This is a genomic window from Nonomuraea sp. NPDC050790 (assembly GCF_044456745.1).
In the GTDB taxonomy this organism is placed as follows: domain Bacteria; phylum Actinomycetota; class Actinomycetes; order Streptosporangiales; family Streptosporangiaceae; genus Nonomuraea.
Map to the genome: position 1 here is coordinate 654,455 of NZ_JBITGF010000001.1, position 55,383 is coordinate 709,837.

Annotated in this window: 52 protein-coding genes (2 of these 52 only partly in view); 25 read left to right on the forward strand and 27 right to left on the reverse strand. The window is 72.4% G+C overall.

Translation table 11 applies throughout. The features are described from left to right. On the forward strand, window positions 1–868 hold the 3' portion of the coding sequence (locus tag ACIBEJ_RS03110) for an epoxide hydrolase family protein (RefSeq protein WP_397180907.1). Its footprint begins 278 nt before the window's first position; 868 of the gene's 1,146 nt are visible here — the last part of the coding sequence; the start codon falls outside the window, past its left edge; the stop codon is at window positions 866–868. Between the two features lie 198 nt (window positions 869–1,066). Here the strand turns inward: ACIBEJ_RS03110 and ACIBEJ_RS03115 are convergent, their stop codons facing one another. Beyond that, window positions 1,067–1,819: a FadR/GntR family transcriptional regulator gene (locus ACIBEJ_RS03115; protein WP_397180908.1), complete on the reverse strand. Its 753-nt coding sequence runs from the start codon at window positions 1,817–1,819 to the stop codon at window positions 1,067–1,069. Between the two features lie 90 nt (window positions 1,820–1,909). On the opposite strand from ACIBEJ_RS03115, the gene ACIBEJ_RS03120 reads away from it, so the two are divergent. From ACIBEJ_RS03120 to ACIBEJ_RS03155, 8 genes are read left to right on the forward strand one after another with little or no spacing between them, the layout of a single operon-like run. Continuing rightward, window positions 1,910–3,403, forward strand: a complete 1,494-nt coding sequence (locus ACIBEJ_RS03120) for an ABC transporter substrate-binding protein (protein WP_397180909.1) — start codon at window positions 1,910–1,912, stop codon at window positions 3,401–3,403. Then, window positions 3,400–4,347, forward strand: coding sequence for an ABC transporter permease (locus ACIBEJ_RS03125; protein ID WP_397180910.1), 948 nt, complete (start codon window positions 3,400–3,402; stop codon window positions 4,345–4,347). The genes ACIBEJ_RS03120 and ACIBEJ_RS03125 overlap by 4 nt, the downstream gene beginning before the upstream one ends. Further along, window positions 4,344–5,240 (forward strand): ABC transporter permease, encoded by an 897-nt coding sequence (locus ACIBEJ_RS03130; protein ID WP_397180911.1) that lies wholly within the window; start codon window positions 4,344–4,346, stop codon window positions 5,238–5,240. The genes ACIBEJ_RS03125 and ACIBEJ_RS03130 overlap by 4 nt, the downstream gene beginning before the upstream one ends. Further along, window positions 5,237–6,169, forward strand: a complete 933-nt coding sequence (locus ACIBEJ_RS03135; protein WP_397180912.1) for an ABC transporter ATP-binding protein — start codon at window positions 5,237–5,239, stop codon at window positions 6,167–6,169. The genes ACIBEJ_RS03130 and ACIBEJ_RS03135 overlap by 4 nt, the downstream gene beginning before the upstream one ends. Continuing rightward, the gene (locus ACIBEJ_RS03140) at window positions 6,138–6,932 is read left to right on the forward strand and encodes an ATP-binding cassette domain-containing protein (protein ID WP_397180913.1); all 795 of its coding nucleotides are present in this window, start codon (window positions 6,138–6,140) and stop codon (window positions 6,930–6,932) included. Before ACIBEJ_RS03135 ends, ACIBEJ_RS03140 begins: the two co-directional genes overlap by 32 nt. Continuing rightward, complete coding sequence (locus ACIBEJ_RS03145; protein ID WP_397180914.1) at window positions 6,929–8,107, forward strand: M20 family metallopeptidase; 1,179 nt, start codon at window positions 6,929–6,931, stop codon at window positions 8,105–8,107. The genes ACIBEJ_RS03140 and ACIBEJ_RS03145 overlap by 4 nt, the downstream gene beginning before the upstream one ends. Continuing rightward, window positions 8,104–9,117 (forward strand): P1 family peptidase, encoded by a 1,014-nt coding sequence (locus ACIBEJ_RS03150; protein ID WP_397180915.1) that lies wholly within the window; start codon window positions 8,104–8,106, stop codon window positions 9,115–9,117. Before ACIBEJ_RS03145 ends, ACIBEJ_RS03150 begins: the two co-directional genes overlap by 4 nt. Beyond that, window positions 9,114–10,538, forward strand: a complete 1,425-nt coding sequence (locus tag ACIBEJ_RS03155; protein ID WP_397180916.1) for an aldehyde dehydrogenase family protein — start codon at window positions 9,114–9,116, stop codon at window positions 10,536–10,538. Before ACIBEJ_RS03150 ends, ACIBEJ_RS03155 begins: the two co-directional genes overlap by 4 nt. A 36-nt stretch (window positions 10,539–10,574) precedes the next feature. Here ACIBEJ_RS03155 and ACIBEJ_RS03160 read toward each other — a convergent pair whose 3' ends face one another. After that, on the reverse strand, window positions 10,575–10,976 hold the full coding sequence (locus tag ACIBEJ_RS03160) for a peptidase inhibitor family I36 protein (RefSeq protein WP_397180917.1): 402 nt from the start codon (window positions 10,974–10,976) through the stop codon (window positions 10,575–10,577). A gap of 154 nt (window positions 10,977–11,130) precedes the next feature. Here ACIBEJ_RS03160 and ACIBEJ_RS03165 point away from each other — a divergent pair, with 154 nt between their 5' ends. Beyond that, window positions 11,131–11,895, forward strand: coding sequence for an SDR family NAD(P)-dependent oxidoreductase (locus tag ACIBEJ_RS03165; RefSeq protein WP_397180918.1), 765 nt, complete (start codon window positions 11,131–11,133; stop codon window positions 11,893–11,895). Window positions 11,896–11,900: 5 nt separating this feature from the next. Here ACIBEJ_RS03165 and ACIBEJ_RS03170 read toward each other — a convergent pair whose 3' ends face one another. Beyond that, the gene (locus tag ACIBEJ_RS03170; protein ID WP_397180919.1) at window positions 11,901–14,954 is read right to left on the reverse strand and encodes a chondroitinase family polysaccharide lyase; all 3,054 of its coding nucleotides are present in this window, start codon (window positions 14,952–14,954) and stop codon (window positions 11,901–11,903) included. A gap of 186 nt (window positions 14,955–15,140) precedes the next feature. Here ACIBEJ_RS03170 and ACIBEJ_RS03175 point away from each other — a divergent pair, with 186 nt between their 5' ends. Together ACIBEJ_RS03175 and ACIBEJ_RS03180 are read left to right on the forward strand one after the other, a co-directional pair. Continuing rightward, on the forward strand, window positions 15,141–19,034 hold the full coding sequence (locus ACIBEJ_RS03175) for a hypothetical protein (RefSeq protein ID WP_397180920.1): 3,894 nt from the start codon (window positions 15,141–15,143) through the stop codon (window positions 19,032–19,034). 60 nt (window positions 19,035–19,094) lie between these two features. Continuing rightward, the gene (locus tag ACIBEJ_RS03180; RefSeq protein ID WP_397180921.1) at window positions 19,095–20,303 is read left to right on the forward strand and encodes a PucR family transcriptional regulator; all 1,209 of its coding nucleotides are present in this window, start codon (window positions 19,095–19,097) and stop codon (window positions 20,301–20,303) included. On the opposite strand, the gene ACIBEJ_RS03185 is transcribed toward ACIBEJ_RS03180, so the two are convergent. The 7 genes from ACIBEJ_RS03185 to ACIBEJ_RS03215 form a co-directional block, all read right to left on the reverse strand. Next, complete coding sequence (locus tag ACIBEJ_RS03185; RefSeq protein WP_397180922.1) at window positions 20,263–21,132, reverse strand: bile acid:sodium symporter family protein; 870 nt, start codon at window positions 21,130–21,132, stop codon at window positions 20,263–20,265. The genes ACIBEJ_RS03180 and ACIBEJ_RS03185 overlap by 41 nt on opposite strands. Then, complete coding sequence (locus tag ACIBEJ_RS03190; RefSeq protein ID WP_397180923.1) at window positions 21,129–21,977, reverse strand: SGNH/GDSL hydrolase family protein; 849 nt, start codon at window positions 21,975–21,977, stop codon at window positions 21,129–21,131. Before ACIBEJ_RS03190 ends, ACIBEJ_RS03185 begins: the two co-directional genes overlap by 4 nt. 7 nt (window positions 21,978–21,984) lie before the next feature. Beyond that, window positions 21,985–23,094: an alkaline phosphatase PhoX gene (locus ACIBEJ_RS03195; RefSeq protein ID WP_397180924.1), complete on the reverse strand. Its 1,110-nt coding sequence runs from the start codon at window positions 23,092–23,094 to the stop codon at window positions 21,985–21,987. A 114-nt stretch (window positions 23,095–23,208) separates the two neighbouring features. Further along, entirely contained in the window at window positions 23,209–23,823 is a 615-nt protein-coding gene (locus ACIBEJ_RS03200) for an SRPBCC domain-containing protein (protein WP_397180925.1), read from the reverse strand. Continuing rightward, window positions 23,820–24,182: an ArsR/SmtB family transcription factor gene (locus ACIBEJ_RS03205; RefSeq protein ID WP_397180926.1), complete on the reverse strand. Its 363-nt coding sequence runs from the start codon at window positions 24,180–24,182 to the stop codon at window positions 23,820–23,822. Before ACIBEJ_RS03205 ends, ACIBEJ_RS03200 begins: the two co-directional genes overlap by 4 nt. 197 nt (window positions 24,183–24,379) lie before the next feature. Continuing rightward, on the reverse strand, window positions 24,380–24,988 hold the full coding sequence (locus ACIBEJ_RS03210; protein WP_397180927.1) for a DsbA family protein: 609 nt from the start codon (window positions 24,986–24,988) through the stop codon (window positions 24,380–24,382). Between the two features lie 34 nt (window positions 24,989–25,022). After that, the gene (locus ACIBEJ_RS03215; RefSeq protein WP_397180928.1) at window positions 25,023–26,234 is read right to left on the reverse strand and encodes an alpha/beta fold hydrolase; all 1,212 of its coding nucleotides are present in this window, start codon (window positions 26,232–26,234) and stop codon (window positions 25,023–25,025) included. A gap of 108 nt (window positions 26,235–26,342) precedes the next feature. Here ACIBEJ_RS03215 and ACIBEJ_RS03220 point away from each other — a divergent pair, with 108 nt between their 5' ends. Next, on the forward strand, window positions 26,343–27,320 hold the full coding sequence (locus ACIBEJ_RS03220) for an acetylxylan esterase (RefSeq protein WP_397180929.1): 978 nt from the start codon (window positions 26,343–26,345) through the stop codon (window positions 27,318–27,320). 40 nt (window positions 27,321–27,360) lie between these two features. Here the strand turns inward: ACIBEJ_RS03220 and ACIBEJ_RS03225 are convergent, their stop codons facing one another. Both ACIBEJ_RS03225 and ACIBEJ_RS03230 read right to left on the reverse strand, forming a co-directional pair. Then, window positions 27,361–27,648, reverse strand: a complete 288-nt coding sequence (locus tag ACIBEJ_RS03225; protein ID WP_397180930.1) for a HesB/IscA family protein — start codon at window positions 27,646–27,648, stop codon at window positions 27,361–27,363. 105 nt (window positions 27,649–27,753) lie between these two features. Further along, window positions 27,754–28,923 (reverse strand): methyltransferase domain-containing protein, encoded by a 1,170-nt coding sequence (locus ACIBEJ_RS03230; RefSeq protein ID WP_397180931.1) that lies wholly within the window; start codon window positions 28,921–28,923, stop codon window positions 27,754–27,756. A 45-nt stretch (window positions 28,924–28,968) separates the two neighbouring features. Between ACIBEJ_RS03230 and ACIBEJ_RS03235 the strand changes: the two genes are divergently transcribed. Further along, window positions 28,969–29,490 carry a GNAT family N-acetyltransferase gene (locus ACIBEJ_RS03235; protein ID WP_397180932.1) on the forward strand — a complete coding sequence of 174 codons (522 nt, stop codon included), beginning with the start codon at window positions 28,969–28,971 and terminating at the stop codon, window positions 29,488–29,490. On the opposite strand, the gene ACIBEJ_RS03240 is transcribed toward ACIBEJ_RS03235, so the two are convergent. Further along, window positions 29,459–30,331, reverse strand: coding sequence for an NAD(P)H-binding protein (locus tag ACIBEJ_RS03240; RefSeq protein WP_397180933.1), 873 nt, complete (start codon window positions 30,329–30,331; stop codon window positions 29,459–29,461). The two genes, ACIBEJ_RS03235 and ACIBEJ_RS03240, sit on opposite strands and share 32 nt — an antisense overlap. 75 nt (window positions 30,332–30,406) lie before the next feature. On the opposite strand from ACIBEJ_RS03240, the gene ACIBEJ_RS03245 reads away from it, so the two are divergent. After that, window positions 30,407–31,000: a TetR/AcrR family transcriptional regulator gene (locus ACIBEJ_RS03245; RefSeq protein ID WP_397180934.1), complete on the forward strand. Its 594-nt coding sequence runs from the start codon at window positions 30,407–30,409 to the stop codon at window positions 30,998–31,000. A 196-nt stretch (window positions 31,001–31,196) separates the two neighbouring features. On the opposite strand, the gene ACIBEJ_RS03250 is transcribed toward ACIBEJ_RS03245, so the two are convergent. The 5 genes from ACIBEJ_RS03250 to ACIBEJ_RS03270 are packed head-to-tail and all read right to left on the reverse strand — an operon-like array spanning window position 31,197 to window position 36,665. After that, the gene (locus tag ACIBEJ_RS03250; RefSeq protein ID WP_397180935.1) at window positions 31,197–32,249 is read right to left on the reverse strand and encodes an LLM class flavin-dependent oxidoreductase; all 1,053 of its coding nucleotides are present in this window, start codon (window positions 32,247–32,249) and stop codon (window positions 31,197–31,199) included. Beyond that, a complete protein-coding gene (locus tag ACIBEJ_RS03255) occupies window positions 32,246–33,709 on the reverse strand; it encodes an APC family permease (RefSeq protein ID WP_397180936.1) in 1,464 nt (487 codons plus the stop codon). Before ACIBEJ_RS03255 ends, ACIBEJ_RS03250 begins: the two co-directional genes overlap by 4 nt. Further along, window positions 33,693–33,947: a hypothetical protein gene (locus ACIBEJ_RS03260; RefSeq protein WP_397180937.1), complete on the reverse strand. Its 255-nt coding sequence runs from the start codon at window positions 33,945–33,947 to the stop codon at window positions 33,693–33,695. The genes ACIBEJ_RS03255 and ACIBEJ_RS03260 overlap by 17 nt, the downstream gene beginning before the upstream one ends. Then, a complete protein-coding gene (locus tag ACIBEJ_RS03265) occupies window positions 33,944–35,446 on the reverse strand; it encodes an FAD-binding oxidoreductase (protein ID WP_397180938.1) in 1,503 nt (500 codons plus the stop codon). Before ACIBEJ_RS03265 ends, ACIBEJ_RS03260 begins: the two co-directional genes overlap by 4 nt. A gap of 34 nt (window positions 35,447–35,480) precedes the next feature. Then, window positions 35,481–36,665 carry a (Fe-S)-binding protein gene (locus ACIBEJ_RS03270; RefSeq protein ID WP_397180939.1) on the reverse strand — a complete coding sequence of 395 codons (1,185 nt, stop codon included), beginning with the start codon at window positions 36,663–36,665 and terminating at the stop codon, window positions 35,481–35,483. Between the two features lie 74 nt (window positions 36,666–36,739). Between ACIBEJ_RS03270 and ACIBEJ_RS03275 the strand changes: the two genes are divergently transcribed. From ACIBEJ_RS03275 to ACIBEJ_RS03285, 3 genes are all read left to right on the forward strand, one after another. Further along, on the forward strand, window positions 36,740–37,507 hold the full coding sequence (locus ACIBEJ_RS03275; protein WP_397180940.1) for a FadR/GntR family transcriptional regulator: 768 nt from the start codon (window positions 36,740–36,742) through the stop codon (window positions 37,505–37,507). Next, entirely contained in the window at window positions 37,488–38,168 is a 681-nt protein-coding gene (locus ACIBEJ_RS03280; protein ID WP_397180941.1) for a cache domain-containing protein, read from the forward strand. The genes ACIBEJ_RS03275 and ACIBEJ_RS03280 overlap by 20 nt, the downstream gene beginning before the upstream one ends. A 582-nt stretch (window positions 38,169–38,750) precedes the next feature. After that, window positions 38,751–39,032 (forward strand): hypothetical protein, encoded by a 282-nt coding sequence (locus ACIBEJ_RS03285; protein ID WP_397180942.1) that lies wholly within the window; start codon window positions 38,751–38,753, stop codon window positions 39,030–39,032. On the opposite strand, the gene ACIBEJ_RS03290 is transcribed toward ACIBEJ_RS03285, so the two are convergent. Both ACIBEJ_RS03290 and ACIBEJ_RS03295 read right to left on the reverse strand, forming a co-directional pair. Next, window positions 39,029–40,996, reverse strand: coding sequence for a family 20 glycosylhydrolase (locus ACIBEJ_RS03290; RefSeq protein ID WP_397180943.1), 1,968 nt, complete (start codon window positions 40,994–40,996; stop codon window positions 39,029–39,031). The genes ACIBEJ_RS03285 and ACIBEJ_RS03290 overlap by 4 nt on opposite strands. A 64-nt stretch (window positions 40,997–41,060) precedes the next feature. Beyond that, the gene (locus tag ACIBEJ_RS03295) at window positions 41,061–41,783 is read right to left on the reverse strand and encodes a carbon-nitrogen hydrolase family protein (protein WP_397180944.1); all 723 of its coding nucleotides are present in this window, start codon (window positions 41,781–41,783) and stop codon (window positions 41,061–41,063) included. 64 nt (window positions 41,784–41,847) lie between these two features. Between ACIBEJ_RS03295 and ACIBEJ_RS03300 the strand changes: the two genes are divergently transcribed. After that, the gene (locus ACIBEJ_RS03300; RefSeq protein ID WP_397180945.1) at window positions 41,848–42,453 is read left to right on the forward strand and encodes a nitroreductase family protein; all 606 of its coding nucleotides are present in this window, start codon (window positions 41,848–41,850) and stop codon (window positions 42,451–42,453) included. A 39-nt stretch (window positions 42,454–42,492) separates the two neighbouring features. Here ACIBEJ_RS03300 and ACIBEJ_RS03305 read toward each other — a convergent pair whose 3' ends face one another. From ACIBEJ_RS03305 to ACIBEJ_RS03320, 4 genes are all read right to left on the reverse strand, one after another. Then, entirely contained in the window at window positions 42,493–42,840 is a 348-nt protein-coding gene (locus tag ACIBEJ_RS03305; RefSeq protein ID WP_397180946.1) for a spore germination protein GerW family protein, read from the reverse strand. Between the two features lie 49 nt (window positions 42,841–42,889). Then, a complete protein-coding gene (zwf, locus tag ACIBEJ_RS03310; RefSeq protein ID WP_397180948.1) occupies window positions 42,890–44,242 on the reverse strand; it encodes a glucose-6-phosphate dehydrogenase in 1,353 nt (450 codons plus the stop codon). Between the two features lies 1 nt (window position 44,243). Beyond that, the gene (pgi, locus tag ACIBEJ_RS03315) at window positions 44,244–45,878 is read right to left on the reverse strand and encodes a glucose-6-phosphate isomerase (protein WP_397180949.1); all 1,635 of its coding nucleotides are present in this window, start codon (window positions 45,876–45,878) and stop codon (window positions 44,244–44,246) included. Window positions 45,879–45,975: 97 nt separating this feature from the next. Further along, entirely contained in the window at window positions 45,976–47,670 is a 1,695-nt protein-coding gene (locus ACIBEJ_RS03320; RefSeq protein WP_397180950.1) for a dihydroxy-acid dehydratase, read from the reverse strand. Window positions 47,671–47,737: 67 nt separating this feature from the next. Here ACIBEJ_RS03320 and ACIBEJ_RS03325 point away from each other — a divergent pair, with 67 nt between their 5' ends. Further along, window positions 47,738–48,031, forward strand: coding sequence for an SH3 domain-containing protein (locus ACIBEJ_RS03325; RefSeq protein ID WP_397180951.1), 294 nt, complete (start codon window positions 47,738–47,740; stop codon window positions 48,029–48,031). Here ACIBEJ_RS03325 and ACIBEJ_RS03330 read toward each other — a convergent pair. Next, the gene (locus ACIBEJ_RS03330; protein WP_397180952.1) at window positions 48,025–49,185 is read right to left on the reverse strand and encodes a thiolase family protein; all 1,161 of its coding nucleotides are present in this window, start codon (window positions 49,183–49,185) and stop codon (window positions 48,025–48,027) included. The two genes, ACIBEJ_RS03325 and ACIBEJ_RS03330, sit on opposite strands and share 7 nt — an antisense overlap. A 100-nt stretch (window positions 49,186–49,285) precedes the next feature. Here ACIBEJ_RS03330 and ACIBEJ_RS03335 point away from each other — a divergent pair, with 100 nt between their 5' ends. The 4 genes from ACIBEJ_RS03335 (at window position 49,286) to ACIBEJ_RS03350 (ending at window position 53,391) form a co-directional block, all read left to right on the forward strand. Next, a complete protein-coding gene (locus ACIBEJ_RS03335) occupies window positions 49,286–49,723 on the forward strand; it encodes a winged helix-turn-helix transcriptional regulator (protein ID WP_397180953.1) in 438 nt (145 codons plus the stop codon). Window positions 49,724–49,790: 67 nt separating this feature from the next. Continuing rightward, window positions 49,791–51,338 (forward strand): RCC1 domain-containing protein, encoded by a 1,548-nt coding sequence (locus tag ACIBEJ_RS03340; protein ID WP_397180954.1) that lies wholly within the window; start codon window positions 49,791–49,793, stop codon window positions 51,336–51,338. A 44-nt stretch (window positions 51,339–51,382) separates the two neighbouring features. Further along, on the forward strand, window positions 51,383–52,600 hold the full coding sequence (locus tag ACIBEJ_RS03345) for an MFS transporter (RefSeq protein ID WP_397180955.1): 1,218 nt from the start codon (window positions 51,383–51,385) through the stop codon (window positions 52,598–52,600). 155 nt (window positions 52,601–52,755) lie between these two features. Next, the gene (locus ACIBEJ_RS03350) at window positions 52,756–53,391 is read left to right on the forward strand and encodes a LysE family translocator (protein WP_397180956.1); all 636 of its coding nucleotides are present in this window, start codon (window positions 52,756–52,758) and stop codon (window positions 53,389–53,391) included. A 3-nt stretch (window positions 53,392–53,394) separates the two neighbouring features. Here ACIBEJ_RS03350 and ACIBEJ_RS03355 read toward each other — a convergent pair whose 3' ends face one another. Both ACIBEJ_RS03355 and ACIBEJ_RS03360 read right to left on the reverse strand, forming a co-directional pair. Then, window positions 53,395–53,952, reverse strand: coding sequence for a TetR/AcrR family transcriptional regulator (locus ACIBEJ_RS03355; protein ID WP_397180957.1), 558 nt, complete (start codon window positions 53,950–53,952; stop codon window positions 53,395–53,397). Between the two features lie 302 nt (window positions 53,953–54,254). Continuing rightward, window positions 54,255–54,872, reverse strand: a complete 618-nt coding sequence (locus ACIBEJ_RS03360; protein WP_397180958.1) for an ArsR/SmtB family transcription factor — start codon at window positions 54,870–54,872, stop codon at window positions 54,255–54,257. Between the two features lie 59 nt (window positions 54,873–54,931). On the opposite strand from ACIBEJ_RS03360, the gene ACIBEJ_RS03365 reads away from it, so the two are divergent. Beyond that, on the forward strand, window positions 54,932–55,383 hold the start of the coding sequence (locus tag ACIBEJ_RS03365; RefSeq protein WP_397180959.1) for an MFS transporter. 739 nt of this gene lie beyond the right edge of the window; only the first 452 of its 1,191 coding nucleotides appear in the window; the start codon lies at window positions 54,932–54,934; its stop codon lies off the right edge, out of view.

A 55,383-nucleotide genomic window follows, 5' to 3' on the forward strand; every position in this document is an offset into this window, starting at 1 on the left:
CGCGCTGCCGCTGATCATCACCCATAGCTGGCCGAACTCGGTCGCCGAGTTCATGAACGTCCTCGGGCCGCTGTCGGAGAGGTTCCACGTGGTCGCGCCGTCGCTGCCCGGGTTCGGGTTCTCGCCGTTCCCCGAGCCCGCCGACGAGCGGCCCTGGAGCGTCGAGCGCGTGGCCCGTACGTGGGCGGAGCTGATGAGCAGGCTCGGCTACGAGCGTTACGGCGCGCACGGCAACGACGCCGGGGCGCTGGTCTCCCCGCAGCTCGCGGCGATCGCGCCCGAGCACGTGGTGGGCGTGCACATCACCGGCGGGGTCGGCATGCCCACGGGCGACCCGGCCGAGCTCGACGGCCTGTCGCCCGAGGACAGGGCGATGATCGAGCACGTGGCGGGCATGCTGTCCGGCACCGGAGGCAGCGGCTACGCCCCCTACCTCGCCGCCCGGCCCCAGACGCTCAGCTACGGCTGGGCCGACTCGCCGGTCGCCCAGCTCGCGTACCTGGTGGAGCGGTTCAAGGAGTTCGACGGCTGGCCGGAAGGGTCCGCGCCCGCCGAGCCCATCGACCGCGACCTGCTGCTGACCAACGCGAGCCTGTACTGGCTGACCGGAACGGGCGGATCGTCGTCCTGGACCTATTACGAGGGGGCGGCGGGCATGCCCATCGACCAGAACGTGGTGCCGACGGGCGTCTCCCACGGCGGACCGGAGGCGTTCCGCCGGATCGCCGAGCGGGGCAACGACATCGCCCACTGGGCCGACAACGACCACCCGAGCCACATGCTCGCGATGGCCGCCCCTGACCCCCTGGTGACCGACATCCAGAAGTTCTTCACCAACCTCGGCCAGGGGCGGACCGCCACCCGGTAGCACGCCCCTCCGTGGTCTCGCGCGATGGCGCCCCGCCTGTGCTGCGGGGCGAGGCCGGTCGAGGTGGTGCGCCCGTGCCACCGCGGCTCGGGTGAGCGGCGCGTGTCGATCACCGCTCTGGCCAAGGGGTGGCGCCCTGGGCAAGGCGGCGCGCCGCCGAGACCGCGGCACGCCTGGAACCCGACGTCCTGGTCGGGGTCAGTCGAGGAGGGCGCGGAGGGCGGCCTGTTCGGGGGTGGGGACGTAGCCCACGTAGTAGTCGTACATGGTCTGGCGGGACAGGCGGGCGGCGAGGGGGCCGTCGCCCGCTCGTACCGCCGCCAATACCTCCTCGTGGTGGCGGATGCTCTGCCGCATCAGCCCGTCCTGGTCCGGCGCGGCGGCGATCTTCTCGGCGACCAGGTTGAGGACGATGGAGCGCACCACGTCGGTGCAGATCTGGATCAGCTTGTTGCCGCTGGCCCTGGCCACCGCGTCGTGGAAGGCGACGTCCGCCGCGCTGAACGCGTCGTACCCGGTCTCGGCCGCGGCGCGCATCGCGGTGATCGCCGCGTCCATCTCCGCGAGTTGCCCCTCGGTACGCAGCCGCGCCGCCAGCAGGTTGGCCGCCGAGTCGAGCGTCATGCGGAAGCCGACCAGCTCGCCCAGCGACAACTGGTCCACCCGCGCCAGCGTCGTCATCGACTTGTGCAGCGCGGCCGGCGTGAACGGCAGCACCTCGGCCCCGTTCGGGTCGCCCGGCCGGGATCGGACCAGTCCGCGGGCCTGCAGCACGCGCAGCGCCTCGCGCACGGTCGAGCGGCTGACGGAGAACTGCGCCATCAGCTCCCGCTCGCTGGGCAGCCGCCCGCCGGGGGCGAGCGCGCCGCTCTCGACGGCCTCCTCGATCTGCTCGACGATGCGCTCGTACGCGCGGACGGTGCGCACCGGTTCAAACCGCGGTCCGTCCATGGAAGAGCCCCCTTGACCCGAGCAGTTGAGGACTGGCAGTGTGCGTAGCCTACTGGTCCGACCAGTGCACTAGCCAGGAGGCTGTTGAACATGAGGCGAATCGGGACCATGATCGCCGCCGGCGGTCTCCTGCTGGCCACGGCGTGCGGCGGTGGCGGGGGCGGCGGCGCGCAGCCGGGCGGGGCGTCGAAGGCGGAGTCGCTGTCGGTCGGGTTCGTGGCCGAGCCGGCCAACCTCGACTTCACCGCGACCGAGGGCGCCGCGATCCCGCAGGCCCTGCTGGTCAACGTCTACGAGGGCCTGGTCAAGCTGGACCAGGAGGGCAAGATCGTCCCGCTCCTGGCGGAGAAGTGGGAGATCTCCGAGGACCGCAAGACCTACACCTTCACCCTGCGCAAGGGTGTCACGTTCACCAGCGGCGCCCCCTTCACCGCCGACGACGTCGTCTTCTCGCTCGACCGCGTGAAGTCGGACTGGAAGCTGAAGATCAAGGCCCAGCTCGACGTCATCGACAAGGTCGAGAAGCAGGGCGACACCACCGCCGTCGTCACGCTCAAGCAGCCGAGCAACGGCTTCCTGTACGCGATGGCCACCCGCCTCGGCGCCATGTTCAGCAGGACCGGCGTCGCCGACCTGGCCAACAAGCCCGTCGGCACCGGCCCCTACCAGCTCGGCGGCTGGAAGCGCGGCGACTCCATCCAGCTCACCGCCAACGGCAAGTACTGGGGCACGAAGCCCGCCATCGCCGGCGTCACGCTGAAGTACTTCAAGGACGCCACGGCCATGAACAACGCCCTGCTGACCGGCGGCATCGACGTCATCTCCAGCGTCCAGGCCCCCGAGTCGCTGGAGCAGTTCTCCGACCCCAACCGCTTCCAGACGGTCGAGGGCACCACCAACGGGGAGGTGGTGCTCTCCCTCAACAACGGCCGCCCGCCGTTCAACGACAAGAAGGTACGGCAGGCCGTACGCCACGCCATCGACCACAAGGCGCTCCTGGACACCGCCTGGGCGGGACGGGGCGAGCTCATCGGCAGCATGGTCCCGCCCACGGACCCGTGGTACGAGGACCGCACCGGTGACTACCCCCACGACGTGAACAAGGCCAAGCAGTTGCTCGGCGGCAAGACGTACAACGTCAAGATGCGCATCCCGAACCTGCCCTACGCCGTGGCCGGCGCCCAGGTGGTCAAGTCGCAGCTCGCGCAGGTGGGCATCACCGCCGACATCGAGCCGCTGGAGTTCCCCGCCCGCTGGCTGGACGTGGTGTTCAAGCAGGGGGACTACGACCTGTCCATCATCAACCACGTCGAACCCCGCGACATAGGCATATTTGCGGATAAGTCGTACTACTTCCGTTACGACAACCCCGAGTTCGGCAAGCTCCTCGCCGACGCCGACAAAGGCACCGAGCAGGAGCAGACCGACAAGCTCCGGCAGGCGGCCAAGCTGCTGTCCGACGACGCCGCCGCCGACTGGCTCTTCCTCTTCCCGAACCTCATCGTCGCGAAGAAGGACGTCACCGGCCTGCCGAAGAACGCCATCGCCGAGTCCTTCGACTTCACCGGACTCGCCAAGCAGTGATCGTCTACCTGGTCAAGCGGCTGGCGGTGCTCCTGGCGAGCACCGCCGTCGCCGGTGTGGCCGTCTTCGCCTTCATGGCGTTGCTGCCCGGCGACCCGGCGGAGATCGCGCTCGGCGTGAACGCGACCCCGGAGGCCGTCGCCGAGCTGCGCAGGCAGTACGGCACCGACCGCCCGCCCGTCACCCAGTTCCTCGACTGGTTCGGCGGCCTGGTCACCGGCGACTTCGGCACCTCCTACGTGACCAGTTCGCCCATTGGCCCGCAGATCGGCGAACGGCTGGCGGTCACCGCGGTGCTCGTGACCGGCGGCATGGTCATCGCGCTGCTGGTGGCGATCCCGGCCGGCGCCTTCGCCGCCGTCCACCACCGCAACCCGCTCGGTGCCGCGATCAGCGCCGTCAGCCAGGTCGGCATCGCCATCCCGGCGTTCCTGGCCGGCATCCTGCTCGTGTTCGTCTTCGCGGTGCAGGCACAGGCCCTGCCCTCGGGCGGCTACGTGCCGCCGGCGGAGGACCCGGCCCAGTGGCTGCTGAGCCTGCTGCTGCCATGGCTGTCGCTCGGCCTGGTGCAGGGCGCCGTCCTGACCCGCTACGTCCGCTCGGCGGTGCTCGACGTCATGCGCGAGGACTACCTGCGCACCGCCCGCGCCAAGGGCCGCGGCCGGATGGGCGCCCTGTGGCGGCACGGCCTGCGCAACGCCGCCATCCCCGTCGTCACCGTGCTCGGACTCCAGTTGGCGACGCTGCTCATCGGCGCCGTGGTCGTCGAGCGCGTCTTCGTGATCCCCGGCCTCGGCGACCTGCTCCTGAACGGCGTCGCCGGCCGCGACCTGCTGCTCGTGCAGGGCGTGGTCATGGTCCTCGTGGTCGCGGTGCTGCTGGTCAACTTCGTCGTCGACGTGGCCTACGCCGCGCTCGACCCCCGGCTGCGAGGTGCGCGATGAGGGGCAGGATGAACGCCGGGCTCGTCGCCGGCGGCGCGCTGGTCGCCCTCGTGGTGGTGGCCGCGCTCGCCTCGTTCGTCTGGACGCCGCACGACCCGACCCTGGTCGACGCGGCCAGGAAGCTCCAGGAACCCGGCGGCGGCTACCCGCTCGGCGCCGACAAGTTCGGCCGCGACACCTTCAGCCAGCTCATGGTCGGCGCCCGCACCACCCTTTACGTCGGCATCGTGGCCGTCGGCATCGCCGCGCTGATCGGCACCCCGCTCGGCCTGGTCGCCGGGATGACCCCGCACGGCTGGCTGTCGGAGCTGGTCATGCGGGTCAACGACCTCGTCTTCGCCTTCCCCGCGCTGTTGCTCGCGGTCATGCTCGGCGCCGTCTACGGGGCCGGCACGCTCACCGCGATGATCGCCATCGGCGTGGCCACCGTGCCCGCCTTCGCCCGCGTCGCCCGCGCGGCGACCATGCAGGTCATGGTCACCGACTACATCCTGGCGGCGCGCGCGGCCGGGCGCGGCGGGCTGGCGATCGCCGGGCGGCACGTGCTGCCGAACATCGCCTCCATGCTCATCGTGCAGGCGTCGGTGTCGTTCGCCATCGCGATCCTGGCCGAGGCGGCGCTGTCCTTCCTCGGGTTCGGCACCCGCCCGCCGACCCCGTCGTGGGGGCGCATGCTGCAGGAGTCGCAGGAACTCCTCTTCTCCACGCCCCGCCTGGCCCTGTGGCCCGGCCTGGCGATCGCGCTGGCCGTCCTCGGCTTCAACCTCCTCGGCGACGGCCTGCGCGACTACCTCGACCCCAAGCTGAGGAGGGTCAGGGAGCGAACCCGACGCAGCGAGCGGAGTGGAGGCCCGACGAAGGAGGGACTCCGCGGAGTGAGTGAGGAGCGGTGAGCGACCCAGTGACACTGCTCAGGGTTGACGGGCTCTCCGTCCGGGCCGGGGACCTCGAACTCGTGCGCGAGGTCTCGTTCGGCATCGCGCCGGGCGAACGCGTCGGGCTCATCGGCGAGTCGGGCTCGGGCAAGTCGCTCACCGCGCTGTCGCTCATGGGACTGCTCCCCGAGGGCGTCACCGCCTCCGGCCAGGCCGTCCTGGGGGAGCACCGGCTGCTCGGCGTGCCCGAGAAGCGGCTCAAGGGGCTGCGTGGCCGTACCGTGTCGATGGTCTTCCAGGAGCCGATGACCGCGCTCAACCCGCTCATGAGGGTCGGCGCGCAGGTGGCGGAGGTGATGACGCTGCACGGCCGCGACCGCGCGGCCGCCCGCGCCCGCACGCTCGACCTCCTGGACCGGGTACGGCTCCCGCACCCCGCCCAGATCGCCCGCGCCTACCCCCACCAGCTCTCCGGCGGCCAGCGCCAGCGCGTCATGCTGGCCATCGCCCTCGCCAACGAGCCCGATCTGCTCATCTGCGACGAGCCGACCACCGCCCTGGACGTGACGGTCCAGAAGCAGATGCTGGAGCTGATCGCCGAGGTGGCGCCCGCGCTGCTGTTCATCACCCACGACCTGGCGGTGGTGGCGGCGATGTGCGAGCGCGTCCTGGTCATGTACGGCGGGCGCGTCGTCGAGTCCGGCCCGATGCGCGAGGTCTTCACCCGCCCCCGTCACCGCTACACCGAGGGCCTGCTGGCCGCCTCCCGCCTGACCCCGCGCGGCACCCGGCTGCCCACGATCAAGGGCAGCGTGCCGCCGGCCGGAGCGTTCCCCGACGGCTGCGTCTTCCGCAACCGCTGCCCCTTCGCCAGCCCCCAGTGCGAGACAGAACCGGCGTTGACAGGAGAGGCCCATGGCTATGCCTGCTGGCACCCCGGTGATTGAGGCCCGCGACCTCACCCGCGTCTACCGCCGCCCGCGGACCTCGCTCACCAGGCCCGGCGCGGCCGTGCACGCGCTGAAGGGCGTCTCGCTCAGCGTGGCCCGCGGCGAGCGCTACGGGATCGTCGGCGAGTCGGGATCCGGCAAGTCGACGCTGCTGCGGCTGCTGTGCGGGCTCGACCGGCCGACCAGCGGCTCGATCAGGTTCGCCGGGCAGGAGATCGTGGGCCGCCGCGACCTGCGCTTCCTGCGCAACGACCTGCAGATCGTCTTCCAGGACCCGATGAGCTCGCTCGACCCGCGCATGCGGGTGCGCGACATCGTCGCCGAGCCGCTGGTCGCGCAGGGCCTGCCGGTCGGCACCCGCGTCGCGGAGCTGCTGGAGGAGGTCGGGCTGCCCGCCTCGGCCGCCGAGCGTTACCCGCACCAGTTCTCCGGCGGCCAGCGCCAGCGCATCGCCATCGCCCGCGCGCTCGCGCCCGCCCCGAAGGTGCTGGTGGCCGACGAGGCGGTCAGCGCCCTCGACGTCTCGGTCCGCGGCCAGATCCTCAACCTGCTCGCCGACCTCGTCGACGCCCACGGCCTCACGCTGGTCTTCGTCTCCCACGACCTGTCCGTGGTCCGGCACGTCTGCGAGAGCGTCGCGGTCATGAGCGAGGGGGAGATCGTGGAGAGCGGGGCCGTGGACGAGGTCTGGGCCGAACCCCGGCACCCCTACACGCGCACGTTGCTGCGGGCCGTACCCACTTTGGAGGGACTTCTGTGATCGAGATCGACGCCGCGGGCGTGGTGGAGTTCACCCAGGCGCTGGTCCGCGTGCCCAGCACCAACGACCCGGCGCGCGGGCGCAACGAGCTGCCCGCCGCCGAACTCGTCGCGCAGAAGATGCGCTCGTGGGGCTGGGAGCCGCTGATCTCCGAGGCGGCGCCCGGCCGTCCCAACGTGGTCGCGGTGGTCGAGGGCGGCCTGCCCGGGCCCACGCTGATGTTCGAGGGCCACACGGACGTGGTGACCGAGGGCGACCTGTCGGAGTGGACCGTCGACCCGTTCGGCGGGGAGATCCGCGACGGCCGGCTGTGGGGGCGCGGCAGCGCCGACATGAAGTCCGGCCTGGCCGCCACCCTCTACGCGGTACGCGCGCTGCAACTGGCTGGACCGTTCCCTGGCCGGGTCAAGGTGTGCGCGCTGGCCGACGAGGAGGGGCTGATGCTCGGCGCCCACCACTTCGTGGACTCGGGGCTGGCCGCCGACGTGGACGGGGCGATCGTGGCCGAGCCCGAGGCGGGCGAGATCTGCGCCGTGGCCAAGGGCGCGCTGCGCCTGCGGGCCGACTTCACCGGCAAGATGGCGCACGGCGCGATGCCGCAGCACGGCCGCAACCCGATCCCGGCCGCCGGCGCGCTCATCGTCGCGCTCGGCGCCTACCAGGAGGAACTGCAGAAGCGCTTCCCCGGGCACGAGCACCTGGGCGAGGTGTACGTCACGCCCACCGTGGCCCGCGCGGGCACCGAGGAGCAGGTCAACGTCATCCCGGTGGCCGCCTCGGTCTTCGTGGACGTCCGCACCCTGCCCGGCATGTCGCACGCCGAGATCACCGCCCGGGTCGGCGAGCTGGCCGCGTTCACCGGGATCGCCGCGCAGGTCTCCGTCCTGGTGGACCGGCCCGCCGTCGAGGTCCCCGCCGACGACCCGGTCGTGGCCGCGCTGGCCGCGGCCCACCGCGCCGTCACCGGGCGGGAGCCGGTCTACGGCGGCGTGCCCGGCTCCACCGACGGCACCGTCCTGACCCACTGGGGCGGCGTCCCCTCCGTCGTGTACGGCCCCGGCGGCAAGTGGATCGCCCACCAGGCCGACGAGTACGTCGAGGTGGCGGAGATCGTCCAGTGCGCCCGCGTGTTCGCCGAGGCCGCCCGCCGCTTCCTCACCCGGGAGCACGCGTGAGGGCGGGCCGGCTCAACGCGCTCACCGACGTGCCGGGCATCCGGGTCGGGCACGCGCAGCGGGTCGGCGGCGGCTACCGCACCGGGACCACCGTGATCCTGCCGCCCGGCGAGGGCGCGGTGGCCGGAGTGGACGTACGCGGCGCGGCTCCCGGCACCCGCGAGACCGAGCTGCTCGACCCGCGCAACCTGGTCGAGCGGGTCCACGCCGTCGTCCTGACCGGCGGCAGCGCGTACGGCCTCAGCGCCGCCTGCGGCGTCATGGACCGCCTGGCCGACGCGGGCACCGGCTTCCCGGTGGAGGGCGGCGTCGTGCCGATCGTCCCCTCCGCCGTCATCTACGACCTGGGCAGGGGCGGCAGCTTCCGCGCCACCCCCGCCGCCGAGCTGGGCGCCGCCGCCTACGACGCGGCCTCGGCGCGGGAGGCGCGCAGCGGCTCCATCGGCGCGGGCACCGGCGCGGTGGCCGGCGGCCTGGCCGGAGGCGTGGGCACCGCCAGCGCCGTCCTCGCCTCCGGCGTCACCGTGGCCGCCCTGGCCGTGGTGAACGCCGCGGGATCGGTCCTCGACCCGGCCGGCGGCCTGCTGGCCGGCGCCCGCTACGGGCTGCCCGGCGAGTTCGGCCGGCTCGGGCCGCCGTCCGCGCGGGAGGCCGACGCCTGGCGGCCGGAGAAGGTCACCAGCTTCAACACCACCATCGGCGTCGTGGCCACCGACACCGCGCTGTCGAAGGCGCAGTGCGGCAAGCTCGCCGGGGTGGCCCACGACGGGCTGGCCCGCGCGATCCGCCCGGCCCACACCATGGTCGACGGCGACACCATCTTCGGCCTGTCCACCGCCACCGGCCCGGGGCCGTCGAGCGAGGAGCTGCAGGACGTGCTGGCCGCGGGGGCCGACGTCTTCAGCCGCGCCGTGGCCCACGCCGTGCTGGCCGCCGCCGGCCGTCCGGAGGCCCCGGCCTACCTCGACGTCTTTCCCAGCGCCCGACTCCCGCAGGAGGAACTTCCGTGAACTGGCCGAGCGGACTGCCGGTGGGGGAGGGCTGGGCGCCCGTCCGGGACACCACCGAGATCGTCTTCCCCTACGACGGCAGCGTGGTGGCCGCCGCGCCGCTGGGCACCCCCGAGCTGGCCGCGCGCGCGGTGGAGGAGGCGCTGGCCGTGGCGCCCGTCATGGCGCGGGTGCCCTCGCACGCCCGCCGTACCGCGCTGACGGGGGCGCACGACGCGCTGGTGGCGCGGCGCGCGGAGTTCGAGCGGCTGCTCGTCCTGGAGACCGGCAAGCCGCTGGTCGACTGCCGGGTCGAGGTGGCGCGGACGATCGTCACGCTGGCCACCGCGGCCGAGGAGGTCGCCAGGCTGCACGGCGAGACCGTCCCGCTGGACCTGCTGCCCTCCGGCGAGGGGCTGACGGGCTTCTGGACCCGGCGGCCGATCGGCGTCGTCGTCGGCATCACCGGCTTCAACTATCCGCTGCTGCTGGCCGCGCACAAGATCGCACCGGCGGTCGCGGCGGGCTGCCCGGTGATCGTCAAACCGGCGCCGGCCACGCCGCTGGCCACGCTCTGGCTCGTCCACCTGCTGCGGGAGACCGGCGCGCTGCCTCCGGCCGCCGTCCAGCTCGTCACGGGTGACGTCGAGGTCGGCCGTACGCTCGTCGAGGACCGCAGGATCGGCGCGGTCTCCTTCACCGGCTCGGCCTCGGCCGGGCACGCCATCGCCCGCAACGCCGCCCCGACCAAGGTCGTGCTCGAACTCGGCTCCAACGCCGCCCTGGTGGTCGCCGCCGACGCCGATTTGGCGGCCGCGGCCGACGCGGTGGTGCGCGGCGGCTACTACGCCTCCGGGCAGGCGTGCATCTCCGTGCAGCGCGTGCTCGTCGAGAAGGCGGTCGAGGAACAATTCCTGCCGCTGCTCGCCGCGCGCATGAAGAGCGTGGTCACGGGCGATCCCCGCGAGCCGGAGACCCGCGTGGCGCCGCTCGTCGACGAGCGGTCGACGGCGCGCGTGCTGGAGTGGGTGGCGGCCGCCGTGGACGCGGGCGCCCGGGTGGTGACCGGCGGGCGGCGCGAGGGCAGGGAGATCGTCCCGACGCTGCTGGCCGGCGTCCCGGACGGCGTGGCCGCCTGGGAGGAGGAGATCTTCGGGCCGGTCGTGTGCGTACGCGCCGTCGCGGACCTGGACGCCGCCTTCGCCACCGTCAACCGATCCCGGTACGGCCTGCACGCCTCCGTCTTCACCACCTCCCTGGCCACGGCGTTCGCCGCGATCGACCGCATCGAGGCGGGCGGCGTCGTGGTCAACGAGGTGCCCGGGTTCCGGGCCGACAACATGCCCTACGGCGGCGTCAAGGACTCCGGCATCGGCCGGGAGGGCCCGCGCTTCGCGATCGAGGAGTTCACCGTCACCAGGATGGCGATCATCCGCCCCTGAGACGTGCGGGCCGGGTCCCGGCCCGCACGGTTTTCCTCAGCCGTGGGAGTCGGCGGGACCGCCGCGCGACAGCGTGGTGAAGCAGGAGGGCCCGTTGGGTCCGTCGAACCTGACGGAGTTGAAGAAGTCGCGGAAGGTGATGAAGAAGTTCCCCTTGTCCCGGGGGCTGGTGACCGCGGAGCAGCCGCCGTAGTCGGCTTCGGAGTAGAGGTGGATCCACGAGTCGGTGCGATTCCAGTCGGACTTGCCCCTGCTGCCCATGCCGAGGGCGGCGAGGTTGGGGGTGTCGCCCTGGATCTCGATGATGTCGCCGGTGCCGTCGAGGCCGGAGAACATGCAGTAGTAGCCGTCGCGGCAGCGGTCATAGCCGTCGGCCGCCTGGGCGGGGGTGCTGGTCAGGGCGGCCATGGCCACGGCCGCGATCGGGAGCGCCAACAAGTGAAACTTCTTGCCCACTGTCCCTCCACTTCTGAAATTTTCTTGCACCTTACCGGCTGCGATCTTGCTTGTGGAAGGTCCGGTAAGGATTTCCTGTCCTGGCCGAACGTGGTTACCTGGTGCACTGGTCGGACCAGTCACTAGAGTGCTGAACATGACGAGCTACGAGGGGTTGTTCCGCCTGGACGGGCGGCGGGCGGTCGTGATCGGCGCCGGCAGCGGCATCGGCCGGGAGTCGGCGCTGGCCCTGGCCGCCCAGGGCGCCGAGGTGGTCTGCGCGGACCGTGACCTGGACGCCGCCACGGAGACGGCCGGGCGGTGCGGCGCGAGCGCGTACCGGGTGGACGTCCTCGACGCCGGGGCCGTGCGCGAGCTGGCCGCGCAGGCGCCCGCCGACGTGCTCGTCTTCACCGCCGCCACCAACGTGCGCAAGCGCCTGCTCGACTACTCCGGCGAGGAGTTCTCCCGCGTGGTGGACCTCAACCTGCGCGCCTCCTTCGAGATCGTGCGGGCCTTCGGCGCGGGCATGGTGGAGCGCGGGCGCGGCTCGATCATCGGCTTCGCCTCCATCCGCGCCGCGGTGACCGAGCCGGGCCAGGGTGTGTATTCGGCGACGAAGGCCGGGCTCGTCCAGCTCCTGCGCACCGCGGCGGCCGAGTTCGGGCCCTCGGGGGTTCGGGTCAACGCGGTCGCGCCCGGCGTGGTCGAGACCCCGCTGACCCGCCAGATCAAGGACAATCCCGACTGGTACGCCGCCTACGCCGCCAAGTCCGCCCTGGGCCGGTGGGCCCGCCCGGAGGAGATGGCCGGCGCCGTCGTCTACCTGGCCGGTGACGCCGCCAGCTTCGTCACCGGCTCCGTCCTGTACGTGGACGGCGGCTGGACCGCCGTGGACGGCCGCTTCGACCCGCCCAACTGACCTGCTCAGGCCGGTTCCAGCCGGGCCTGGAGTGGCCGGCCGTGGACGGTTTCGAACTCGACCACCGTGCGCGTGCCCGCCGGGCGTACGCGGCAGGGCTGCTCGCCCGAGGCGCGCCAGCGGCCCGACAGGGTCACCCGCAGCAGGTGCGGATGGCTCGGGTCGTCCAGCCATCTGCGCGACCACGGGCTGTAGTGGCCGACGTAGCGGCCCCGCTCGTACTGGTCGGGGTCGATGCCGCCGTACAGCCGCAGGTCGGGGTCGCAGACGGCGAGGACGAGGGCGCCGCCCGCCTCCCTGCGGGTCAGCAGCATCGACGGCGTGTCCACCGCGCGCACCAGGCCCTCCCCGGCGGAAAGGCGCTCGAACAGGGCGTACCCGGTGATGCCGCTCGCGCGGTCGGTCACGATGTGGGCGGCCTCGTCGGCCCGGTGCACCGTGTACGGCGCGCGCCCCGGCTCGGCCATCTCGGCGGCGAAGGCGGCCATGCGGCCGGCCGTGGTGTCGACGACCATCGCGTACTCGTACCGGCCGCCCGTGGGCGCTGTGCCGTGCCTGATCCAGGCGGTGGAGAAGTCCCCGGTGGTCGGCGCCTCGGTGGCGTTGTGCCGGGAGGACTGCGTGGTGCGGGTGAGCGCGACCCGCTGGCCGGGGGCGAGGTAGTAGCCGACGGCCTTGTCGTCGAGCAGCCAGCGCGGTGACAGCTCCCGGGCGTCGTGGCCCCAGGGCACCTCGGCCCCGTCCATGAGCAGGGCGCCGCCGGTGCGCGTGGTCTGGAACAGCGTGGTCTCGGTCTCGTCGCGGGTCTCGTCGTTGCCGATGCCGGTCCCGATCGCCACGATCCGGTCGTCGAACAGGAAGACGGACTTCCTGGCCCGGTGCGAGCCCTCGTACTTCGGATGCTCGCGCAGGTCCATCGCGAACATCCCGTTGCGGTCGTCGATGCTGTGCGCCCCGGCGAAGCGGGCGTCGGTGAGCAGCATCTCCTCGATCGCGCCGGTCAGGTCGCCCTTCAGGTCGTCCCAGGAGCGGTGGATCGTCGTGGTGCCGGGGCGGCGGTTCCAGTCGTAGCCGTTGTGCGCGTAGCCGCTGTCGAGGTTGGTGCCCCTGTTCACCACCTGGATCTGGCCGTAGGTGTTGTAGCGGCCGTACCAGTTCGCGCCGACGTAGATCTCGGTGCTCCACAGGTAGCGGTTGTGGCCGCGTACCGTCACCTGCCACTCCGCGCGGCGGTGCACGGCCAGCGCGGCGTAGTTGAGCGCCCACGTTCCCGTGGGCGCCGCCTCGGGCCTGACGCCGCGCGCGGCCAGCCGCTCGGCGATCGCCTTCTGCTGCGGCGTCGGTACGGCCGGCAACAGCCGCAGGAACGCGGCGCCGATCTCGTCGTCCACCTGGGCCAGCCACTGGAAGGGCACCACCGACAGCGCGGTCAGCCCGCTGGGGTTGCGGCCGCTGCAGGAGATGGGCCACTGGGTCCTGCCCGCGTAGACCCGCTGGGCCAGCAGGGCCTTCCTGAGCCAGCCGTAGGAGCGCGCCGACAGGCCGAAGCTGCCGCCGTGCAGCAGGTAGACGACGGGCGCCAGGCCCGCGAAGCCGTCGCGGACGTAGTCGGGGAAGAAGCCGACGTGGTGGAAGGCGGTGCCGTCGACCTTGATGCCGTCCTGGATGCCGTCGGTGGGCAGGAGGGTGGCGTCGAGCCAGTCGCGCAGGGCGCGCAGGTAGGCGACCTGCTCGGCGTCGCCGTCGCGCAGCAGGATCGTGGCGAGCATGCCGCGCACGGTCGTGTTGTAGAGGTCCATCATGCTGCCGCGGGCCATGCGGAAGCCGAACCCGCGAAACATCCGGCCGAGCCCGGTCAGCCAGTCGAGGTCGGCCCGGATCTCCTCCAGCAGCCCCGCCTCGCGAAGGGCCGCGCGCATGAGGTAGACGGAGTCGTAGTAGCCGCGCACGTCGAAGCCGAGGTGGTGGATGGTGCCCTGGCAACTGCCCAGCGTCCAGCCCTGCTCGCGCAGGTGGCGCAGCAGCCGCACGTACAGGGCGGCCAGCGCGGGACGGTCGGGCGGGCTCGCGTGGTGGGCCAGGGCGACGGCGCGCAGCAGGTCGGTGACGGCGCGCAGGGTCGCCGGGTTGACGAACGCCTTCAGCTCGGCGGCGATCTCGGCCGGGTAGATCTGCGCCTGGTAGGCGTGGACGGGTCGGCCGAGCAGGGACTCGGCCTGGGCGGTCAGTCCGGGCACGTCGACCGTGACCGGGGCGCTCAGGTACTCGGCGAGGTAGCGCTCGCGCAGGGTGTGGAGGTCGGTGATCTCGGCCGCCGAGGGCGGCGACATGTCCGGCTTTTTCGTCTTAAGCAGGTGGTCGAAGCGATAGAGCGCCTGCCAGTGCTGGTTGTCGTACTCGTCACCTTCGGGGGCGATGTCCGGCAACTGGTGGTCGCGGCACGGCGCGTCAGGGCGCAGCGGCACGTTGAGCATGAGCTGGTCCAGGTGCAGCACCCCGCCGCGCCGGGGCGCGATGATCCGCAGCGTGTCCATGTCCGGGTGCGGGCGCCCGCGCATGTCGTAGGCGTAGCGCACCCAGGCGGTACGCCACCCGGTGAACCCGAGCCGGAACTCGAACCACACGTCGGTACGCGCCCCGCGCCCGAACTCGAAGCGCACCACGTCGTCGGCCGGTTCGGTGTTGTGGATCCAGACGCAGAAGGCGTCCACGAGGCCCTGCCAGGCCTGGTCGTCGCCGAGCCGGTAGGGGTCGGGCCGCCAGCGCAGCGGAGCCCGGACCGTGATCACGTCGCGGCTGCCGTGCTCCCAGCGCAGGGAACGCGTGCCGCAGACCGCCACCTCGCCCGACAGGCCGAGCCCGGCGCCGGACACCTGGGGCGGCACCGCCGACTCCAGCAGGAACACCGGCGGGTCCATGGCCAGGGCGCGCTGCTCCAGGTCCTGGAGCCCGGCGGTGGCGGCCTGGGCGGAGGCGGGGAGATGGGGGAGGTGGGGGACCAGCAAGGCGCTTGCCGCACCGGCCGCGATGGCGGATCGGCGGGTGATCTCGGGTGCCATGCGCGTATCCAATGCGAAAATTTTCTTCACGTAAAGGCCCAGCGGCGGCACATTCTGCCGCGTGATGGCCGGGTAGTTGGGACCCCATGTCGGGGACGAATTGACGATGAGTTGGGACCTGTGGTCGGCTCGTTACTTATGTTTCTGATGGGTTGATAAGAACCGCTTCCGGGGGATAGCTCTTCGATGTCGTGGCGTGTCCACACCACCACCGCGTTCCTGGCCGTCTGCGCGCTGGTCGTCGTGCCGGTTCCTTCACCGGCTTCCGCGCAGGTCAAACCGGTCATCACACCGGTGCCCGAGGTGGCCGCGCCGCCACAGGACACGGCCGGGAGCGCCGTGCGGAGAGGGCCGTCTCCGGCGGTCGCGGCGGTGCCGGAACGTCCCGTGGGCCCGTCGGCCCCCGAGGTGACCACGCCCGCGGGGCCCGCGCTCGTCGACGAGCTGAGTGCCGCCGCCGATCGGCGCCGCCGGGCCGTACCGGATCTGATTCCGGACACCCGCCAGGCGGGCAGGCTCGCGCTGTCGCGCCCGCTGGCCTCGGTCACCAAGCTGTTCGACGGGCTCGACCCGCTCAAGGGCGTCCCGCTGCTGACCTACCGGCTGTGCGTGAAGACCGGCGAGATCGCCTGCTCGGCCACGCAGCCGCTGGTCAAGCCCGTGGTCGCGGACGTCACCGGCGACGGTTCGCCCGACCTGGCCGCCAACCTGGTGCCCACCGCGGGCGCCGAGGGCGCGGTCGGTCTCGGCTTCGCCACCCGCCGCCTGGGCGAGGAGCCGCTGGAGGCGACGGTCTGGGCCGAGTACGACGGCCGCGTCGCCATCGGCTTCTCCGGCGAGCTGTCGCGCGCCGACGAGGGCACGTTCAGCGTCGACCTGGACGGCAAGAGCGTGAAGGCGAGCGTCAAGCGCACCGAACCCGGCGACCGCCTCGCCACCATCGCCGGGCTGCCGGGCAAGAGCGCGGTCAGCCTGACCCAGACGCCCGCCGCCACCCGCTTCACCGCCACCGCGCGGCTCGACCGCCCGCGCCTGGAGGTGACCAGCTCGTCCCCCGCCAAGCTGGAGGCGCTGGCCGTCACCGGCGGACAGACCACGCAGGTCGTGCTGGACAAGCTGCGCGCCCGCACCACCGTCGAGCTCGTCAGGGGCGCCGCCACCGAGGCGCGCTTCCGCTCCGGCGCCGCCATCGGCCGCGCCGAGCTGCGCACCTACGCCTACCGCGACGGCCGCCTGGCCCGCCTCGCCGAGGTCGCCGTGGACCGCGTGCCGCCCTCCTTCACCGCCCGCTACGGCAGGCAGCGCCTGTCCGTCGAGTCCGGCGCCCCTCGGGCCCGGTCGGCGACGATCACCTACTTCGACCGCGCCGCCGACAAGACCGTCCTGAAAGCCGCGCTGCGCGGGCTGCCCGCCCGCGTCACGCTCCAGCACGACCTCGCCACGCAGCGCGTCACGCACACCTCCAGCTCGGCGCTCGGCCGCTTCGAGATCCTGCTGCAGCGCGACGAGGGGGCGATCGCCAGCCCGCGCGGCGGCCACGTCACCATGATCAAGAACGGCGCCGCCGTCGGCGTGTCCGCCCTCATGAGCGGCCTGTCAGGCTTCGACGTCACCTACGGCGCCGCGCCCCGCGCCCACCTGAAGACCGGCGCGGGCGGCAACTCCTTCACCGGCGCCGCCAGCATCGACGGCACGCACCTGGCCCGCCTGGAGATCTCCAACACGCCCGCCGAGGTGGACGTGAGTCTGGACCCCGCCGCCAGGACGGCCGAGTACACCGCGAAGGGGGTCATCGACACGCTGCGGGCCGCGTACACCAACACCAGGAGCGGCCCGACCGTCGAGGGCACCGTGCGCGGCATCAAGGACCACGTCAAGGCGTCGTGGGAGCTGGGCGAGCGCTCCACCGTCAAGGTCGGCACCGCCTCCAGCCTGCGCGAGATCACCCTGTACGCCAACCGGGCGCACGTCACCGAGACCCCCTCCCGCAAGCCCGGCGCCGAACTGCGCGCGACCCTGACCGGGCTGCGCAAGCGGGTGACGCTGACCACCGGCCCGCGCTCGCTCACCTGGGACGCCGACGCCCCCGTCCGATCCGTCTCCGCCACGGCCAGGGCCGAGGTCGGCGGCCGGGACCTCCGCGCCGCCGCCGAGGTCAAGGACGTGCCCGCCCGCTTCGAGACGTCCTGGGGCCCGGAGGGCTACCGCTTCGACGCCCCCGGCGGCAAGGTCGGCGAAGCCGCCCTCTCGGTCACCAACCACGACGCCGCCCAGGCGCCCACGGGCCCCCACCTGGCCGCCCACTACGACCAGGCGACGGGCGACCTCGACGCCAGCGTCCGGGTGCGGGGCCTGCGCAAGGCCGCCTTCGCCCCGGCGGGCGAGGGCTTCGCGGCCGAGGTACGCGGCACCGCCCAGACCCTGGCCCTGGACGCCGACCTGACGCTGGCCGACCTCCGCTACGGCGCCCTGGGCACCGTGGGCCCGTTCCCCGGCCGCCTGGCGGTCTCGGCGGGCGGCGGCAAGGTCGTCTACGAGGGCACCCGCCTGGACGTGAAGGGCCAGATCTGGCTGGGCAGGACCACCGCCTTGGGCGCCCTCCGCCCCGCCCCCGCCCTCAAGCACGGCCTCTCCCTGACCACCGCCCCCGCCCCGGCCGCCTCCGGGGCCGGGAACGGGGCGTTCTGCGTGGTGGGCAAGGGGTGCTTCGGGGTGCGGGCGCATGTGGATCTGACCGGGCTGCCCGAGCGGGTCACCGTGGACACCGCCGCCAAGACGTTCACCTTTTCCGGCTACCGGCCCAAGACCAGAACCCTGCGCCTCTACCTCCACAGCACCGCCCTGGCGCAGGTCAAGGCGTCGGCCACCCTGCGCGGCCTGCCGGAGCGGATCACCAGGATGGACCTGGGCCCGTTCGAGGCGGGCAACGCCGCCTACCGGATCGAGCCCGCCGCCACCCTGGGCTCGCTCGACCTGCGGGCCGAGTCGGGTGACGTCAGGGGCAGCCTGTCGATCGACCCGGTGCCCGCGGCGGTAGCCGTACAGGGGAGCTATGGGGCGCAGACCCGCGTCCGGGTGCGGAACTCCGCGGCCGTGCGGCGGCTGGCGGCGAAGGTGACCGTGAAGGGGAAGGGGAGCGGCGAGCTGCGGCTGGGGGACGTGCCCAAGACGTTCGCCGTGGACGCCGACGCCTCGGCCGCCGGGCTCAAGGTGCCCGCGGTGACCTACAAGGCCGACGCGGGGACGCTGGACGGGTTCATCGGCGTCGAGCGCGGGCTGGCCGATCCGAGCGGGAGGCTGGGGGACGTGTCGCTGGCCGTACGGGACCTGGCGGCGGAGACGACCGTGCGGCTGAACCCCGACCACTCGCTGGACCTGGTCTCGCGGCCCAAGCCGACCGGCCTGCTGGAGGTGCACGCGGGGCTGACCGTCGAGGCCGTGGCGCCGCAGCGGATCGCCGTGAGCAAGGAGGTGCCGCACGCGGCCGGGTTCCTGAGCTACCACGTCGGCGGCGCGTTCGGGCTGGGGCGCAGCACAGTCGAGGACCTCTCGCTGGCCATCAAGGGCCTGACGTGGCTGAAGATCAGGCCGGGGAAGGTCCCGTTCGGGCTGAAGGCGCCGCCCGCGCTCGGGTACGTGGCCCCGGGGTTCGAGGGCCGGTACGCCCGCCTCGACCTGCGCGCGAAAGGCGTCGACCTGCGCCCGGACGTACGGCTGGACGTCAGGCTGAGCAGGAAGATCGGCGAGGACCTGTTCAAGGAGAGCGTCCGCCTGGCCCCGACCGGCGACCTGGCGCTGCGCCGCTACGACCAGCGCATGCGCCGCATCGGCGCCAAGCAGCGCATCAGCACCGCCGGGGTGCAACTGGCCTGCCTGACGCTGGACGCCAAGCCGGGCTTCGCCGCGGGCGGCGCCAACGCGATCACGCTGCGCGGCGCCGACGGCCAGCAGATGGTCTCGCTGCTCGACCCCGGCGGCCGCACCCCCGACTACGCGGTGGACCTGCTCACGCACTTCATGTCGCCGTTCCCCGGCGCGGACTGGCAGGTGGCCGGGGTGAAAGCCGGGAAGTGTGGCTGAGGAACGCCGGTATCTGACTTACTAGAGGAGGACGTGTCGCTGAGTCGCGGGAGCTGACCGATGGGCGAGCCGCTGCGCGTGGCCGGACGGGCCGTGCACGAGCTCCTGGACAGGCAGAGGGTACGGCTGGCGGGCGAGCTCGTCTCCGGCTTCGTGGCCGAGATCCCCTTCTACCGTGAGCTGCCCGCCGAGGAGCTCAGCGACGACATCTTCCGCATCACCGAGGAGAACCTGCGCCTGGTGTCGAGGCTGTTTCGCGAGCGGCGCCCGCCCAGGCCAGAGGAGCTGGAGCCGTCCTGCGCCTCGGCCGCCCGCCGGGCCCAGGAGGGGGTGCCGCTGGAGGCGATCCTGGCCGCCTACCACCTGGGCGCGGGCCGTATCTGGGACCTCGTGACGACCGGCGCCCGGCCTGAGGAGGTGGCGGACGCGCTGGCCGCGGGCCGGATCATGCTCGGCTACACCGAGGCCGTGACCACCGCCGTCTGTGCCGCCTACCAGCAGGAACGCGAGAGCATGGTGAGCCAGGACCAGCACGCCAGGCACGCCGCCATCACCGCGCTGCTCAGCGGCGAGACGCAGGCGGGGGCGGGCATCCGGCTGGCCGCCCGCTACCTGGTGCTGGCGGTGACGCTGGGCGCGCACCCCGACGAGCGCTTCGGCGCGGTCGCCGGGCGGCGCAAGCTCCACCGGGTGCGCGACGCCGTGCAGAAGCGCACGGCCGAGCCGGTGCTGTCGCTGCTCGAACCGGCCGGCGGGCTCATCCTGGTGCCCGACCTCGACTGGTGCGCCGCGTCCCCGCTGGTGGCGGAGATGGCGCGGGCGGCGGGGGTCGAGGTGCGGGCGGCGGCCGAGGTCGCGGCGCCGGAGGGGGTGGCCGCCGCGGCGCGGCTGGCGCAGGAGGTGCTGGACGTGGTCCACCTGTTCCACCACCCGCCCGGCCTCTACCGGCTGGCCGACGTGCTGCTGGAGTACCAGCTCACCCGGCCGAGCGAGGCGATGAGCGGGCTGGCCACACTGCTCGACCCGCTCACCGACAACCCCGACCTCCTGCAGACGCTCACCGTCTACCTGGAGACCGGCCTCGACCGCCGGCGTACGGCCGAGCGGCTGCACGTCCACCCCAACACCGTCGACTACCGGCTGCGCCGGGCGGTCAGCCTGACCGGGCTGGACCCGGTGGACCCGGCGCAGTTGCAGAGCATCGGGGCGGCGCTGGCCGCCCGGCGGGTCACGAACCGGCCGGGACCTCTGCCGGGCTCCGCCGCCTGAGCAGGAAGCCTGCCACGGCCGCGGTGAAGAACATGATCACGCCGTAGGTGGCCGACGGTACGGCCATCTGCGGGATGGCCAGCAGCCCCATCGCCACCGTGATCGACAGGGTGGCGTTGTGGATGCCGATCTCCATGCAGGAGGCGATCGCCTGCTCGCGCCCCACCTGGAACAGGCGCGGCGCGTAGTAGCCGACCGCCAGGCTGAGCACGCTGAAGACCAGGGTGATCAGCCCGACGTCGCGGATGTAGCCGCCGATGTTGGCGCGCTCCTGGAGCACCACGCCGACGACGACCAGGAAGAGGATGACCGCCGAGGCGATCTTGACGGGCTTGTGCATGCGCTCGGCGAACGCCGTGAACCGCGCCCGCACGAACATGCCGATCGCCACCGGCACCAGCACGAGCGCGAAGACCTGCAGGCTCTTGTCGAACTGCAGGCCCAGCGCGCCCGCCTCGGCGCCGAAGTAGCCGATGGCCAGGTTCGTCACCAGCGGCATCGTGAACACCGCGAGCACCGAGTTGATGGCGGTCAGCGTCACGTTGAGCGCGACGTCGCCGCCGAACAGATGGCTGTAGAGGTTGGCGGTGGTCCCGCCGGGGGAAGCGGCCAGCAGCATCATGCCCACCGCCAGCACGGGCGGCAGGTCGAACAGCAGCACCAGGCCGAGGCACAGTGCCGGGAGCACGAGGATCTGGCAGACGAGCGCGATCACGCTCGCCTTCGGGTAGGCCAGCACGCGGCGGAAGTCCGCCACGGTCAGGCCGAGCCCCAGGCCGAGCATGATGATGGCCAGGGCGATGGGCAGGAGGACGCTGGCAAGGCTCATAGAAGGGGGGTCCTGACTGTACGGGTGACGATGGCCGCGAAGTTCCGCATGCCGAGGGCGTTCGGATGGAACGGCGTGGCCGCCGACGCGGGGACGTAGGGCTCGATCCAGCGGACGCTGGGGGACTTGCAGGGGTCGTGGCCCTCGCTGGGGGTCTGGAAGTCGACGAAGCCGACTCCCTGTGCCGCCGCCTGCTCCCGGAGGGCCTGGTTGAAGTAGGCGAGGGTGGCGCGGATGTAGTTGGCGTCGACGGCCAGCACCGGGACCCGGGGCCAGCAGCCGTTTCTGGGGGCGTAGGTGCCGTAGCCTACGACGAATATCCTGGCCTGCGGCGCGCGGCCGCGGATGTCGCGGATGAGCTGGTCGAGGCGGGGGCGCAGGGCGTCGGTGCCGTCGCGGAAGCGGTCGCGGCCGTTGTCCTGGTACTCGTCGTGGCACGGGTCGCCCGGCAGCAGGCTCAGGCAGTCCTCGATGAAGCCGGTCAGGTCGAGGTCGTTGGCGCCGATCTGGACCGTGACCAGGGTGGCGTCCGGGCCGACGGCGTCGAGCTGGGGCGGCACGCTGCCCAGGTCGGTGCGCTGCGACTCGTACATGTCCTGGATATCGGCGCCGGAGCACGTGACGTCACGCAGGGACGCGCCGAGATCCCTGGCCGACAGGTGCGCGTAGTTGCGGTCGGAGCGGAAGCAGCCGAGCTGCGGCAGGATCTGGTTGGGGATGAGCGGGCCGGAGGCGGCCGAGTCGCCGAGCGCCACGTACACCTCGGCCGCGGCGTGCGCGGGCGGCGCCAGGGTCAGGACGAGGGCGGCGGACGCGCACAGGGTAAGTAATCGACGGATCATCATGCACTCCCTAGCGTCGGAACGGACCGGTGACTTCGTAGGTGATACCGCCCGTGCCGGCCGCCTCGCCGCTGGTGCCGCGCTGGGAGGAGAAGTACAGGCGGCTGCCGTCGGGCGAGAAGGCCGGGCCGGTGATCTCCGAGCGCGACTGGCCGTCCAGGCGCATGATCGGGGCCACGACCCGGTCGGGCGTGATGACGTTGATCTCCATGTTGCCACCGTCCTCGGCGACGTAAAGGTCGCCGGAGCGGCTGCCGGTGATGTTGTCGACGCCGTCGAGCGAGCCGCCGCCCTCGTAGACGGTGCCGAGCACGTTGCGGCCGGCGTCGTAGAACCACACCTTGCGGTCGCCCTTGGCGGTGAAGTAGCAGACGCCGCCGGCGTAGTGGCAGCCCTCGCCGCCGTTGAAGTGCAGCGCGTCGCTCACCTGGTGCCTGGTCTGGCGTTCCAGTACGGCGGGGCCGGGATCGGGCACCCGCTTCCAGGTGGGCCCGGCGCAGAGCACGTCGAGACGGCCGCTCGACAGGTCGCCCCAGGTGTTGGGGACGAACCGGTAGAAGCAGCCGTCCGACTCGTCTTCGGTCAGGTAGATGACCCCGTGGTCGGGGTCGCAGGCGGCCGCCTCGTGCTTGAAGCGGCCCATGGCGTTGCGTGGCTGGGCGGAACGCACGCCGTACGGGTCGGTCTCGTAGACCCTGCCGCGGAAGATCTCCTCACACGACAGCCACGTGTTCCACGGCGTGGCTCCGCCCGCGCAGTTGAGGTTGGTGCCGGACAGGATCCGGTAGGCGCGCTCCACCGACCCGTCGGCTCTGAACTTGATGGCCGAGGCGCCGCCGGCGAGCGGGATCTCGGAGTTGGAGACGTAGATCCAGCCGGTGGCGTCAGGGAAGCAGGCGCCGCCGTCGGGCGCCGGATGCCACCGGGTGCCGCCGACGGTCTGGCCGGAGCGGGCGATGATCCGTCCGGTGAACCCGGCCGGTAACGCCATGCCGTTGGCGTCGGGCGGGCCCAGCGGGCCGTAAGGGCTCAGGCCCGAGGAGGCGTGGGCGGCCTGTTGCCAGAGTGAACCGGAGAAGGCGGCGGCGGAGACGGCGAGGAGGAAGGTGCGTCGCTGCATGGCACACACCATGAGGCGGGCTCGCGGATCTGTGAATTGGGTGGGGCGGCAAACCTGCGCCGGGTTTCCTGTGACCCATCACAAAGGCCCTTGACGCCGGTGAAGGCGGCCTGGTCAGTCGACTCCGGGGGCGAAGAAGCCCATCGACATCTCCTTGCCCGCGGCGACCTCCTCGGGCGTGGCCGTGCCGGACGCCGTGATGGCCGCCTCCCAGGCGATCACCGACGCGAGGGAGTAGCGCTGGGCCTCCTCCGACCCCGCCGCCTCGACCGGGTCGTCGCTCTCCTTGACCTCGCCGGCCAGGAACAGGGCGAGGCCGAGCAGGGCGCCGTCCCAGCCGGGGCCGACGGTGAACGCGCCGGCGCCGCTCTGGGCCATCGCCAGCGGGACGGTGTGCTCCAGGACGAAGTCGGTGCGCTCGTCGCCGGCGGCGCTCAGCCGTACCTCGACGAGGCTGTCGGGGCCGCCGAAGCTGACCTTGTAGCGGGCGGGCGGCTCGCACTCCAGGATCTCGCCCCCCGCGTTGCCTTCGAGCTGGAACGTTCCGCCGACGCGCAGGTCGCCGCTGATCGGCATGAGCCAGCGCTTGATGCGGTCGGGGTCGGTCAGGGCGTCCCAGACGTCGTCGAGGGCGGCGTCGTAGCTGCGGCTCATGACGACGCAGACGCTCTCCTCGTCGCGGGTGACCTCGCGGCGGGTGGCGTTGATGTGGGCGGCGATGTCGATCATGGTTCTCTCTTCTCGTCGGATTCTTCCGCGGTCTTGCGGCGCTCGCGCTTTCCGCGGGCGAGTTCGGTGGCCAGGGCGTCGAGGTGCTGGGCCCAGAACCTGCGAAACGGCTGCAACCACACGTCGACCTCCTGGAGCGGGGCGGCGTTGACGGTGTAGAGCCGCCGCACGCCTTCAGCCCGCACGCTGGCGAACCCCGACTCCCTCAGGACGCGCAGATGCTGGGACACGGCCGGCTGAGAGATGCCGAACTCCGCCTGGATGGCGGCGGTCAGCGAACCGGAGGTCTGCTCGCCGCCGGCGAGCAGCTCCAGGATCCGGCGCCTGACAGGGTCGCCGAGGACGTCGAAGGCGTGCACGGCCTCACTATGGCAGGCTCTGCTTATATTAGTCAACTCTTATATAAGGGGATTAAATCGGTGGCGCCGCGCCCGCCCGCCGCGTAGCGTCGATCCCCTCCCCACCTACCACCTGAACCGGACGGAACCGTGTCTCGTCACCGTCCGATGGCTGCCCGGGCGCCGATCCACGTCGGCTGACCGGCAGGGCCCGTGGGCTACCCGCCGCGACGGGCGCCTTCGTCCAGCAACCGCCTGATCGCCTCGGGCGGCTGCACGCCGGAGACCGGCCGGCCGCCGTCGATCACCAGGGACGGCACGCCCGCGACGCCCTGGGCGGCGGCCCGCCGCTCGTCCTCGCGCACCCGCTCGGCGTAGGCGCCGGCGGGCAGCGCGCGGCCGGGCAGGACCTCCTCGCGCAGCGCGTCCAGGACCTCGGGGTCGGCGATGTTCGCGCCCTCGGTGTGGTAGGCGCGCAGCAGCCGCTCCATCGTCTCCTCGCCCTTACCGTGCTCCTGGCCGAGCTTCCAGAGGCGGTGGGCGTCGAAGGTGCTCACGGGCCTGGCCAGGTGCAGGTTGAGCTCCAGTCCGTCGGCCGCGCCGGTCGTCCTGATCAGCTCGGTGCGGGCCGGGGCGCGCTCGCCCCACCACCGCCGCATCGCCTCCTCCGCCGTGGGCCCCGGCGTACGGTCGGCCTCCGGGTCGAGCTCGAAACTACGCCACACGATCTCCGGCGGCTCGGCCAGGCCGTCGAGCGCGCGAGACAGGCGGCGCTTGCCGATGTAGCACCAGGGGCAGAGGATGTCGGCGTAGATCTCCAGTCGCATGACCGGCATCCTGCAACCTCAAGCGCGGTTGAGCTCAAGCCGGGCCGAGGTAGCCGGGCGGCGGCCGGACACCCGCGGGCGTGCCGGTCTCGCGCCCGGCCAGGAACGAGCGCAACGCCTTCAGGTACGGCCCCGGCCGATCCGCGTAGACCGCGTGCCCGGCGCCCTCGACGTAGACCAGCCCGCCCGGCGGATAGTCCCGGATCGACGACCACGTCTGGAAGTCGCACGACCCCTTGACCACCAGCACCGGCACGTCGCGGTTACCGGGCGGCTCGACGTCGCGCGGCGCCAGGCTCGCGTAGCCGCCCGCCCCTCCGGGCCGCGCCGCGCGCCCGGCCCCCGGGCAGTGGTAGGAGGCGGCGGACCTGGCGCGGTCGAGGCGGGCGTCCAGCTCGCCGTCCCCGGCGAAGGCGCGCGCCGCCCGGGGCTCCACGCGCAGCAGCGCGTGGGTGACCAGCATGCGGGCGTCGACGGCCGGGCCCCGGAGCGTCTCGCCGGGAGCGGGGAAGCCCAGCAGGGTCGGCGGGGGGCGCAGCGGCGCGGGGGAGGAGAAGACCACCCGCTCCACCTTGCCGGGGAAGGCGCCCAGGTAGGCGGCGGCCAGCCGGGCGCCCTCGCCGTGGCCCACCAGGACGAGGCGCTCGGCGCCCAGTTCCTCGCGGATCGCCTCCAGGTCGGAGACGTCGCGGGGCAGGCCGTACCCTCTGGGGTCCTCCAGGCGCTCCGAGCGCCCGGTGCCGAGCGCGTCGTAGACGTAGACGTCGCGCCCGCCGCCGGCCAGCCGCCCGAAGAACGCCGCGTCCCCGGCCAGGTCGCCGTGGCCCTCCAGCACGACCACCGGGGCCGCGCCCGCCTTCTCCGCCGCCACCCGCACGTACGCCAGCCGCGAGCCGGTCGGCAGCTCCCACTCCCGCTGGCCCTCGACCCGGGCGGCCGGCGGCGGCGTGCCCGCGGGCTCGGTCAGCACCTGCCCGCACACGTGCCAGACGACCACCGCCTCCACCCCGAGCAGCGCCGCCGCCCGCACCCAGCGCGCCCACGCGATGCCGGGGCGCGGCACGCACAGCAGCAGCCCGAGGTAGAAGACCGAGGCGAAGACGGCCAGGCCCGCGACGCTGAACACCTGCGGCCCCGCCATCACCGTCGCCATCCCGGCCACCGTGGCCAGGCCGAGGACCGGTGACAGCGCCAGCACGGCCAGCCCGCAGACCAGCCGCCCCGCCACACGTAAGAAACGCCTCACACCGGCCGAAACTACCGACTCGCGGCCACTGAGGGGGGTGGGATAGCGGTTTCCGGGGTGAATGCGGTGAAATATCCGGGAACTCTACGAGAGGTTTGGTGATCCCCCGTGCCGCTGTTCGACCTGCCGCTGGAACGCCTGCGCGCGTACCGGCCCGAGCGCGACGAGCCCGCCGACTTCGCCGCCTTCTGGGACCGCACCCTGGCCGAGGCCCGCGACTTCCCCGCCGACCCCGTCTACACCCCCTACGACCTCCCGCTCGCCGGGGTCGAGGTGTTCGACGTCCAGTTCTCCGGCTGGGGCGGCGACCGGATCAACGGCTGGTTCATCGTGCCGCGCGGCGCCGAGGGGCCGCTGCCGTGCGTCATGCACTACATCGGCTACAGCGGCGGGCGCGGTTTCCCCCACGACCACCTTCTGTGGCCGAACGCGGGCTACGCGGTGTTCGTCGTGGAGACCCGCGGCCAGGGCGGCGCGAGCGTGGGCAGCCCCGGCGCGACCGCCGACCCGCGCGGCGGCTCCTCCGCGCAGGCGCCGGGCATGATGACCCGCGGCATCCTCGACCCGGAGGAGTACTACTACCGCCGCGTCTTCACCGACGCCGTCCGGGCCGTGGACGTGGCGCTCGCCCATCCCCTCGTGGACGCCGCCCGCGTCGTCGCCTCGGGCGGCAGCCAGGGCGGCGGCATCGCGCAGGCGGTCACCGGGCTGCGCGAGGACGTGGCGGCGGCGCTGATCGACGTGCCCTTCCTGACCCACTTCCGGCGCGCGCTGGAGATCACCGGCCGCGATCCGTACCAGGAGATCGTCCGCTTTCTGGCCAGCCTGCGCGGCGACGCCGACCGGGTCTTCCACACGTTGTCGTACTTCGACGGGCTCAACTTCGCCGCCCGGGGCGAGGCCCCCGCTCTGTACTCGGTGGCGCTCATGGACGACGTCTGCCCGCCCTCCACCGTCTTCGCCGCCTACAACCACTGGGCCGGACCCAAGGAGATCACCGTCTGGCCCTGGAACCAGCACGAGGGCGGCGGCGGCTTCCAGCGCGAGGAGCAGGTGCGCTACCTGTCCAAGCTGTTCACGTCGTGAGGACGGGCGGGGCCCCGGCCAGCGGGGCCCCGCCCGCGGGTCACGCGGGCTTCTCCATCACGACGAAGGAGACTCCGCCCTGGTCGTCGGCGCCGGCGTCCAGGGACTTGTCCTCCAGGACGCTCGCGGCCACCGGGTCGAGGTAGACGCGGGCGCCCTCGGTCTCGACGACCTCGTCCAGCGGCTCGGGCGCCGAGGCCAGCGTCAGGGTCAGCGAACCCGCGCTCTCGCCCTTCGACGAGATGCGGACGCCGCTCTGCTCCGGCTCGGGCGTGGTCGCGGTGAGATCCCGGATGGCCTGGGCTGCGGTAGGTGTCAGGGTGAGCACGACGGCTCCTCCTCGTTCTCGGCGTGCATGAGTTGCCTGCCCTTCCCGCTATCGGGCGGCCCAACCATCCTGACGAAAATTCTTTGCCCGCCGTGACCGGCGGGATCATGGCCGGTCGGCGGCCTCGAAGGAGACCACGAGCCGGGTGTCGCGCTTGTCGATCACCAGCGCGCCGGCGGGCGGACTGGCGGCGCACGGCAGGTCCTGCGCCTCGACGCGCACGCCCGTCGTGGCCGGGCGACCGGCCGCCTCCCAGGCGGCCACGTGCCCGGCCAGGGCCGCGGCGAGCTCCGGGCCGCGCGGGCCGAAGCCGAGCGCGGCCAGTTCGTCGTCGAGCACCGCCAGCCCGTCCTGCACGGCCAGACCGGCGGTCATCCGCACGCCGCCGTGGGCCACCGGCGCGGGCGGCAGCAGTCCGGAGCCGCCGTAGAGCGTGAACCAGCGCGGATCGTGAACCGCCAGCCAGAGGCTCAGTCCCACGCTGACCTCGCCCATCCCGGCCCGCACGCCGGTCGCCACCCCGGCCGAGGGCTCCCGCGAAAGCGCCAGCGCCACGTCGCCCACCTCGCGCGGCCTGGGCAGGAACATCGTGAGCCCCTCGGCGACCTGCCACAACCGCTCCGGCCCCGCCGCCGTGCCGCGCATCCGCATGAACCCGGCCGGTACCACCGAGACGCTGCTCCAGCGTCCCGGCAGGCGCTCGAAGGCCGCCGAGACCTGCACCCCGCGCAGGTCGAGCGGGGCGACCAGCCGCCCGTCCGGTGCCAGTTGCGCGGCCCAGGCGGGCGCGAGGTCCCAGACGCCCACGGTGGCGATGATCCGGTCGTACGGCGCGCCGCCCGGGAAACCGGCCGCCCCGTCCACGCACTCCACGCGGACCTCGGGGTATCCGGCCGCCGCCAGGTGGTCGCGGGCCTGCCGTACCAGATCGTCGTCGATGTCGACGGTGGTCACCCGGCCGCCGGGCGCGGTCAGCGACCACAGCAGGGCCGCGTTGTAGCCGGTGCCGGCGCCGATCTCCAGCACCCGGTGGCCCGGCTCCAGGGCGAGCTGGTCGAGCATCGTGGCCATGATGGCCGGCTGGGAGGAGGAACTGATCGGCTGGCCGTGCTCGTCGCGCTTGGTGACGATGGGCTCGTCGCGGTAGGCCTCGCGCGGGTCCACCTCCGGCAGGAACAGGTGCCGCGGCACCGTGCGCAGCGCCTCGGCCACCCGCTCGCTCATCCCGGCCTGCTGCAGCAACTGCCGGACCATGGCCTCGCGCGCCTGCTTCATGGGTTGATTATCACGCCTGTCCGCCCTTCTGCTAGGAATGCGCACGTGCTTAACGGAGACCGCGTGCGCATGCGCGCCATCGAACCGTCGGATGCCGTCCACCTGCTGCGCTGGCACACCGACCCCGAGGTGATGCGCTGGCTGGAGGACCCGTACCCGCCGTCGCTGGCCGCGCTGACCCGGCAGTTGGAGGAGCGCAAGCCCGACTCCTACGAGAGCCTCACGCTCATGATCGACGGCCTGGACGGGCGCACGGTCGGCATCTGCGCGCTGCGCGGCGCCGAGCCGGAGACCGGCGACGCCACCCTCGACATCTACCTGGGCGAGAAGGACACCTGGGGGCAGGGCTTCGCGACCGACGCGATGCGGGTGATCTGCCGCTACGGCTTCCAGAAGATGCGCCTGCACCGCATCAGCCTCAGCGTCGTCGCCGAGAACGCCGCGGCCCGCCGCGTCTACGAGAAGGTGGGCTTCGTCGAGGAGGGACGGCGCCGCGAGTCGTTCCGCCGCGACGGGAAATGGCACGACCAGATCCTCATGGGGCTGCTGGCGAACGAACTGCGCTGAGCCCGAACGCGGCGGCGTTCTGCCCGGCCCAGGCGGCGAACGAGCGCGGCTCGCGGCCGAGCACCCGCCGCACGTCCGGGCTGATCCTCTGCTCCTCCGCCGTCGGCGTGCCGAGGATGTTCAGGGTGCCCTCGGCCACCGCCTCGGGCATGAACGCGAGCATCCCGGCCTTGGCCTCGGCGCGGGTCAGCTCGGTGAAGGCGATCTCCTCGCCGAGCGCCTGGCCGAGCTCCGCGGCCATCCGCCTGACCGTGATCAGCTCCGGCCCGGTGAGCACGTACGTCCGCCCGTCGTGCGCGGGCTCGCGCAGCGCGGCTGCCCCCACCTCGGCGATGTCGTCGGGATGGATGACCGGCAGCGGCACGTCGGCGAACGGCGCGAAGACCGCCCGCCGCGTACGCACCGACTCGGCCCAGGCGTAGGCGTTGGAGGCGAACCCGCCGGGCCTGATCACCGTCCAGCCGAGTCCGGCGGCCTTGGCCTCGTCCTCGAAGTGCCGCATCCGCAGCCCGTGACCGGCGGAGTCGGGACGGGTGGCGGCCGACTGCGAGCTCAGCACCACGACCCGGCCCACGCCCGCCTCCTTGACCGCCGCCATGACCGCGGCGTCCGCCTCGGGCGCCAGCGTGGGCGGCACCATGAGGAAGACCGCCTCGGCGCCACGCAGCGCCGGGCCGAGCGTCGCGGGGTCGGTCAGGTCGGCGGCGGTGGTGCGGACGCCTTCGGGCAGGCCGGCGGCGTCGATCCGGCGGGCGACGGCCGTGACCGGCTCGCCGGCGGCGTGCAGCGAGTGGACGAGGGCGCGGCCGACGTTCCCCGTGGCTCCGGTGACAACGTACATGGGTCTCTCCAGCAAGTTAGTTAGTTGGCTGACTGAGAAAGACCGTAGCACAGGTTCGCGGCTATAGTGAGTCAGGTGACTGACTTGAAGGGTTCCGCGCGGGTGCGCGCGGCCGGCGCCAAGCGGCGGCGGCTCATGAGCGCCGCCGCCGAGGTCGTCCACCGGCAGGGCGCGGAGCGGACCACGATCGCCGACATCGCCCGCGCCGCCGACGTGCCCGTGGGCAACGTCTACTACTACTTCAAGACCAAGGACGAACTCGTCGCCGCCGCGCTGTCGGAGCACGAGCGGCGCCTGGGCGAGCTCACCGGCCGCCTGGACGAGCTGCCCGACCCGCGCGCCAGGCTCAAGGGGCTGGTCGAGGCGTGGGTGAGCCAGCGCGAGACCGCCGCGCGCTACGGCTGCCCGACCGGTACCCTCGCCGCCGAGCTCGGCAAGCGCGCCGACGCCGGGCTCGACGCAGAGGCGGGACGGGTGATCGGGCTGCTGCTCGGCTGGGCCGAGCGCCAGTTCCGCGCGCTCGGCCTGCCCGAGCCCGACGGCCTCGCCCTCACCCTGGTCGGCGCCTACCAGGGCATGTCGCTCCTGGCCGAAGCCCTGCGCGACCCCAAGATCATGGACCGCGAGGGCGCCCGCCTGCTGACCTGGCTGGACTCCCTACAGCCGTAGGGGCCCTTGGCGCTGGACTCCCCGCGTCCGTTGGGTTCCCGGCCGGACTCCCGCGTCCGTTGGGTTCCCGGCCGGACTCCCGCGTCCGTTGGGTTCCCGGCCGGACTCCCGCGTCCGTTGGGTTCCTGGCTGGGCTGCCTGCGGGCTGTGGGGCCCCGCCGTACCCCGCCCTCCGCGGTACGGCGGGGCGCGGGGCTCAGGTCGTGAAGGCGGGCATGATGCGGTCGTGGATCAGCCGGAGCTGGGTGTCCACGTCGGCCACGTCCGGCAGGTCGCGGCCCATGAACTGCTTGACCAGCGTCGCGTCGGTCACCGCGAGGATCATGTGGTTGACCCCGGCCGGCTCGATCTCCCGCTTGATCTTGGCCACGCACTCCTCCGGCGTACCGGCGATCGACAGGCGTTCGCCGATCTCGGGCGTGGTGAGCTCGATGGCGCGGGCCAGGTCCCCGGCGCCGAGCGCCTCCACCACGGGCTTCATGGCGTTGGGGTTGACGCCGTTGCGCTCCAGTTGCTCGGCGGGCATCGACGAGGCGTACAGGCCGACCATGCTGCGGGCGGCCTCCTTGGCGACGGCCGAGTCGGGGCCGGTGGCGAAGACGACCCAGGCGCCGATGTCCAGCGTGGCCGGGTCCTTGCCCGCCTTCGCCGCGCCCGCGCCGAACTGCTCGACCAGGTAGTCGTAGGCCTCGCGGGTGTAGCTGAGCGCGTGGTGGACGCCGTCGGACAGCTCGCCGGCCGCCTGGAAGGAACGCGGGCCGCGCATGGCGCCGAACTTGACCGGCACCCGCTCCTGCACCGGCCTGGCGAAGGTGAACAGGCCGTCGTAGGTGAAGAACTCGCCCCTGTGGGTGATGGCGCCGGTGTCGAGCAGGGTACGGACCACGTACGCCGCCTCCTTGACCCGCGACAGGGGCTTGGAGACGGTCCAGTCGATGCCGTACTGGGCCAGGAGTCCGAAGTTTCCGCAGCTCAGCACCACTTCCGCGCACCCGCCGCTGAGCTCGTCGAGCGTGGCGGCGGCCTGGGCGATGAGGGACGGCTCGCGCAGCACGACCGAGGACACGCTCGGGCCGAACCGGATGCGCGAGGTCTGCTGCGAGGCGGCGGCGAACAGCAGCCACAGGTCCTTGTGCCAGGTCTCGTCGGCCGCGTAGCAGGCGTGGAAGCCCAGCTCGTCGGCGAGCTTGATCGACCGCAGCGACTCGGTCAGCGGGTAGTCGGGGAGCATCACGTAGCTGAACTTCATGGGGAACCTGCCTTCTGGGGGATGGCGTCGCCGGCGGGGGCGGCGCCGTGCTCGTACGGCCGGGCGATCACCAGATAGACCAGCCCGGCGGCGACGACCGCCACGCCGGACAGCAGCACGAGGTAGTCGTCGTACCAGGGCGCCTGCGGGGTGCGTGGCCAGACCATGTTGAGGATGGCGAGCACGCCGTACACGAGGGCGGCGATGTTGACCGCGAGCCCGGCGGCGCCCAGCGTGATGGGCCCGGACGGCCGCCAGCCGCGCAGCCGCGCCCGCAGCGCGGCCAGCACGACCATCTGGAAGCCCAGGTAGATGCCGAGCGCCGCGAAGGAGATGATCTTCACGAGCGCGTCCGCCGAGACGACGGAGCCGAGCACCACCAGCGCGGGCACCACCGCCCCCACCAGCAGCGCGTAGGGCGGTATGTGGCGCACGGGGGAGAAGCGCCGGAAGAGCCGGCTGCCGGCGATCATGTCGTCGCGGGCGTAGGAGTAGAGCAGGCGGCCGGCGGCGGCCTGGAGGCTGAGCACGCACGACAGGAACGACAGCAGCACCACGCCGAGCACCACGCGCAGCCCGCCCTCGCCGAACGCGGCGGTCAGCACGCCGGTCACCGGGTCGGCGTCACGGCCGCCGATGACCGCGGCGAAGTCCGGCACCGCCAGCAGCAGCGCGAGGCAGACGAAGGTGGCCGCGGCGCCGCCGACGTAGATGGTCATGCGCATGGCCTTGGGGATGCGCCGGGTCGGGTCCGGCACCTCCTCGGCGACGTCGCCGCACGCCTCGAACCCGTAGTACTGGAAGATCCCGATCAGCCCCGCAGCCAGGAAGGCGGTGAAGTATCCGGATTCGCTGCCCGCCCCGAAGGTGTCGAACAGCACGCCCAGCCCGTGGTGGCGCTGCGTCAGCAGCAGCCAGCCGCCCACGGCCAGCGCCCCCGCCAGCTCCGCCGCGAAGCCGACGAGGGCCGCGACCGCCAGCGCCCGGGTCCCGGCCAGGTTGACCGCCAGCGCCAGCCCGATGATCACCAGCGCGCCCAGGATCGTGTTCCACGTGCCCACCTCGACGCCGAGGAACGCCGACAGGTACGGCCCAGCCCCGTAGGCCACGCTGGCGATCGTCACCAGGAGCGCCACGAGGTAGACCCACCCGGTCATCCAGGCCCACCGCCGCCCCCACAGCCGCCGCGCCCAGGGGTAGATGCCGCCGGTCAGCGGGTACTGCGAGACGATCTCGCCGAAGACGAGCGCGACCAGGAACTGCCCGGCGCCCACGAGCACCAGGCTCCAGATCATCGGCGGCCCGCCCGCCGCCAGCGAGGTGGCGAAGAGCGTGTAGATCCCGACGACGGGGGACAGGTAGGTGAACCCGAGCGAGAAGTTCGCCCACAGGCTCATCTCCCTGCGGAACTCCGAGGTGTAGCCGAGATCGGCCAGGCGCCGGTCATCCGTCGAGGTCATGGAGGAGCTCCTCGCCCGAGACCACCGTGTGCGCGAAGTGGCGGTGCATCCAGGCCAGGTGGTCGGCCCGGGAGCGGACCAGCCGCAGGGTGTCCCAGTTGGGGAACTCCTGCTGGAGGACGTGCTCGGTCATCAGCTCCGGCGCGACCTCGTAGACGTGCTCGAACCGGGTGATCGCCACGTCCGTCACGGGTACGGCAGGCGGAGGCGACATCTCCTCCGACCGGCGATATTTCATGATGGCGCTCCGTATGCCGAATCGAGCAGGTACTTGCCCGGGTTCATGATGTTGTTGGGGTCCAGCGCCCGTTTGATCTTCAGCATCACCTCGAAGCCCCCGCCCAGCTCCTGCGGCACCAGGTCCACCTCGCCCTCGCGGCACGACCCGTGGCAGGCACTGATCGAACCGCCGTGGGCCAGCGCCACCGCCGCCAGGTCCCGCTTGGCGCGCACCCACGCCGCCCACGCCCGGTCGTCCAGGCGCTGCTCCCAGATGCCGATGTCGATCTCGGTCAGGTAGTCGGCGCCGGTCGCGCCGTTGGTGTAGGCGAACATGCCCCAGTCGTCGAAGACGTCGCTCTCGCGGCGCAGCCGGTCGGCGATCTCGTGCCAGGCCAGCCGGACCGAGGGCAGATTCGTGTAGTTGATCGAGGCGTCCTCGCAGTGCCAGCTCATCGGCGCGACCTGGCCGGAGCGTGTGCGGCCGTGCAGCGGGGTGGCGTAGCGGTCGTGGCGGGCCGCCCAGTCGCCCTGGGAAATCTCGTCGCCGAGGTAGCGGGCGCCGGCGTCGCGGGCGATGCGCATGAGCCGCCTGCCGCCCGCCTCCACCTCGTCGGCGTAGCCGTACAGGGCGGCGCAGACCAGGGCCTTCACCGACGACGGCTGCGGGATGTACGCCTCGTCGTCGCGGCGCAGGTAGGCGACCTTCCACTCGTCGAACAGGACCGCCCCGGCGAACGTGGCCACCCCGGCGCGGGCCAGCAGGCCGACGCAGCGGTAGGCGTCGGCGTAGTCCTCGAAGGCCCAGAAGGGGGAGAACTCGGCCTCCGGCTTGGGGAAGAGCTTCAGCGTGGCCTCGGTGGCGATGCCGAGCGTGCCCTGATGGCCCATGAAGAGGTGTTTGAGCTGGTATCCGCTCGACGATTTCGTGATTTTTCGGCCTATGCCGTCTCCTACGTGGATGATCTGCCCGCTGGGCAGCACGTGGTCGAAGCTCAGGACCAGGTCGCGCGTGTGGCCGTAGCGGGAGCCGATGAGCGACCAGCCGCTCGTGCCGATCCGGCCGCCGACCAGCGAGCATGGGTAGGAGGCCGGGTCGTCGGGGTAGATCAGGTCGTGGACGGCCAGCCGCTCGTTGAGCTTGAGCGCGTTGATGCCGGTGCCGACCGTGCAGGTGCGGTTGTCCAGATCAACCTCCTTGATGTGGTTGATCCGCTTCACGTCCACGAGGATGCCGCCCCGGAGCGGCACCGCCCCGTCCGTCAGCCCGGTGCCGCCGTCGCGTGGCACCACCGGGATGCGCAGCCGGTCGGCCAGCCTGAGCACCTCGGCCACCTCCTCGGTGCTGCCGGGCAGGACGACCAGGTCGGGCAGCCGCTCCGACCAGCGGTGCACGGGGAAGGGCGCGGGCACCCTGGCCCGGTTCAGCCGGTCGGCCCGGCCGGTGAGCACGTGCTCATCGCCGAGGATCTGGCGCAGCTCGCCGAGCACCGGGTCGCTGAGCGCGGTGACGGTCATGGCGACACCGCCCGCCGTACCGGAAGAAGGGGGGTCACGGCGCCACCCCCAGCGAGGTCGCGAGCAACTCGAACAGGTCCACCACGTCGATCGAGCGGGCCTTTCCCGCCTCCGACAGCGGGCGCTCCGACCACGGGCAGGCGCTGACCAGCGTGTCCACCCCCAGCTCGGCGGCCCGCTCGACGCGGTTCGCGCTGATCTTCGCGGTCAGCTCGGGCTTCTCGATCGGCAGCCCGCCGCCCGCGCCGGAGCAGTACGACCACTGCGTGACCCGGTCCACGTCGGTGAAGCTCAGCCCGGGTATGGCGCGCAGCAGCTCGCGCGGCTCCCGCCAGACGCCCTTGCGCTTGTTGAGCCGGCACGGGTCGTGGTAGGTGACGCTGCGCTCGACGGCGACGTGCGGCGTGAGCCGTCCCTCGCGCACCAGCTCCGCGAGCAGCTCCACGACCAGCACGATCTCGATGTCGTACTCGTCGCCGAAGTAGCGGGGATAGTCCTCGGTGAAGGTGACGTAGTCGTGCGGGTCGAGCACCAGCACCCGCCGCACGCCCGAGGCCCGCCAGTCGTCGAGGTTGTGCCGGGCGAAGCGCCTGGCCTGCTCCTCGTAGCCCATCTCGGCGGCCGGGCCGCCGCAGCACCACTGCTCGTTCATCAGCCCGAACGTGTATCCGGCCAGGTTGAGCATGCGGGCCACGGCGCGCGGCACGCTCGTGCGGTGGAAGGCGGCCTCGCAGTCGACGAACAGGATCGTCTCGCCGCCGACGGCCAGCTCCAGGCCCTCGGCCCAGTCGCGCACCCGCGCCTGACCGGCGGCCTCGGTGACGGGCTCGTGCGAGCGCGCGTCGGTCTCGGCGTTCCAGCGCCGCCAGCCGTCCTGGTGCACGTCCTGCGAGACGGCCAGCGCCCGCGCCGCCTTGACCAGGTCCACGGTACGGGTGCGGAAGCGGTAGAAGTCGCCGGTGAACAGGGAGTTGGGGCAGCGCAGCTCGCAGGCTCCGCAGCCGGTGCAGTTGACGTAGTCCGCCGCCACGTCGGAGATCTCCAGCTCGCCCTTGTCCATCGCGACCACGTTGGCGTGGAAGGCGGTGGGGCTCCAGGACTCGTTCCGCGTGACCTGCATGACCGGGCAGACCTCGCGGCAGAACTTGTGGCCGGAGGAGAAGCAGTTGTAGGCGGCGTTGCGCCACTCCTCGGCGAACCTCTCGTCGGCGTCGGGCACGGGGGCCTCCCAACGTTTCAGGGTTGCGCTTAAAACTATGAGTTCATATTTCAAAAGGCAATATGCTGGTGCCCGTGAACCCGCTGCCGGTGTCGGCCGTCTTCGCCCCGCTCGACGACGGCGCAGGCCGCGTGGAGGTCGTCGTGCGCCGCCTGGCCGAGGCCATCGCACTCGGCCTGGTCGCCGACGGCGACCAGCTCCCCTCGGAGCTGGAGCTGGCCGGAGCGCTCAACGTCTCCACCGTCACCCTGCGCGCGGCCCTGGCCGCCCTGCGCGAGCGCGGCCTCGTCGAGACGCGGCGGGGCAGGGGCGGCGGCACGTTCGTGCGCGGGCCCGCCGACCCGTCCGCGACCCGGCTGCGCCAGCGCCTGCGCGAGCTGAGCAGCTCCGAACTGCGCGAGATCGGCGACTACCGCGCCGCCATCGCCGGCACCGCCGCCCGCCTGGCCGCGCTGCGCGCCTCGGGCGAGAACGTCCAGCGCCTGCGCCAGGTCGTCGCCAAGCTGGAGAAGGCCACCACGATGGGCGAGCGCCGCCGCGCCGACGGCCGCTTCCACATCGAACTGGCCGCCGCCGCCCAGTCCGTCCGCCTCACCCGCGCCGAGATCGACATCCAGGCCGAGGCCGGCGACCTGCTCTGGCTCCCGTACGGCGAGGCCGTCGACCCCGCCGAGGTCGTGCACAGCCACACCGCGGTCATCGACGCCGTCGCCGCCCGCGACGCCGAGAGCGCCAGACGCCTCACCGAAGCGCACATCGACAAGGGCGTCCAGCGTCTGATGGAGTTCCATTGGCGGCTCGTCGCGACAGCGGGAGGTGACGATGGCCGATCCACGCCTTGACCGGGTGGCCGACCGGATTCACACGATCATCGAGGGCGTCTTCAGCTCCCTGGAGGAGATCAGGGCGGCCGCCGTCGCCTGCTACCGGCCGGAGCTGTCCACCGCCGACCTGGTGGCGATCCGGCCGCAGATCTTCGGCTGCCTGCGCCGCTCACCCGACGTGCTGGCCGGCGCAGGGCTCATCCTCGCCCCGGGCGTGCTGGCCGACCGGCCGCGCTGGCTGGAATGGTGGCAGGCGCCCGACCCGACCTTCCTCGACGTGGACCTCAACCCGGACAGCCTCGACTTCTACGACTACACCGCCGCCGAGTGGTTCGCGGTGCCCGAGCGCACCCGCCGCCGCCACGTCGTCGGCCCGTACGTCGACTACGGCGGCACCGACACCTACATGCTCACGCTCACCACGCCGGTCGAGGTCGAGCGGCGTTTCCTGGGCGTGGTCGGCGCCGACGTGCGCGCGGCCCGCTTCGAGGAACTGCTGCTGGGCGTCCTGAGCGCCTGCTCGGCCGAGGTGGCGCTGGTCAACGCCGAGGGCCGGGTCGTGGCCGCCAACTCCCCACGCCGCCCCTCGGGCTCGCTGCTCGCGATGACCGGCGGCGACCCCCTGCCCAGCCTGCCGTGGCGGCTGATGTCGCTGGAGACGACCACGAACGCGGGGTAGCAAAGATTACACCCTGGGGGGAGATTATCGCCCCGGTGCACAAAAAAGAATGTAAGTGGTTTTCGGGTTTTGCCGTCGCTGCGTACTATTGCCGTTGGAAGGGCCTCCTGCCCGCAGGCTTGTCTAGGGCTCGGCCGACAGGAGGCCCGACCATCGTCAGGCGGTGTGGATCATCCAGACGATCCAGATCACCGCTCGGGCAGCAGACCAGGTAATCCGGCCAATTGCGAGAATGTCCTTATATCTCGACGGTCGACCGTGACGTCCCATTTTTCCTCCTTTCTCCGACGCGGCAGGTGTTCGAGGGGTGCGCCGGGGTATCAGGATAAGAGCATCCGGGAGACGTGGAAATACCTCTCAACGACGCTCAAGGTAGATGGTAATGCCATCTAGGCAGGTTTGAATGCCTCTCGGGTGAGGATTAATCCACCCCAATGACGTCACTTTCTTGATCATGTCGTTTTTTCGTGACGCATGCTTGAACGTTGATTCATTATGGACGTCGTGGATACGCTTAATTCCCTCGATAATCTGGAAACGCGGCATATACACACGCTCTATACCATTCCCCCGCCAGGTCCCGTGGACGAGGACCTCTACCTGCTGCAGCGCATGATGACGATGGTGGTCAGCGAGACCTGCCTGATGCGCCGCATGTCCGACGACGTCGCCGAGCCCGTGCTCGACGCCCTCCACCTCGTCCGGCGGGTGCGCGCCGGCCTCGACGAGATCGAGGCCGAACTCGTCGTCGAGGCCAGGGCGCGGCGCGTCACCTGGCGCAGGCTCGCCGAGGCGTTCGGCGTGGGCGGTCGGGCCGCCGCCGAACGCCGGGCCAGACGCCTCGTGCTCAGGACCGGCGGCTAGGGCGCCACTTCGAGGTAGTCGAGGTTGGGGCCGCCGTTGGCGGTGGTCGCGGTGGCCCTGACGACGTTGGCGCCCGCGGCCAGCGGCAGCGTGAGCGTCCTGGTCTGCCAGGTGGTCCACGCGCCGGTGCCGGGGAAGTCGACCATCGTGCCGGCCACGTTCATGCGGCGGTTGGCCGTGGTGCCGTTGGCGTAGCGCAGGCGGATCGTGGCCGGGCCCGCCGCGGCGGCGGTGACGGTGAACTCCACATAGCCGCCCGTGACGTTGTCGTAGTTGACGAACCCGGTGCCCGAGTACCCGGCGTGGTTGGACTCGACCACGCCGCGCGAGATCACCGCGTTCTCGGCCTCGTGGCGGCCCTGCGGCGGCGTCGTGGCCCAGGAGACCTGCGGCGAGCGGTAGAAGCCGATGCCCATCACCGCCCAGCGCGGCGCCTGCGCGCCCAGCCGGGCGCGGAAGGCGGTCCAGTCGTGGGTCGACCACGGGGACCAGCCCAGTTCGGCGATGGCGGGCAGCCGCGGGAAGGCCATGAACTCGAGGTGGTCCTCGGTGGATAGCGTCTCGGTCCACAGCGGCGCCTCGACGCCGAGCACCGCGCTCGCCGGCACCCCGTTGAGGTGGCTGCCCGGATTCCAGTCGTAGGCGGTCCGCACCTCGATGAGCCCGGCCCAGGTCTGGCCGAGCGGCGTCGAGGAGGTGTACTTCATGTCCAGGTACGCCTTGTTCGCCGGCGACATGATCACCTTGGCGCCCCTGGCCACCGCGCCAGCCACCAGCGAGTCCGACGTCGTCGTCCCCCAGTACTGCGCCACCCGGCCCGGCGAGTGCTGCACCGCCGACGCGGCGATCTGGTGCCAGCCCACGACCGCCTTGCCGCGCGCGGCCACCATCGGCTGCACGCGGTTCATGAACGTCGCGTACTGCGGGGCGGGCGTCGCGTCCGCCTCGTCGCCCCCGATGTGCAGGTACGGCCCCGGCGTCAGCTCGGCCAGTTCCCGCAGGACGTCGGCCACGAAGGTGTAGGTGACCTCCTTGGTGGCGCACAGCGAGCTGAAGCCCACCGACGTCCCCGTGTACAGCGGCGGCGCGACCCCGTTGCAGTTGAGCTCGGCGTAGGAGGCCAGGGCGGCGTTGGTGTGGCCGGGCAGGTCGATCTCCGGCACGATCGTGATGTGCCGCTGGGCGGCGTAGGCGACGATCTCCTGGTACTGGGCCTTGGTGTAGTAGCCGCCGGGGCCGCCGCCGACCTGGGTGCTGCCGCCGTACGTCGCCAGGCGCGGCCAGGAGTCGACGACGATGCGCCAGCCCTGGTCGTCGGACAGGTGCAGGTGCAGGTGGTTGATCTTGTAGAGCGCGATCCTGTCGATGTGCCGCTTGACGGTGGCGACCGGGTGGAAGTGCCGGGAGACGTCGAGCATGGTGCCCCGGTAGGGGAAGCGCGGGTGGTCCACGATGCGCCCGCCCGGCACCGTCCACGGCCCAGGCTGCACGCTGGTGCTCTCCACCTGGGGCGGCAGCAGTTGCCGCAGCGTCTGCACGCCGTTGAACAGCCCCGCCGCGCTGCGCGCCCGGATCGTGACGCCTGAGGTGACGACGTCGAGCTGGTAGCCCTGGTCGCCGACGCCCGGGTCCGCGCCGGACAGCAGCAGCGACACGCTGCCCGTGCCGCCGGCGCGCAGCGGCAGCGCGTACCCCGTGGCGGGCCGCAGGAGTCCGGCGAGGTAGGCGCCCACGCCCGGGTCGTCGCTGGCGATCGTCGCGTCCGCGGCCAGCGTGTACGGCGTGGCCGCCGCCTGGACCGACACCGGCGCCGGGATCACGTCCCCGAGCGCCTGGGCGGCGCTCGCCGAGGCGGCCAGGCTGCCCGCGCCCGCCGCCCCGGTCGGCAACGTCGCCAGCGCGGCCAGCAGCACCACCGCCGTCAGCGCTCGGGTGGCCAGCGTGCCGATCCTGGAACGGCCCATGACGGTCCTCCGCGGATGCTCCCGGATAATTGTTAGTAAGCTTTACTTCCCCGCGGGTGCGCGGTCAAGACACGAACCCGCGCCCGGCCCGGTCGGCCCGCAGCGCGTCCAGCCGCTCGAAGTCCATGACGTGCACGCCGGAGCCCCTGACGTGGTACTCCCCGGGCCGCGCCGGATAGGGATCGGCGAACCCGGTCACCCCCGCGCACGGCGCCCCGTGGTAGTCGGCCCCGTGCCGCCAGTCGCTCACCGCCACGTACGTCATGAACTCGTACGCCCTGGCCACGCTCATGTGCTGCCACAGCGCCCGCGAGGGCACGGGCGTGTCCCACCGCGTCACCGAGAACGCCGGCACCAGCACCGCGTCCACCGGCGTGGCCACCCGCGCCGAATACCACAGGTCCGCGCACACCAGCACCAGCACCCGCCGCCCCGCCAGCTCGAACGTCTGCGAAGGACGCCCGGGAAGCACCCCGGTCCGGTGCTCGACGCCGTAGGGATGCGCCTTCTCGTACTCGGCCACGACCCGCCCGTCCGGACCGGCCACCACGCCCCGGTTGACGCTCCCGCCCTCGACCGCGTCGTAGTGCGAGCCGCCCACCACGTACGCCCCCGAGCGCCGCGCCAGCCCGCCCACCCGCTCCAGATACTCCGCCCGGGGCAGCTCGGAGCCGGCCAGCTCCGGCAGGACCACCAGATCGGCCTCCTCCAGCAGCCGCTCGGCGGCGTCGAAGTTCTCGTGCCCGTCGGGGGACCAGGCGGCCGGCGCGATCATCAAGACCTTCACCCCGACATGGTCGCAGCCCGCCGCCCCGAGGCCGCCGCGGGGTGCGGTCTGCGAAGCTGGCCACATGACGGAATTCCAGGAAGTGGTACGACGCCGCCGCATGGTCCGCAACTACGACCCCGACCGCCCCGTTCCGGCCGAGATCCGCGAGCGCATCCTGGCCAACGCGCTGCACGCCCCCTCCGCCGGTTTCAGCCAGGGCTGGGCGTTCCTGGTGCTGGACGAGCCCCAGGACGTCGAGCGGTTCTGGAAGCTGTCCGGCGACGAGGCCGACGAGTGGGGCAAGGGGCTGCGCCGCGCCCCGCTCCTGATCATCCCGTTCTCGCACAAGCAGGCATACCTCGACCGTTACGCCGCCCCCGACAAGGGCTGGACGGACAAGGACGAGGCCCGCTGGCCGGTGCCGTACTGGGACATCGACACCGGCATGGCCTCCCTCCTCATGCTCCTGACCGCCGTGGACGAGGGCCTCGGCGCCTGCTTCTTCGGCGTGCCGCCGGGGGAGCGGAGCGCCGCGCTGAAGGAGTCGTTCGGCGTGCCCGCCGCCTACACCCCGATCGGCGTGATCAGCGTCGGCTACCGGGCCCAGGACAAGGCCTCGCCGTCCCTCAAGCGCGGCCGCAAGCCGACCGGCGAGGTGGTGCACCGCGGCGCCTGGGGCCGCCACTGACCGGGAAGCCCTCCCCGGCCCCGTCCGGGGAGGGACGGTTCAGCGCTTACGGCGGCGCCTGACGATGGCCCGGATGGTCAGCAGCAGCACCACGGCCACGATCTGGCCGCCGAGCACGATCCGGTTGACGTCGACGACCGGCTGCCAGCGCACCTCGCCGTCCTTGATCACGAAGACGCCCGAGGGCGCCGCCCCGAAGCCGAAGCCGCCGCCCGACCCCTGACCGGGGTGGTCGCCGCCCTCGGAGGTGCCGGAACCGCCGCCCCCGCCCTGGCCGATCTTGGCCACGGGGATGACCGTGACGTCGCCGCGCTCGATCGGCTCGCCGAAGACCCGCCTGACGGTCGCCGCGTCCTTCGTCTTCTCCACCAGTTCCATGATGTCCATCCCTCCACACTCTCACCCGGGAGTGCGGCGGGCGACGGACGTGCGCGCGTCAGTCGAAGGTGGTGGAGATCTCGTGCCAGCGCACCATCTCCGCCGCCGCCTCGGGACCCCACGTCCCCTTCTCGTACGGCAGCGGCGCCTCCGGCAGGTCGAGCACCGGCTGCACGATCCGCCACGACTCCTCGGCCAGGTCGAACCTGACGAAACGCCGCGCGTCGCCGGTCACCGCGTCGGTGAGGATGCGCTGGTAGGCGGCCTCCATGGGCCCGAGCACCTTGGTGAAGTCGACGCTCACCGGCACCTGCCGGGTGGTGTCGCGGCCGGGCTCCTTGGCCAGCACGTCGAAGGTGACGCCCGCGTCCGGCTGCAGCCGGAACCTGATCAGGTTGGGCTTGACCTCGCCGTGGAACAGCGTGACGGGCGGCATCCGCAGCTCGGCCACGACCTCCAGGTCGGTGGTGGGCAAAGCCTTGCCCGAGCGGATGTAGAAGGGCACGCCCGCCCAGCGCCAGTTGTCGATGGAGGCGCGCATGGCCACGAACGTCTCGGTGGTCGAGCCGGGGCGCACGCCCTCGGTCTCCTGGTAGCCCACGTACTGGCCGCGTACGACGTCGGCGGGGCGGATGTCCTGCACGGCGCGCAGCACCCGCCACTTCTCGTCGATGAGCGCGCGGGCGTCCTTCGACGGCGGCGCGTCCATCGCCATGATGGCCAGCAACTGCATCAGGTGGTTCTGGACGACGTCGCGGATGGTGCCGTTGGCGTCGTAGAAGGCGCCGCGGTCGGCCACGTCGAAGCTCTCGGCCATGGTGATCTGGACGTTGCGCACGTAGTTGCGGTTCCAGATGGGCTCCAGCAGCATGTTGCCGAGCCGGAAGACGAGCAGGTCCTCCACCGGCTCCTTGCCGAGGAAGTGGTCGACGCGGCGCAGGTGGTCCTCGTCGAAGTACTTGAGCAGCTCGGCGTTGAGCGCGCAGGCCGAGGCCTGGTCGTGGCCGAACGGCTTCTCCACCACCAGCCGCGCGTCGTGGTGCAGCCCGGCGCCGGCCAGGCCCTGGGCGACGACGCCGAACAGCGACGGCGGCACCGCCAGGTAGTGCACGAGCGGCCCCGCCCCCGCCGCCTGCTCGCGGATGGCCGCGAACGTGGACTCGTCGCGGTAGTCGCCGGCCACCAGGCGCAGGTTCCCCGCGAACTTCTCGAAGGCCGCGTCGCTCGCCCCGCCGCACGCCTGGCGGGCCCGCTCGCGCAGGCCCGCCAGGTCGAGGTCGGTCTTGGCGACGCCGATGATGGGCAGGTCGAGCACCCCGTCGGCGGTCAGCCGGTAGAGCGCGGGCAGCAACATCTTGTAGGCCAGATCACCGGTGATCCCGAACAGGACCATCGCGCCCGCACGCGTCATGTCAAATGCGCCTTCCTCTGAGCTCCCTGTACTTCTTTACCAGTTGGGCGGTGGACGCGTCGGGGAACGCCACAGGCGGGTCTTCCGAGGTCAGCGTGGGCTCCAGGTCGAGGGCCATCTTCTTGCCCAGCTCGACGCCCCACTGGTCGAAGGAGTCGACGCCCCAGATGACGCCCTCCACGAAGACGATGTGCTCGTAGAGCGCGACGAGCTGGCCCAGGGTGTACGGGGTGAGCTTCGGCACCAGGATCGTCGAGGTGGGCCGGTTGCCCGGCATCACCTTGTGCGGCACGACCTCGGCCGCCGTGCCCTCGGCGGCGATCTCCCCGGCGGTCTTGCCGAAGGCCAGCGCGCTGGTCTGGGCCAGCAGGTTGGCGGTGAGGATGTCGTGCATGCCCGCGGAGTCCTCGTGCGGCTCGGCGAAGCCGATGAAGTCGGCGGGCACGAGCCGGGTGCCCTGGTGCAGGAGCTGGTAGAAGGCGTGCTGGCCGTTGGTGCCCGGCTCGCCCCAGAAGATCTCGCCGGTGTCGGTGGTGACCGGCGTGCCGTCGGCGCGCACCGACTTGCCGTTGGACTCCATCGTGAGCTGCTGCAGATAGGCGGGGAAGCGGTGCAGCCGCTGGCTGTAGGGCAGCACGGCCCGGGTCTGGGCGCCGAAGAAGTCGTTGTACCAGATGCCGAGCAGCCCCATGAGCACCGGCATGTTCCGCTCGAACGGCGTCGTGCGGAAGTGCTCGTCGATCGCGTGGAAGCCGGCCAGCATCTCGCGGAAGCGCTCCGGCCCGACCGCGACCATCAGCGACAGGCCGATCGCGCCGTCGTAGGAGTAACGGCCGCCGACCCAGTCCCAGAAGCCGAACATGTTCGCGGTGTCGATGCCGAACTCGGCCACCTTCTCCGCGTTGGTGGAGACGGCCACGAAGTGCTTCCCGACCGCGTCCTCACCCAGCGCGGCGACCAGCCAGTCGCGGGCCACCCGGGCGTTGGTCAGCGTCTCCAGCGTGGTGAACGTCTTCGAGCTGATCACGAACAGCGTCGTGGCCGGGTCCAGTCCGCGCAGGTTGCCGTGGATGTCGGCGGGGTCGATGTTGGAGACGAAACGGGCCGTGATCCCGGCGTCGGCGTAGTCCTTCAGCGCCTCGTAGGCCATCGCCGGGCCCAGGTCGGAGCCGCCGATGCCGATGTTGACCACGGTGGCGATGGGCTGGCCGGTCGCGCCCCGCCACTCCTGGGTGCGCACCCTTTGCGCGAACGCGCTCATCTTGTCCAGGACGGCGTGCACGTCGGACACCACGTCCTGGCCGTCGACCACCAGCTCGGCCTGGGCGGGCAGGCGCAGCGCCGTGTGCAGCACCGCCCGGTCCTCGCTGACGTTGATGTGGTCGCCGCGGAACATCGCCTCGATCCGGTCGCCCAGCCCGGCGCGCTCGGCCAGCCGTACCAGGAGGTCGAAGGTCTCGTCGGTGGCGCGGTGCTTGGAGTAGTCGAGGTAGAGGTCGCCCGCGCGCACGCTCAGCCGCTCGGCCCGGCCCGGGTCGGCCTCGAACAGCTCACGCAGGGTCGTGCCCGCGATCTCCTCCTGGTGCTTGGCCAGTGCCGTCCATTCCTGGCTCTGGGTGATGTCGCCGCTGTTCATGTGTCCTCCTCGGGCCGTCAAACCGATCACATCGTCCCGTAACGCAGTACCCAACCTGACCATTTCCGCGCATGGCGCAGCAGACTCTTTGCCGTGCTCAGTGCGACTCCCTGGCCACCGCCGAGCCGCTCGAACCGGTGAGGAAATCCAGGTCGCAGCCCCGGTCGGCCTGAAGGACGTGCTCCACGTAGAGCTTCTCCCAGCCCCTGACCGGGCGGGCGAAACCGGTCGTGACCGGCTCGCGGGCGTTCAGGTCGGGGTCGGGCACGTCCACGCGCAGCGTCCTGCCCGGCACGTCGAGCACGATCGGGTCGCCGGTCCTGACCCTGGCCAGCGGCCCGCCCGCGGCGGCCTCGGGGGCGGCGTGCAGCACGACGGTGCCGTAGGCGGTGCCGCTCATCCGCGCGTCGCTGATCCGCACCATGTCGCGCACCCCCTTGGCCAGCAGCTTGGCCGGCAGCGGCAGGTTGCCGACCTCCGGCATGCCGGGGTAGCCCTTGGGCCCGCAGCCGCGCAGCACCAGCACGGAGCTCGCGTCGGCGTCCACGGTGTCCAGGCGGGCGTGCAGGTCCTCGACGCTGTCGAAGACGATCGCCCGGCCGCGGTGGCGCAGCAGCTCCGGCGAGGCGGCCGCGGGCTTGATCACCGCGCCGTCGGGGGCCAGGTTGCCGCGCAGCACGGCGATGCCCGCGTCGGGCAGCAGCGGGTCGGTGCGCGGCCGGATCACGCCCGCGTCCCAGATGGGCGCGTCGCCGAGGTGCTCGGTGAGCGGGCGCCCCGTGACGGTGCCCGCCGCGGGGTCGAGCAGGTCCTCCACCTGATGCAGTACGGCCCGCAGCCCGCCCGCCCTGAACAGGTCGTCCATGAGGTGCCGCCCGGCCGGCTGCAGGTCGGCCAGCAGCGGGACCCCGGCGCCGGTCCGGTCGAAGTCGTCCAGGCTCAGCTCCACGCCCAGCCGCCCGGCGATCGCCAGCAGATGGACGACCGCGTTGGTGGAGCCGCCGATCGCGGCCAGCGTGACGATCGCGTTGAGGAAGGAGGCGCGGGTCATGACCGTGCTGGGCCGCCGGTCCGCGCCGACCAGCTCGACGGCCAGCGCGCCGCTCGCGTGCGCGCGTTCGTGCAGGCGGCTGTCGGCGGCGGGGGTGCCCGCGGTTCCCGGGATGGTCATGCCGAGTGCCTCGGCCATGCAGGCCATCGTCGAGGCGGTGCCCATGGTGTTGCAGTGCCCGCGGCTGCGGATCATGGAGGACTCCGACTCCAGGAACGACTCGCGGGTCAGCGTGCCGGCCCGCACCTCCTCGCTGAGCCGCCACACGTCGGTGCCGCAGCCCAGCGGCATGCCCTGGAAGTGGCCGGTCAGCATCGGCCCGCCGGGCACGACCAGCGCGGGCAGGTCCACGGATGCGGCGGCCATGAGCAGCGACGGGATCGTCTTGTCGCAGCCGCCGAGCAGTACGACGCCGTCCACGGGGTTGGCGCGCAGCATCTCCTCGGTGGCCATGGCGGCCAGGTTGCGCCAGAGCATCGCGGTGGGCCGGACGTTGGTCTCGCCGAGGGAGACGACGGGCAGGTGCAGCGGCACCCCGCCGGCCGCCCAGACGCCCGCGGCGACGCTCCTCGCGACCTCGGCGAAGTGGGCGTTGCACGGGGTCAGGTCGGAGGCGGTGTCGGCGATGGCGATCTGGGGGCGCTCGAAGGCGTCGGCCGGGGCGCCGCGCCGCATCCAGGCACGGTGGATGTAGGAGTTCCTGTCGTTGCCGGAGTACCACTGAGCACTGCGGAGAGGCATCCCGGCAGCTTAGCGCTCAGCTTATCTGGATATATAAGACATATCCCCCCTTTAGGGGAGGTATGTGATGCGTCGCTTCATCCTGCTCGTGGCCTCGCTGGCCGCCGCCGCGCCGCTGTCGCTGTTCGTCCTGACACCCGCCGCCGCGGCCTCGTCGTGCGTGTACGAGGTGGCGCCGCCGTTCCCGGCGAACCTGTGGATCAGGTCGGGGCCCGGCACCCAGTACGAACGCGTGGGCGCGGCCGGATACGGCGAGACCGTCGAGGGCTCCTGCGGGGGCCGCGGCACCTGGATGCGGGTGTGGACGGGTGACGCCGAGGGCTGGGCCTACGGCCCCTACCTGGAGCAGGTCTTCTACTGAAGGGCCTCCAGGACGGTCGCGTTGGCCAGGCCGCCCGCCTCGCACATCGTCTGCAGGGCGTAGCGCGCGCCGCGCTCGCGCATGGCGCCGACCAGGGTGGTCATGATGCGGGCGCCGCTGGCCCCGAGGGGGTGGCCCAGCGCGATCGCGCCGCCCTTGACGTTGACCTTGGCCGGGTCGGCGCCCGTCTCCTGCTGCCAGGCCAGCACCACGCCGGCGAACGCCTCGTTGACCTCGAACAGGTCGATGTCGTCCAGGCGCAGCCCGGCCCTGCGCAGCACCTTCTCCGTGGCCGGGATGACGCCCGTGAGCATGAGCAGCGGGTCGGAGCCGGTCACGGCGAAGGAGTGCAGCCTGGCCAGCGGGCGCAGGCCCAGCCGGGCGGCGTTCTCGCTCGTGGTGACCAGCAGCGCGGCGGCGCCGTCGTTGACCGGGCTGGAGTTGCCCGCGGTGACCGACCACTCGATCTGCGGGAAGCGCTCGGCGTAGACCGGGTCGGCGAAGGCGGGCTTCAGGCCGGCCAGGATCTCGGTCGTGGTGGCCGGGCGCACCGACTCGTCGCGGTCGAGACCGGCGATCGGGGCCAGTTCCGCGCCGAAGTCGGCAGCGGCGGCCTTGGCGTGGGAGGCGGCGGAGAAGGCGTCCATCTGCTCGCGGCCGAGCGACCACTTGGCGGCGATCAGCTCCGCGCTGACGCCCTGGGGGACCAGGCCGCCGGGGAAGCGCTCGGCCATGCCGGGGCCGAACGGGTCCTTGCCCGGGGGCACGTTCGACCACATCGGCACCCGGCTCATCGACTCCACGCCGCAGGCCACCACCAGGTCGTAGGCGCCGGAGATGACGCCCTGGGCGGCGAAGTGCACGGCCTGCTGGGAGGAGCCGCACTGGCGGTCCACGGTCACCGCGGGCACCGAGTCGGGGAAGCCGGCCGACAGCCAGGCGTAGCGGGTGGTGTTCATGGCCTGCTCGCCGACCTGGTCGACGGTTCCGCCGATCACGTCGTCGATCTGCGCGGGGTCCACGCCCGAGCGTTCGACGAGGGTACGCAGGGTGTGGGCGAGCAGCTCGACCGGATGGACCCCTGCCAGGGCGCCGTCCGGCTTGCCCTTGCCGATGGGGGTGCGCACGGCCTGCACGATGACGGCGTCACGCATGGAGTCCGTCCCTCCTGGTTGAAAGCAGTTAGTTGGAAAACTGGATTCACTGTAGCCCTGGATCGTCCGGTTTTCCAACGCACTGCCGTACCCTGGGGTGATGACGAGCGCACGGCCCTGCACGATCGCCGACACCCTCGCCGTGGTCGGGGAGAAGTACTCCCTGCTGATCCTGCGCGAGGTGTTCTTCGGCGTGCGCCGCTTCGACGCGATGGCGCGCAACATCGGCGCGCCCCGCGACATCCTGGCCACGCGGCTCAAACGGCTGGTCGAGGCGGGGGTGCTGGAGAAGGTCGCCTACAGCGAGCGGCCGCCGCGGCACGAGTACCGGCCGACGGCCGCGGGGATCGAGCTGCAGGGCGTGCTGCACCTGCTGCGCCGGTGGGGCGACCGGCACCTCACCGACGCGCCGCCGGTCGTCTTCACCCACACCTGCGGGCAGGAGCTTGACCCCGTGGTGACGTGCCGTTGCTGCGGGGAGAGCGTCGAGCCGGGGTCGCTGACGGCGGACTTCAGGGTGCCGGGCTGGGGCGGCTGAGCGTTCGGAACGGGCTGGAACGGGATGGAACGCCTCTACGTGAGGGACCAGACCCGGGAGGCAACCCGTGCACACCATCACCGCGGCGCTCACCGCCGCCGTCACCGCGTTATCGCCCTTGGCCTTCTCACCCTCGGCGGCCGTCGCGCAGACCCGAGGCGTTGAGGCTTCGCAGATCCGAGGCTTCGGGGCTTTCGCGCCTTCGCAGACCTGGGGCTGGGGGTGGAACCAGTTCGGGCAGCTCGGGGTCGGCCATGCCCGTCCCGCGGTCAACCAGCCCGTCGCCTCGGCCGGGAACTCGCGCTTCAAGCAGGTCGAGCCCGGCTTCACGCACAGCCTGGCCATCGCCGACGACGGCACCGTCTGGGCCTGGGGCGACAACTCCAACGGCCAGCTCGGCACCGGCACGCGCACGCCCAGCCTCACCCCGGTCCAGGTGCCGGGCCTGGCGAACATCGTGGACGTCGCCGCCGGCCAGCGCTTCAGCCTCGCCGTGGACGGCGGCGGCCTGGTCTGGGCCTGGGGCCTGAACTCCTCCTTCCAGCTCGGCGACGGCACCACCACCGAACGGCTCAGCCCGCGCCGCATCGCCGCCCCGCAGGACATCGTCGAGCTGGAGGCCGGCGGCGCGTTCAGCCTGGCCAGGGGCGCCACCGGCAACGCCTACGGCTGGGGCGCCAACAACCTGGGCCAGCTCGGCGACGGCACCCTCGTCTCCCGCCCGCTGCCGATCCAGATGCCGAACGTCGGCGGCGTCACCGACCTGGCCGCGGGCGGCGTCCACGGCATGGCGGCGCTGTCCAACGGCAACGTGATCACCTGGGGCCACAACAACAGCGGCCAGCTCGGCGACGGCACCCTGGTCCGGCGGACCACCCCGCACAGCCTCGGCATGAGCGGCGTGACCTCGGTCGACGCCGGCGGCGCGCACAGCATGGCCCGCGACACCCTCGGCCGGGTGTGGGCGTGGGGCGCCAACGAGGCGGGCCAGCTCGGGGACGGCACCCAGCAGAAGCGCCTGCTCGCTCAGCAGGTGCCGGGTCTGAGCGGGATCGCCCGCATCGCCGCCGGCAGCCAGTCGGGGTACGCCCAGAGCGCCGCCGGAACCGCGTTCGCGTGGGGGAACAACGGCATGGGCGAGGCGGGCGACGCCACGCTCACCACGCGCACCCTGCCGAAGGCGATCGCGCAGCCCGGGTTCACCTCCTTCGCCGCCTCGGCGACCTCGCGCCACGTCCTGGCCCTGCGCGACCTCGGCGCCGCCGTGCCACCCGACCGGCCGGGCGTCGTGGTCATCGCCGACCCCTCGGAGGCCAAGCTGCCGCCCGGCGGCTTCATCACCGTGCGGGTGCGGACCGAGCCCGTAGCCGGCTTCGCCGGCCCCGTCCACCTCGCGGTGACCGGCCTGCCGCCGCAGGTCACCGCCACCTTCGAGCCGCCCGACGTGCGGCCGGGCGAGCCCGCCGACCTCACGCTCACGCACGAGCCCGGCGCGACCTCGTCCGAGCGGCCGTTCCAGCTCACCGTGCTCGCCCAGACCACGGAGAACCTGGCGCTCGACCTGTTCACGCTGACCGTCATCACTACGCTCACGGCGGATCCGCGTCCGGCGTAAGCCGTGTCACGACCGCCGGCCGGCCCAGTAGCGTCGAGCGCACCATGATCGAGCTATTGAAAGACGGCACCTACCTGCGCTACTGGCTGGCGGTCGTCATCTCCTTCCTCGGTGACGCGATGACCCGCGTCACGCTGATCTTCCTGGCCGGGCGGCTCACCGACAGCCCGGTGGTCATCTCGCTGGTCGTGCTCTCGCAGCTCCTGCCCTCGGGCGTGCTCGGCGCCTTCGTCGGCCCGCTCGCCGACCGGCTGCCCACCCGCACGCTGCTCATCGGCGCCGACTTGGTCAGGGTTCCGATCGTGCTGGCCATGATCCCCGCGCTCGACTCCATGGGACTGCTCATCGCGCTCATCCTGCTCGAAGGCGTGGGCAAGGCCGTCTTCGAGACCGCCAGGATCACCGCCATCCCGCGCGTCGTCGGCGGCCACGACATCGCCTCGGCGGTCGCGCTGTTCCAGAGCACCAACCAGACCGTCAACATGATCGGCCCCGCGCTCGGCGGCCTGCTCGTCGCCCTCGGCAGCGTGCCGGTCGTGCTGGGGCTCAACGCCGCCACCTTCGTGGTCTCCGCCGTGCTGCTCGGCAGCCTCGGCGTGCTGCGCCACGGGCCGGCGGCGCGGGCGGCGGCGGAGCCGTACTGGCAGTCGCTGCGGACCGGGGTGCGCGGCGTGCTCGCCGTCCCGTCCCTGCGCTTCCTGCTGGCCTTCCTCGTGCCCGTCACGCTGGTGACCGGCCTGTTCACCACGGGCTTCAACGCCCAGCTCCTGACCGTGTTCGACCTTCAAGCCTTCGAGTACGGCACCGCCCAGGCCCTGTTCGCCGGCGGCTCGATCGCCGGAGCCCTGCTGGGTCCCGCCCTGATCCGCCGCCACGGCTCGACGCCCCGGGTGCTGGTGGGCACCGTCACCCTGTTCGGCCTGGCCCTGCTCACCCCCGCCTTCCTCAGCGGGAACCCGGGGCTGGCCGTGATCGTCGGCTGGTGCCTGGTCGTCGGGCTGTTCGCCAGCCTGTTCCAGGTGCCGCTGGCCAACACCATGCTCAGCGACCTGCCCGAGGAACTGCGGGGCAGGGGAGTCGGGCTGCTCAACACCGTCATGGTCAACTTCACGCTGGCGGGGGTGGCGCTGGGCGGGCCCGCGGCGAACGCCTTCGGGGTGGCCGGGTCGCTGGTGGCCTCGGGGGTCGTGCTGCTGGTCGCCTGCGCAGCCTTCCTGCCCGCCGCTCTGCGGGCGCGGCCTGCCGTACAGGAAGGGGCGTGAGACCAACGCTCGGAGGAGGCATGAGACCGGGCCCCAAGGGGGCGTGAGACGTCACGCCCCTTTCCACCCGCGTCCGAAGGCGTGAGAGGCCGCGCGCCGGAAACGGCGTGCGGTCCGGTGCGTCCGGGGGTGGGTGGTTGTTTAGGGTGTGGTGCATGATCTCCGTGGCGGAAATGGTGGCATTCGGTGGTGTGGTGATGCTGGGCGCGATGTCGCCCGGCCCCGACTTCGCGGTGGTGGTGCGTCGCTCCGCGCTCTCCGGGCGCGGCTACGGCATGGCGACGGCGGCCGGAGTCGGGCTGGGGGTGTTCGTGTGGGTGGTGGCCGCCACCTCCGGCGTCGCGGCGCTGCTGGCGGCCTCCTCGGTGGCGTTCACGGTGGTCAAGGTCGTCGGCGCGGCGTACCTGCTGTGGCTGGGGGTGAAGGCGGTCAGGGCGGCGGCGCGCAGGGGTGGCGCGCTTGAGCTGGACCTGCCGGATCCGGGCAGGAAGAGCTCGGCGGCCGCCTTCCTGGAAGGTCTGCTCACCAACGTGCTCAACCCCAAGGCCGCGTTTTTCTTCGTGGCGCTGATGCCGCAGTTCCTGTCGGCGGGGGCGCCGGTCATGGATACGGTGACGCTGTCGCTGGTGGCGCTGTTCGCGACGATCGCGTGGTTCCTGGTGGTGGCGAACCTGGTGAGCGCGTTGCGGAGGATCTTCGCGCGGCCCGCCGTACGCAGGACCGTCGACGGCCTGACCGGCGCGGCGCTCATCGCGCTCGGCGTCAACCTCGCCGTGACCGCCAGGCCCTGACGCTCAGCCGAGCCCCAGCGAGTGGCGCAACAGCGTGCGGACCTCGGAGTAGGGGAGCGGATTGTCCTCCAGCAGGATGCCGGCGCAGACGCCGTCCGACGCGGCGACCAGGGAGCGGATGAGGATCGGGTCGTCGGTGTACTGGCGGGCCACCTCGGCGACCGTCGCGCGCCAGCGGCCGGCGATGGGGCGCAGCGCGGGGCGGCGGGTGGCCAGCAGGGTCAGCTCGCGTTCGGCCAGCGCGCGGGCGCGGCCCGGACCGGTGGCCTCGGTGATGAGCTGGGCCAGGCCGTCCACGCCGTCGCGGCCGTCGTCGATGATGGCGCGGAGCTGGCGCGCATACTCGTCGGAGGCGGCGGTCAGCGCCCCGACCAGCAGGTCGTCGAGCGTGGCGAAGTAGTAGAGCGCCAGGCTCGGCGGCGCGCCCGCCTCGGCCGCGACCGAGCGGTGCGTCACCCCGGCCACGCCCTCGCGCTCGATCACCCGCAGCGTGGCCTCGATGATCTCCCGCCGCCGCCGCTCTCCTCTGGCCTTACGCCCGTCCGTCCCCGCCTCGCTCAAGGCCGTCCCTCCCGCCACCAATAATTGAACGAGTGTACAACAATTTCGCGTAGAGCGGCTCCCTGTCCGGGCACCCCAACTTCCTCGGGGCGGTCGCGTCGGCCGGGGTGTCGCTGCCGGTGGGCCCCGATCCGGTCAACCTGTTCCAGAACTCGCCGCCGCGCCCGGACGGCACGCGGCCTCGCGGGCCGGTGACGTGATCACCTTTCGTGCCCTGCGGGACCTGTGGTTCGTGCTCACCTCGTGTTCGGTGGACAACTGGCCGACCAGTGACTACGTCCGCACGCCGCTGGCCGTACGCGTCACTCGCTGACCGGCGGCGGCCCCACCGGCTCGGTATGGCAGAAGAAGACGACCGGGCGGCGGTCGTCGCCGCCGTCCTCGCCCAGCGCTTGATGGTCCTCGCCCAGTGCTTGATAGCGGAGCACCAGGTCGTCGAGCTCCCGGTCGAAGCGGCTCAGCTCTTCCGCGGTCAGCCGCATCGGGCCCTTGCGGGCGAGGGTGGCGGCGTCCTGCCATTCCGGGGGCCAGGCGTGCATGCCGTTCACCCACTCCCGCATCCGCTCGGCCGTGGCGTCGATGAGCTGGAGCATCGTGGCCCGCGAGGCGACGCTGCCGACCGGGTCGCCGGCGAACTCCGACGGCGTCATCGACAGGCTCTCCGTCGGCACGAGCCGCCACCAGCGCTCGCGCCGGTCTCTGGCCAGCTCGGGAACCTCCGCCACCATCCCGTGCCTGGCGAGCTGGCGCATGTGGTAGCTGACCACGCCCACGGGCTGGTCCAGCCGCTCGGCGAGCATGCCGACCGTGGCCGGGCCCGCCTCGTGGACCAGCAGGAGCAGCCGCATCCTGAGCGGATGGCTGAGCGCCTTGAGCGTGCCGGCGTCCTCGGGACCGAGGTGGCGATGAGCCTGTTCCATGCCGATGATCCTACCGGAAAGGTTGTACAAGGATTCTTGTACAACTATCGTCGTCGACTGTGCAGCCGTTGCGAAAGAACCTCCGCTTCCAGCTCTTCTGGCTGGGCTCGGCGGCCTCGGGACTGGGCTCGACCCTGACCCTGCTGGCCTACCCCCTGCTCGTACTCGCGCTGACCGGCTCGCCCGGCCAGGCCGGGCTCATCAGCGCGGTCAGCCTGGCCAGCGGGATGCTCTTCGCCCTGCCCGCGGGGGTGCTCGTCGATCGCTGGGACCGCCGCCGCGTCCTGCTGGGCGCCGACCTCGTCCGCGCCGCCACGATGGCGAGCGTCGCGGTGGCCGTCGTCACCGACGTACTGGTCCTGCCGCACCTGGTCGCGGTCGCCATCGTGAACGGCGCCGCCGGCGCGATCTTCGAACCCGCCCACGCCGCCTCCCTGCGGACCCTGGTCCACAAGGAGCAGTTACCCGCCGCCTACGCCCAGGAACAGACCCGCGAGCACGCCGCCGGGCT

Excerpts from the sequence above, each read along its gene's own strand:
- ACIBEJ_RS03200 (WP_397180925.1), bottom strand. The coding sequence starts at position 23,823 with ATGATCGACATCGCCGCCCACATCAACGCCACCCGCCGCGAGGTCACC.
- ACIBEJ_RS03350 (WP_397180956.1), top strand. The coding sequence starts at position 52,756 with ATGATCTCCGTGGCGGAAATGGTGGCATTCGGTGGTGTGGTGATGCTG.
- ACIBEJ_RS03300 (WP_397180945.1), top strand. The coding sequence starts at position 41,848 with ATGACGGAATTCCAGGAAGTGGTACGACGCCGCCGCATGGTCCGCAAC.
- ACIBEJ_RS03115 (WP_397180908.1), bottom strand. The coding sequence starts at position 1,819 with ATGGACGGACCGCGGTTTGAACCGGTGCGCACCGTCCGCGCGTACGAG.
- pgi (WP_397180949.1), bottom strand. The coding sequence starts at position 45,878 with ATGAACAGCGGCGACATCACCCAGAGCCAGGAATGGACGGCACTGGCC.
- ACIBEJ_RS03230 (WP_397180931.1), bottom strand. The coding sequence starts at position 28,923 with ATGAAGCAGGCGCGCGAGGCCATGGTCCGGCAGTTGCTGCAGCAGGCC.
- ACIBEJ_RS03280 (WP_397180941.1), top strand. The coding sequence starts at position 37,488 with ATGGCCGATCCACGCCTTGACCGGGTGGCCGACCGGATTCACACGATC.
- ACIBEJ_RS03330 (WP_397180952.1), bottom strand. The coding sequence starts at position 49,185 with ATGCGTGACGCCGTCATCGTGCAGGCCGTGCGCACCCCCATCGGCAAG.
- ACIBEJ_RS03130 (WP_397180911.1), top strand. The coding sequence starts at position 4,344 with ATGAGGGGCAGGATGAACGCCGGGCTCGTCGCCGGCGGCGCGCTGGTC.
- ACIBEJ_RS03240 (WP_397180933.1), bottom strand. The coding sequence starts at position 30,331 with ATGTACGTTGTCACCGGAGCCACGGGGAACGTCGGCCGCGCCCTCGTC.
- ACIBEJ_RS03305 (WP_397180946.1), bottom strand. The coding sequence starts at position 42,840 with ATGGACATCATGGAACTGGTGGAGAAGACGAAGGACGCGGCGACCGTC.
- ACIBEJ_RS03120 (WP_397180909.1), top strand. The coding sequence starts at position 1,910 with ATGAGGCGAATCGGGACCATGATCGCCGCCGGCGGTCTCCTGCTGGCC.
- zwf (WP_397180948.1), bottom strand. The coding sequence starts at position 44,242 with ATGACGCGTGCGGGCGCGATGGTCCTGTTCGGGATCACCGGTGATCTG.
- ACIBEJ_RS03320 (WP_397180950.1), bottom strand. The coding sequence starts at position 47,670 with ATGCCTCTCCGCAGTGCTCAGTGGTACTCCGGCAACGACAGGAACTCC.
- ACIBEJ_RS03190 (WP_397180923.1), bottom strand. The coding sequence starts at position 21,977 with ATGATGATCCGTCGATTACTTACCCTGTGCGCGTCCGCCGCCCTCGTC.
- ACIBEJ_RS03185 (WP_397180922.1), bottom strand. The coding sequence starts at position 21,132 with ATGAGCCTTGCCAGCGTCCTCCTGCCCATCGCCCTGGCCATCATCATG.
- ACIBEJ_RS03165 (WP_397180918.1), top strand. The coding sequence starts at position 11,131 with ATGACGAGCTACGAGGGGTTGTTCCGCCTGGACGGGCGGCGGGCGGTC.
- ACIBEJ_RS03250 (WP_397180935.1), bottom strand. The coding sequence starts at position 32,249 with ATGAAGTTCAGCTACGTGATGCTCCCCGACTACCCGCTGACCGAGTCG.
- ACIBEJ_RS03195 (WP_397180924.1), bottom strand. The coding sequence starts at position 23,094 with ATGCAGCGACGCACCTTCCTCCTCGCCGTCTCCGCCGCCGCCTTCTCC.
- ACIBEJ_RS03265 (WP_397180938.1), bottom strand. The coding sequence starts at position 35,446 with ATGACCGTCACCGCGCTCAGCGACCCGGTGCTCGGCGAGCTGCGCCAG.
- ACIBEJ_RS03210 (WP_397180927.1), bottom strand. The coding sequence starts at position 24,988 with ATGCGACTGGAGATCTACGCCGACATCCTCTGCCCCTGGTGCTACATC.
- ACIBEJ_RS03255 (WP_397180936.1), bottom strand. The coding sequence starts at position 33,709 with ATGACCTCGACGGATGACCGGCGCCTGGCCGATCTCGGCTACACCTCG.
- ACIBEJ_RS03175 (WP_397180920.1), top strand. The coding sequence starts at position 15,141 with ATGTCGTGGCGTGTCCACACCACCACCGCGTTCCTGGCCGTCTGCGCG.
- ACIBEJ_RS03180 (WP_397180921.1), top strand. The coding sequence starts at position 19,095 with ATGGGCGAGCCGCTGCGCGTGGCCGGACGGGCCGTGCACGAGCTCCTG.
- ACIBEJ_RS03140 (WP_397180913.1), top strand. The coding sequence starts at position 6,138 with ATGGCTATGCCTGCTGGCACCCCGGTGATTGAGGCCCGCGACCTCACC.
- ACIBEJ_RS03325 (WP_397180951.1), top strand. The coding sequence starts at position 47,738 with ATGCGTCGCTTCATCCTGCTCGTGGCCTCGCTGGCCGCCGCCGCGCCG.
- ACIBEJ_RS03260 (WP_397180937.1), bottom strand. The coding sequence starts at position 33,947 with ATGAAATATCGCCGGTCGGAGGAGATGTCGCCTCCGCCTGCCGTACCC.
- ACIBEJ_RS03170 (WP_397180919.1), bottom strand. The coding sequence starts at position 14,954 with ATGGCACCCGAGATCACCCGCCGATCCGCCATCGCGGCCGGTGCGGCA.
- ACIBEJ_RS03345 (WP_397180955.1), top strand. The coding sequence starts at position 51,383 with ATGATCGAGCTATTGAAAGACGGCACCTACCTGCGCTACTGGCTGGCG.
- ACIBEJ_RS03360 (WP_397180958.1), bottom strand. The coding sequence starts at position 54,872 with ATGGAACAGGCTCATCGCCACCTCGGTCCCGAGGACGCCGGCACGCTC.
- ACIBEJ_RS03335 (WP_397180953.1), top strand. The coding sequence starts at position 49,286 with ATGACGAGCGCACGGCCCTGCACGATCGCCGACACCCTCGCCGTGGTC.
- ACIBEJ_RS03290 (WP_397180943.1), bottom strand. The coding sequence starts at position 40,996 with ATGGGCCGTTCCAGGATCGGCACGCTGGCCACCCGAGCGCTGACGGCG.